A 56,386-nucleotide genomic window follows, 5' to 3' on the forward strand; every position below is an offset into this window, starting at 1 on the left:
CTGGACTTCCTGCGCGCAGAGGTCGGCGACGACCTGCTGATCGGGGTGGGCCACTCCGACTGGGTGCGCTCCATGGAGAAGGGGCGGCCGTCCCGGTTCGAGCTGCTGGAGGCGGACAACCGGATGGCCCTGCAGGCCCTCCAGGACGCCGCCGAGGACTCGTACGGGCTGCGCGACTGGGAGCGCTACACCCGGCAGATGGTGCACTTCCACCTGAAGAACGCGGAGAGCTGGGGCAACGAGAAGACGGGCGCCGATCTGGCCGCCCAGGTCGACCCCTCCTTCGTGCTCGGTGAGCGGCGGGCCGGAGCGGGCGTCCCGGCACCCGCCTGACCCGCGGAGCCCGCACCCGCCGGACACGCCCTGGCCCCTGCCGAACCACCCGCAGGGCCGCCCTCCCGCCGCACCGCGCCGTCACCCCGGCCACATTCGACCGGGGTGACGGGAAGGGGCCGTGAGGTCCTAGCCGGCGTCGCGGGCCGCGGGCTCGCCGGCCTCCGGGCCTGCCGCCTTGCCCTTCTCGGCCTTCGGGGCGGCCGCGGCCTGGGCGCCGAGGTAGGTCTTCCACCCCTCCTTGGGCGCCTCACCGACGCCGAGCGTGGCGAGCTTGGCCAACGCCTGCGGGTCCTGCGCGTCCAGCCAGTCCGCGAGCTGCCGGAAGGAGACGCAGCGGACCTCTTCCTTGGTGCACACCTTCGCGATGGTCTCCTCGATGGCGCGCATGTAGGTGCCGCCGTTCCAGGACTCGAAGTGGTTGCCGATGATCAGCGGCGCCCGGTTGCCGTCGTACGAGCGGTCGAAGGCCTGGAGCAGGCCGTCGCGCATCTGGTTGCCCCAGAACTCATGCTGGGAGGGGTCGCCCTGGGTGGTCGTACCGGACTGGTTGACCATGAAGTTGTAGTCCATGGAGAGGGTCTCGAAGGCGCGGCCGGGCATCGGGACGAGCTGGAGCGGGATGTCCCAGACGCCGTCCTTCTTCTTGGGCCAGACCTGGTTGCCGACGCCGCTGGAGTCGTAGCGGAAGCCCATGTCGCGGGCCGCGGCGACCATGTTCTTCTGCCCTTCGAGGCAGGGGGTGCGGGCGCCGATCAGCTCCTGGTCGTAGTCGAAGGGGAGCGGGGCCTCGCCCTTCAGCTCCGGAGCGTTGGTCTTCCAGTTCTTGACGAAAGCTTTCGCCTGGCTGATCTCGCTCTTCCACTCCTCGACGGACCAGGTGCCCACACCGCCGTCCGGGCCGCAGAAGTGGCCGTTGAAGTGGGTGCCGATCTCGTTGCCGTCCTTCCAGGCGGCGCGTACCTCGGCGAGGGTGTCGCGGATGCCCTCGGTGTCGTTGAAGCCGATGTCGGAACGGCCCGCCGAGTGCTGCGGCGGAGCGTAGAGGGATCGTTTCTCCTCAGGCAGGAGATACACACCGCTGAGGAAGTACGTCATGGTGGCGTTGTACTTCTTGGCGACGCCGCGGAAGTGCGAGAAGAGCTTCTGGCTGTCCTCCCCGGCACCGTCCCAGGAGAACACCACGAACTGCGGCGGCTTCTGACCCGGCGCCAGGCGCTGGGCGGCCGGCAGCTTGGGCTGGGCGCCGGTGAAGGCGGTGGAGCCGTCCCCGATGAGCTTGACGGCGTTCTTCGGGGCGGACTTCGGAGCGTTCTCCTTCGCACCGTGGGCCCCCTTCTCCGCGCCCGCACCCGCCCCGCCGGGCTCGGAACCTCCGGAGCCCGCACCGGAACAGCCCGCGAGTACGGCGACCAGCGCCGCGGTCATGACGCCCGAGGCGATCCTCTTCGTGGCGGCCATCATCCGCCCACCCTCTTCCTTGCAGGTCATTTGCGTTGAGTGCCGACGCGGCGCGGCCAAACTCGCACGGGACCCTGCGCGGAGGAGAGCGACATACCGAATGAAAAGCTGCCTATTCACTGGAACGGGCGAGGAAATGACCTGAATGCCGCGCAGGCGAAGTGCGGGAGAAGCACACGCGAGGCACACGCGGAACACACGCGAAGCGCAGGCGGAACACGCGCGAAGCGCAGGCGGAACACACGCGGAGCGCAGGCGCGACCCACCCACCGAGGAGCCCGGCAACGGCACAGGTCCCGGCGGCCCTGAACCGGACAGCCCCCGGACCCGTGAGACCTGATGACCCCATTCCGCTCAGCGACTTTGCGCCAAACGTCGTGAACACGCGTCGTAAAGCCGCCCTGACCAGCGGAGCGGGATCATGCTTCCATACACGAAGACACAGGTCTAAACCAATTCCCGGCAGACACTTGTCACCTGGCCTCGCGCCTGATGAGCTATGCCCCGGGACACAACGGACACCCTGGGACTGGGAGAAGTCGTGAGCAACGAGAGCCTGGCCAACCTGCTTCGGGAAGAGCGGAAGTTCGCTCCACCTGCCGCTCTGGCCGCCAATGCCAACGTCACCGCAGAGGCGTACGAGCAGGCCGAGGCGGACCGGCTGGGCTTCTGGGCCGAGCAGGCCCGCCGCCTGACGTGGGCCACCGAGCCGACCGAGACCCTCGACTGGAGCAACCCGCCCTTCGCGAAGTGGTTCGCGGACGGCAAGCTGAACGTCGCGTACAACTGCGTGGACCGGCATGTCGAGGCGGGCAACGGCGACCGGGTCGCCATCCACTTCGAGGGCGAGCCCGGCGACAGCCGCGCCATCACCTACGCGGAGCTGAAGGAAGAGGTCTCCCGGGCCGCCAACGCGCTGACCGAGCTGGGCGTCGGCAAGGGTGACCGGGTCGCCGTCTACCTGCCGATGATCCCCGAGGCCGCCGTCGCGATGCTGGCCTGTGCCCGCATCGGCGCCACGCACTCGGTGGTCTTCGGCGGCTTCTCCGCCGACGCCATCGCCACCCGTATCCAGGACGCGGACGCCAAGGTCGTCATCACCGCCGACGGCGGCTACCGCCGCGGCAAGCCCTCCGCGCTCAAGCCCGCGGTCGACGACGCCGTCTCCCGTATCGAGAGCGTCGAGCACGTCCTCGTGGTCCGCCGCACCGGTCAGGACACCGCGTGGACCGAGGGCCGCGACGTCTGGTGGCACGAGATCACCGCCCGGCAGTCCGCCGAGCACACCCCCGAGGCCTTCGAGGCGGAGCAGCCGCTCTTCATCCTCTACACCTCGGGCACCACGGGTAAGCCGAAGGGCATCCTGCACACCTCGGGCGGCTACCTCACCCAGGCGGCCTACACCCACCACGCGGTCTTCGACCTCAAGCCGGAAACCGACGTCTACTGGTGCACCGCCGACGTCGGCTGGGTGACCGGCCACTCGTACATCGTCTACGGGCCGCTGGCCAACGGCGCGACCCAGGTCATGTACGAGGGCACCCCGGACACCCCGCACCAGGGCCGGTTCTGGGAGATCGTGCAGAAGTACGGCGTCACGATCCTCTACACGGCGCCGACCGCGATCCGCACGTTCATGAAGTGGGGTGACGACATCCCCGCCAAGTTCGACCTGAGCAGCCTCCGCGTCCTCGGTTCGGTCGGTGAGCCGATCAACCCCGAGGCGTGGATGTGGTACCGGAAGAACATCGGCGCCGACAAGTGCCCGATCGTGGACACCTGGTGGCAGACCGAGACCGGCGCGATGATGATCTCGCCGCTGCCGGGCGTCACCGAGACCAAGCCGGGATCCGCCCAGCGCGCCCTGCCGGGCATCGCCGCCACCGTCGTCGACGACGAGGCGAACGAGGTGCCCAACGGCGGGGGCGGCTACCTCGTCCTCACCGAGCCGTGGCCCTCCATGCTCCGCACCATCTGGGGCGACGACCAGCGGTTCCTCGACACCTACTGGTCGCGCTTCGAGGGGAAGTACTTCGCGGGCGACGGTGCCAAGAAGGACGAGGACGGCGACGTCTGGCTGCTCGGCCGCGTCGACGACGTCATGCTCGTGTCAGGCCACAACATCTCGACCACCGAGGTCGAGTCGGCGCTCGTCTCCCACCCGTCGGTCGCCGAGGCGGCCGTGGTCGGGGCGAACGACGAGACGACCGGCCAGGCCATCGTCGCGTTCGTGATCCTGCGGGGCACGGCGACCACCTCCGACGAACTGGTCGCGGAGCTGCGCAACCACGTCGGCACGACGCTCGGCCCGATCGCGAAACCGAAGCGGGTCCTGCCGGTCGCCGAGCTTCCCAAGACGCGCTCCGGCAAGATCATGCGCCGCCTCCTCCGCGACGTCGCCGAGAACCGCGAGCTGGGCGACGTCACCACGCTCACCGACTCCTCGGTGATGGACCTGATCACCACCCAGCTGCCGTCCTCGTCCTCCGAGGACTGAGCAAGCTTCCTGAAAAACTGAGAAAGACCTTCTTGTACGGCTCCGATGGGCATCCGGCACCGCGCCGGGTGCCCATCGGAGCTCCCGTACAGTGAAGGGCGTGCCGCCTGCGACGTCGTAGCGACACGACACCGCCGTAGGGGCGAGAAAATCTCACAGGGGCGCCGGGAAGTCTGGTCGGCACGGTCATCAGCCATGGCATCATGCCGTTCCCCAACCGGAGGTTCCCCCTCGTGGCACCGCCCACCCCTGCCCCGCCCACGCCGCCCCGGCGCACCCTGCTCGGCAGGCTCCCTCTCCCCGAGCGCACCTATCTGGCCGACGCGCTCCGCACCGAGACCGTCGGCGGTGTCCTGCTCCTGGTGGCCGCCGTCGCGGCACTCATCTGGGCCAACACCTTCGGCAGCGCGTACGAAGCGGTCAGTGACTTCCACTTCGGGCCCGGCTTCCTCGGACTGGACCTCTCCGTTGCGCACTGGGCCGCGGACGGCATGCTCGCGATCTTCTTCTTCGTGGCAGGCGTCGAGCTGAAGCGGGAACTGGTGGCCGGCGAGCTGCGGGACCCGAAGGCAGCCGCCCTGCCCGTGGTGGCGGCCCTCTGCGGCATGGCGGCACCCGCCCTGGTCTACACCCTTACGGTGGTCATCGGCGGCGGTTCACTCGCCGGCTGGGCCGTGCCCACCGCCACGGACATCGCCTTCGCCCTCGCCGTCCTCGCGGTGATCGGCACCTCGCTGCCGTCGGCGCTGCGCGCCTTCCTCCTCACCCTGGCCGTCGTCGACGACCTCTTCGCCATCCTGATCATCGCCGTCTTCTTCACGTCGGACCTGAACTTCCTGGCTCTGGGCGGGGCAGTCGCCGGCCTGGTCGTCTTCTACCTGCTGCTGCGCTGCGAGGTCCGCGGCTGGTACGTGTACGTGCCCCTGGCGCTGACGATCTGGGCCCTGATGTACAACAGCGGCGTCCACGCCACCATCGCCGGTGTCGCGATGGGCCTGATGCTGCGCTGCACCCGCCGGGAGGGCGAATCCCACTCGCCCGGGGAGCACATCGAGCACCTGGTCCGGCCGATCTCGGCCGGGGTCGCCGTACCGCTGTTCGCCCTGTTCGCGGCAGGGGTCTCCATGAACGGCGAGGCGCTGGCAGGCGTCTTCACCCGGCCCGAGACCCTCGGCGTCGTGCTGGGCCTCGTCGTGGGTAAGACCATCGGCATCTTCGGCGGCACCTACCTCGCGGCTCGCTTCACCAAGGCCGAGCTGAACAAGGACCTGGCCTGGGCCGACGTACTCGCTCTCGCGTCCCTGGCGGGCATCGGCTTCACCGTCTCCCTCCTGATCGGTGAGCTGGCGTTCACGGACGACACCGAGATGACCAACGAGATCAAGGCCGCCGTGCTCATCGGTTCGCTGACCGCGGCCCTTCTCGCCTGCGTACTGCTCCGGATACGCGTCCGCAAGTACCGTGCCCTCCTCGACGCCGAAGAGCTGGACGAGGACGGCTCCGGGGTGCCTGACGTCTATGAACAGGACGATCCGGGGTACCACCTGCGGATGGCCGCGATCTACGAGGAGAAGGCGGCCGAACACCGCCGTCGCGCCCAACAGGCGGGGGCAACGCGCAACGAGCCGGACAGTCCGGCATGATCTGACATCAGGTGTGTCGAAGACGGAGAGGGAGTCAGGGATGAGCGACCCCGGCAACTACGTGGGCAGCGCGGACCGCAGCATCGGGCAGTTGGTCGCCGCGGCGACGGCCGAGATGTCCGCGCTGGTGCACGACGAGATCGCCCTGGCGAAGGCGGAGGTGCGCCAGGACGTCAAGCGCGGGGCGATCGGCAGCGCGGCGTTCATCGCGGCGGGGGTGCTGCTCCTCTTCACGATGCCGATGCTGAGCTTCGCGGCCGCGTACGGCATCCACAACCTGGGGCTCGGCCTGGCGTGGTCGTTCCTGATCGTGGCCGGCGCCTTCATCCTGCTGGCCGCCCTGATCGGGTTCATCGGCCTGCGGAAGTTCAAGAAGATCAAGCCGCCGGAGAAGTCCATCGCCTCCGCCAAGCAGACCGCCGCCGTCCTGCAGAAGGCGAAGCCGCACCCCCGCCCGGCCATCGAGGCCGACGCGATCCTCCGGCGCTCCGGCTCCAGCCTCGCGGCCGGTACGGGGGTGGAGGCCCTGCCGGCGGGTAAGGACAAGGCCTCCGCTGTGGCACGCTCGTCCACATGACGGTTCCCGATTCCAGCGCATCCGGTCCGGCGGGCTCGGCGAGCCCGGCCGGCGCCGGAGGCCCCGTACGGCTCGACGGCCCCTGGACCCACCGCGACGTGGCGGCCAACGGGGCACGGTTCCACATCGCCGAGATGGGCGAGGGGCCGCTGGTCCTCCTGCTGCACGGGTTCCCGCAGTTCTGGTGGACCTGGCGCCACCAGCTGCCCGCACTCGCCGACGCGGGCTTCCGGGCCGTCGCGATGGACCTGCGCGGGGTGGGCGGCAGCGACCGGACACCGCGCGGTTACGACCCCGCCAACCTGGCTCTCGACGTCACCGGGGTGATCCGCTCCCTCGGCGAGCCGGACGCGGCCCTGGTCGGCCACGACCTGGGCGGCTACCTCGCCTGGACGGCCGCCGTGATGCGGCCCAAGCTGGTGCGCCGGCTCGCCGTCTCGTCCATGCCCCACCCGCGCCGCTGGCGCTCCTCGATGCTGTCCGATTTCGCGCAGTCGCGCGCGGGCTCGTACATCTGGGGCTTCCAGCGCCCCTGGCTGCCGGAGCGTCAGCTCGTCGCGGACGACGCCGCCCTGGTGGGCCGGCTGGTCCAGGACTGGGCCGGGCCCCGCACGCCGGAGTTCCCCGACGAGGAGACCCTGGCCGTCTACCGGCGGGCGATGAGCATCCCCTCGACGGCGCACTGCTCGATCGAGCCGTACCGCTGGATGGTCCGCTCGATGGCGCGTCCGGACGGGGTCCAGTTCAACCGGCGGATGAAGCGGCCCGTGCGTGTGCCCACCCTGCACCTGCACGGATCACTCGATCCGGCGGTCCGGACCCGGAGTTCGGCGGGGTCCGGCGAGTACGTCGAGGCGCCCTACCGGTGGCGACTTTTCGACGGTGTCGGTCACTTCCCCCACGAGGAGGATCCGATCGCCTTCTCCACCGAACTCATCAACTGGCTCAAGGATCCTGAGCCCGACCGGTAGCCGCGCACCCGCCAGGGGCACAGCCGTGCGACGAACAGCCACTTGCCTGCCGCATAAGCCAATTGGCTGACTCGCGCACGATTACCGACCTTGGGTCACGGGCAGACGTCGGGGTATGGGCTGGACGCACGACTTCACTGACGAAGCACGCAACCGCCGCTCCACCGCGACAGCCGGTGCGAGCACTCATGAGGGGGGCGGCCCCCTGGGCCGGGTGCACCAAGTGCAGGACCTTCATCATCACCGGCTCGGGAATCACCGCCTCGGGATCTCGCGCATCCTCCGCCGTCGGGCCCGCTGGGTCTCGGCGCGGCTGCGCCACCCCCGTAGCTGATCTCTCCGGTATCTCCTGACAACCCCGCCCCCCGCCGATCCGCGTGTGCTGACCGGCGGGGGTCTTTCAGGGCGGGGGCTTTCAGGGCCTGGGCCGCCTCAGAGGGCGCAGCCCTGGCTGTCGACCTGCTGGTTGGCCGTGCGGCCGATCTCGATGTCCTCGCGGATCTCGTCGGCCGTCAGCGCGTATCCGGTGTCCGGGTCGTCGAGCGATTTGGCGAACACCACTCCGTACACCTTGCCGTCCGGAGTGAGCAGCGGGCCGCCGGAGTTGCCCTGGCGCACGGTCGCGTAGAGGGAGTAGACGTCGCGCAGGACTGTGCCCCGCTGGTAGATGTCGGGGCCGTTGGCGTCGATACGGGCGCGGACGCGGGCGGAGCGTACGTCGTAGGCGCCGTTCTCCGGGAAGCCGGCGACGATCGCGCTGTCGCCGCTCTGCGCGTCGTCGTTCGGGCCGGTGAACTCCAGGGGCGTGGCCCTGAGGTCGGGGACGTCCAGGACCGCGATGTCGCGCTGCCAGTCGTAGAGGACCACCTTGGCGTCGTAGAGCCGGCCCTCGCCGCCGATCTGGACGGTCGGCTCGCTGACGCCGCCCACGACGTGGGCGTTGGTCATCACCCGGCGGCCGGAGAAGACGAAGCCCGTGCCTTCGAGGACCTTGCCGCAGCTCGGGGCCGTACCGACGACCTTGACGATCGACTTCTTGGCACGGGCGGCGACCGGGCTGCCCACCAGGGCCGGGTCCGGGGGCTTGACCTCGGTGATCGGCTCGTTGGCGAAGGGGCTGAAGACCTGCGGGAAGCCGTTCTGCGCGAGGACGGAGGAGAAGTCCTGGAACCAGGGCGGCGGCTGTTGGGGCATCACCCGGGAGATCCCGAGGAAAACCGAGGAGTTGCGGACCTCCTTGCCGAGCGTCGGCAGCGAGGTGCGGGCCAGCGGCAGGGCGATCAGCCAGGCGACCAGCAGCATGGCCACCACGTTGACCAGGGCGCCGCCGGTGGCGTCCAGCGCGCGGGCGGGCGACCAGGTGATGTATCTGCGGAGCTTGTTGCCCAGGTGGGTGGTGAAGGCCTGGCCGATCGAGGCGCAGACGATGACGATGACGACCGCGCCGATGGCGGTCGCGGTGGAGACCTCCGCCCCCTCGGTCACCCGGTCCCAGATGATCGGCAGCAGATAGACGGCGACGAGACCGCCCCCGAGGAAGCCGATCACCGACAGGATGCCGACGACGAAACCCTGTCGGTAGCCGATGACCGCGAACCATACGGCGGCGAGCAGCAGCAGGATGTCCAGCACGTTCACCGTCAATAGCCTCGCAGTTTCGTCACCTGGCCCGTCGGGGGTGACGGGGTCCGGGCCGGGCCCGGTACAGCGCAGCAGGACAGCCAGCGTGTCATGCGCGCCAGTCGAGCGGCACCTGTCTGGCCCGGTCCCACGGGCGTTCCCAGCCCGCGTAGTGCACGATCCGGTCGATCACTCCGGCCGTGAATCCCCAGACCAGGGCCGATTCGACCAGGAAGGCCGGGCCGCTGTGCCCGCTCGGATGGACGGCCGTGGCCCGGTTGGCGGGGTCCGTGAGATCCGCCACGGGAACGGTGAAGACCCGGGCCGTCTCGGCCGGATCGACCACCCCGACCGGGCTGGGCGCACGCCACCAGCCGAGGACGGGCGTCACGACGAAGCTGCTGACGGGGATGTAGAGCCGGGGCAGCACGCCGAAGAGCTGGACACCCCGGGGGTCGAGTCCGGTCTCCTCCTCGGCCTCGCGCAGCGCGGCGCGCAGCGGCCCGGTGGTGGCCTGGTCGCCGTCGTCGGGGTCGAGGGAGCCACCGGGGAAGGACGGCTGGCCGGGGTGCGAGCGCAGGGTGCCGGCGCGCTCCATCAGCAGCAGCTCGGGGCCGCGCGCCCCTTCGCCGAAGAGGATCAGCACGGCGGACTGCCTGCCCGCCCCGCTCTCGGGCGGTAGGAAGCGGCTGAGCTGCTGCGGGCGGACGCTGCGGGCGGCCTGGGCCACGGGGACGAGCCAGGCGGGCAGGCCCGCGGTGGTCACGTCGACCGCCGCGCGGTCGAGCGCCGCGCGGGTGTTCGCATCCGCGTCGGCGTCTACGACTGCGCCCGCGTCCGCGACTGCATCCGTGTGCGTGTGTGCCACCGGCACCCCCCTCGTTGCCCTGGTTTCACAACGCCTGTCGTCGGCCATTTCGTTCCGAGCCATTCCGTGGTTCGTCGTGGGTTCGCCGTGGTTCGTCGGGAGGGTGCTCGATGCCGCACTCCCTCATACGGCTCCGAGCGCGGGAGCGGGCTTGCCCGGGAAGTCGGGAGGCGGGCTGAGCCGCTGGCCCGGATAGCCGCCCATCTCGTACTTCAGCAGCTTCCTGGCCTTCTCGGGGTCGGTCTCGCCTTCACCGTACGAAGGACAGAGCGGCGCGATGGGGCAGGCGCCGCAGGCCGGTTTCCGGGCGTGGCAGATGCGGCGGCCGTGGAAGATCACCCGGTGCGAGAGCATCGTCCACTCGCTCTTCGGGAAGATGTCGGCGATCACCGCCTCGACCTTCACCGGGTCCTCCTCGTCCGTCCACTTCCAGCGCCGGACCAGACGGCCGAAGTGCGTGTCCACGGTGATGCCGGGGACCCCGAAGGCGTTGCCCAGCACCACGTTGGCGGTCTTGCGGCCGACGCCGGGGAGCTTGACCAGGTCCTCCAGGCGGCCGGGGACCTCGCCGCCGAAGTCGTCCCGCAGCGCGGCGGAGAGGCCGAGGAGCGACTTGGTCTTGGCCCGGAAGAAGCCGGTCGGCCGGATCAGCTCCTCCATCTCCTCCGGATTTGCCGCCGCCATGTCCTCGGGCGTCGGATAGGCGGCGAAGAGCGCGGGGGTGGTCTGGTTGACCCTCAGGTCGGTGGTCTGGGCGGAGAGGACCGTGGCGACGAGCAGCTCGAAGGGGTTGCGGAAGTCCAGCTCGGGGTGGGCGTACGGATAGACCTCGGCGAGCTCCCGGTTGATGCGGCGGGCGCGGCGGACCAGCGCGAGGTGCGACTCGCCCTTGGGGATCTTGGGCGCCTTGGGTGCCTTGGATGCTTTGGGTGCCTTGGACGCTTTGGGAGCGGTTCCGGTCTTCGACGATGTCACTGCGGGCCTCCTGGCCATCTCACGGACCGCTGTCCCGGTCTCTCCAGGGAGCCATTTGCGGCACTCTCCGGGCGAACCGGGGAGTGTTCGCCCACAGCGGAATCACGCCTTCCCGACACCCCATCAGCCCCCTCGGCCCGTGTACTCCCCGGCATTCTGGACACCCGGCCAGCCTAGAGCCAGCCACTGACAACCGCCCCGGTCACCGCGTATCCACCCCCGATCGGCCCCCTGCCGTAGGGACCGGCACGCCCGTGCGTCAAACTGGTTTGTGATTGATCGCACTGTTTTACCGTCCGGCATGATGGGGACCACGGTTCCCTGAACAGGCCGACAAGGAGAGAACTCGTGGACGACGTTCTGCGGCGCGCCCCGCTTTTCGCGGCGCTCGATGATGAGCAGGCCGCGGAGCTCCGCGCCTCGATGAGTGAGGTGACCCTCGCGCGCGGCGACGCGCTTTTCCACGAGGGCGACCAGGGTGACCGCCTGTACGTGGTCACCGAGGGCAAGGTGAAGCTCCACCGCACCTCGCCCGACGGGCGCGAGAACATGCTGGCCGTGCTCGGTCCCGGCGAGCTGATCGGTGAGCTCTCGCTCTTCGACCCCGGCCCGCGTACGGCGACCGCCTCCGCGCTGACCGAGGTCAAGCTCCTCGGCCTCGGCCACGGCGACCTGCAGCCCTGGCTCAACGCCCGGCCCGAGGTCGCCACCGCGCTGCTGCGCGCCGTCGCCCGGCGCCTGCGCAAGACCAACGACCAGATGTCCGACCTGGTCTTCTCCGATGTGCCGGGCCGGGTCGCCCGCGCCCTCCTGGACCTGTCGCGCCGCTTCGGCGTCCAGTCGGAGGAAGGCATCCACGTCGTGCACGACCTCACCCAGGAGGAGCTGGCCCAGCTGGTCGGTGCCTCCCGCGAGACGGTCAACAAGGCCCTCGCGGACTTCGCGGGCCGCGGCTGGCTGCGCCTGGAGGCCCGCGCGGTCATCCTGCTGGACGTGGAGCGCCTCGCGAAGCGTTCGCGCTGACCCGTCGCGTGATGTGACCTGCTGAACGTACTGAGGCCCCGCGCCGACCGGATGCACTCCGGCGGGCGCGGGGCCTCAGTACGTTCACACGGCCGCCCTAGATGAGCCCGTGCCCCGCGAGGTACTCCAGCTGGGCCCGTACCGACAGTTCGGCGGCCGGCCACAGCGAGCGGTCCACGTCGGCGTAGACCCGGGCCACCACCTCCGACGGCGTACGGTGTCCCGCCTCGACCGCCGTCTCGACCTGGGCCAGCCGGTGCGCGCGGTGGGCCAGGTAGAACTCCACGGCCCCCTGCGCGTCCTCCAGGACCGGCCCGTGGCCCGGCAGCACCGTGTGCACGCCGTCGTCGACCGTCAGCGAGCGCAGCCGCCGCAGCGAGTCCAGGTAGTCCCCGAGCCGCCCGTCCGGGTGCGCGACCACCGTCGTACCGCGGCCCAGGATCGTGTCGCCCGTCAGCACCGCCCGGTCGGCGGGCAGATGGAACGAGAGCGAGTCGGCGGTGTGGCCCGGCGTCGGGACCACCCGCAGCTCCAGGCCGCCGGTGGTGATCACATCGCCCGCCCCGAGACCCTCGTCCCCCAGCCGCAAGGCCGGATCCAGGGCCCGTACGTTCGTCCGCGTCAGCTCGGCGAACCGCCCCGCGCCCTCCGCGTGATCAGGGTGGCCGTGCGTGAGCAAAGTAAGGGCCACGCGACGCCCGGACCGCTCCACCGCGTCGATCACGGCCCTCAGGTGTACGTCGTCGAGGGGCCCGGGGTCGATGACGACGGCGAGATCGGAGCCGGGCTCGGCGACGATCCAGGTGTTCGTGCCGTCGAGCGTCATCGCGGACGGGTTCGGCGCGAGGACGTTGACCGTACGGGCGGTCGCGGGCCCGGAGGCCACGATTCCGCGCGGCTGTCCCGGGAGGGCGGCTGCGTCGCTCATGCCGCACCCCCGTCCCCACCGGGCGCGGGTTCCCCGCCCGCCGTCGGTACGTGCTTGGTGAACTCGTCGTGCCCCGGCCAGCTCAGCACCAGCTCATCCCCCTCCAGGCGGGCCTGCGCGAGTACGGGAGTCATGTCCTGGACGTCCGCCGCCCCGAGCGCCTCGGCGGCCGTCCTGAACGGCGTCAGGGCCCGCAGCGTCGACACGGTGGGCGGCATCATCAGCAGCTCGCCCAGGTCGTAGCGGCGGGCCGCGTCGGCCGGGGCGATCCACACCGTACGGTCCGCCTCCGTGGAGACGGCCCGGGTCCGCTGCCCCTCGGGGAGCGCGGCGACGAAGAACCAGGTGTCGTACCGCCTCGGTTCGAACTCCGGGGTGATCCAGCGCGCCCAGGCGCCCAGCAGGTCCGAGCGGAGCAGCAGCCCGCGCCGGTCCAGGAACTCCGCGAAGGACAGATCGCGGGCGACCAGCGCCTCACGGTCGGCCTCCCAGTCGGTCCCGGTCGTATCGCCGACCACCGTCCCGGCACTCTCCCCGGCGAGCAGGACGCCCGACTCCTCGAAGGTCTCGCGGACCGCCGCACACACGATGGCCTGCGCCTCGGTGACCGTCGCCACGCCGAGCCGGGCGGCCCAGTGCTCCAGCGAGGGCCCGGCCCACCCGATCAGCCGGTCGTCGTCGCGCGGATCGACACCGCCACCCGGATAGGCGTACGCGCCTCCGGCGAACGCCATGGAGGTTCGGCGGCGCAGCATGTGCACCACGGGGCCGGGCGTCGCGCCCTGGGACCCCGGATCGCGGAGCAGCATCACGGTGGCCGCCCGCCGGGGTGCCACGGCCGTCAGCTCACCTGCGGCGAGCGCCCGGATCCGCTCGGGCCATTCCGGGGGGTACCACTGACCTTGGGACATGGCCGGAGGCTATCCGGAACCGCGTCGATGTTCGAGAGGCTCCGTGATCATCACGGGGACCCGACATGCCCCGTACACACCCGATCGTGCCCGCCGCACCCACGATCCGCCCGTCACACACGCGATCCCGCCCGGTCACGGGGACCGGGCGGGATCGGAGAACGTACGAGAAGGACGTACGGGGAGGGGCCCTCAGGCGTCGACGAGCTCGACCTGGACCTCGACCTCGACAGGGGCGTCCAGCGGCAGCACGGCGACGCCCACGGCGCTGCGTGCGTGCACACCCTTGTCGCCCAGGACCGCGCCCAGCAGCTCGCTCGCACCGTTGATCACGGCGGGCTGCCCGGTGAAGTCGGAGGCCGAGGCGACGAAGCCCACGACCTTCACGACGCGCTTGATCCGGTCCAGGTCACCGGCGACCGACTTCACGGCGGCCAGGGCGTTGAGCGCGCAGGTCTTCGCGAGCTCCTTCGCCTCGTCCGGCGTGACCTCGGCGCCGACCTTGCCGGTGACGGCGAGCTTGCCGTCCACCATCGGGAGCTGACCGGAGGTGTACACGTACACCCCGGACTGCACGGCCGGCTGGTACGAGGCCAGCGGCGGCACGACGGCGGGCAGGGTCAGGCCGAGCTCGGCGAGCTGAGCCTCGACGGCGCCCGCCACTAGGCCTTCTCCCGCTTCAGGTAGGCCACGAGCTGCTCGGGGTTGTTCGGGCCGGGAACGACCTGGACCAGCTCCCAGCCGTCCTCGCCCCAGGTGTCCAGAATCTGCTTGGTCGCGTGCACGAGAAGGGGCACGGTCGCGTATTCCCACTTGGTCATGGGCCTGACTGTAACGCCTGGCACGTCCGGTCCCGTGCGTAGGCCGGGGCCTGACTGGTTAGGCTCGAATACGTGAGCAGGTTCCAGGTCGTCAGCGGCAAGGGCGGTACCGGTAAGACCACGGTCGCCGCCGCCCTCGCGCTCGCCCTCGCGACCGAGGGCAGGCGCACCCTCCTCGTCGAGGTCGAGGGCAGACAGGGCATCGCGCAGCTCTTCGGTGCCGACGCGTTGCCCTATGAGGAGCGCAAAATCGCCGTCGCGCCGGGCGGCGGCGAGGTGCACGCGCTGGCGATCGACGCCGAGCAGGCGCTCCTCGACTACCTCCAGATGTTCTACAAGCTCGGCGGCGCGGGCCGGGCGCTCAAGAAGCTCGGCGCGATCGACTTCGCCACCACCATCGCGCCCGGGGTCCGGGACGTCCTGCTGACCGGCAAGGCCTGCGAAGCCGTACGCCGCAAGGACAAGCAGGGCCGGTTCGTCTACGACCACGTGATCATGGACGCCCCGCCCACCGGCCGCATCACGCGCTTCCTGAACGTCAACGACGAGGTCGCGGGGCTGGCCAGGATCGGCCCGATACACAACCAGGCCCAGGCCGTGATGCGGGTCCTGAAGTCCCCGCAGACCGCCGTCCACCTGGTGACCCTGCTGGAAGAGATGCCGGTCCAGGAGACCGCGGACGGCATCGCGGAACTGAGCGCCGCCGACCTCCCCGTGGGCCGCGTCATCGTGAACATGGTGCGCCCGCACCTGGTCGACGAGGAGACCCTGCGCACCGGCGCGACCGGCCGCCGCAAGGAGATCGCCAAGGCGCTGACCCGCGCCGGGGTGACCGGCTCCGCCGCCCTCGTACGGCCCCTGATCGAGCAGGCCTCCGAACACGCCCAGCGCGTCGGCCTGGAGCGCGAGCAGCGTGCCGTACTGGCCGGGCTCGGACTGCCGACCGCCGAGCTGCCGCTGGTCGGCGACGGGGTGGACCTCGCCGCACTGCACGACCTGGCCACGGAGCTCCGTAAACAGGGCGTAGGGGAAGGGGCGGACGCATGACGCAGGCCACGGACCACATCCCGGAGCCGGCCCTCGGGGCGGCCCCCGGGCTGGACACCGACGCGCTGCTCGACGACCCGGGGATCCGGATCATCGTCTGCTGCGGCTCCGGCGGCGTCGGCAAGACCACGACGGCCGCCGCCCTCGGCGTACGGGCGGCCGAGCGCGGCCGGAAGGTCGTCGTCCTCACCATCGACCCGGCCCGCCGGCTCGCGCAGTCCATGGGCATCGACCAGCTGGACAACGTCCCCCGCCGGGTCGAGGGCATCGCGGGCGACGGCGAACTGCACGCCATGATGCTCGACATGAAGCGGACCTTCGACGAGACCGTGGAGGCTCACGCGGACGCGGAAAGGGCCCGCGCGATCCTGGAGAACCCCTTTTACCAGTCCCTGTCGGCCGGGTTCGCCGGTACGCAGGAGTACATGGCGATGGAGAAGCTCGGGCAGCTGCGGGCGCGCGACGAGTGGGACCTGATCATCGTCGACACCCCTCCCTCGCGCTCCGCGCTGGACTTCCTGGACGCGCCGAAGCGGCTCGGCTCGTTCCTGGACGGGAAGTTCATCCGGCTGCTGATGGCGCCCGCGAAGGTGGGCGGCCGGGCCGGGATGAAGTTCCTCAATGTCGGTATGTCGATGATGACCGGGACCCTGGGCAAGCTGCTCGGCGGCCAGTTCCTCCGGGACGTGCAGACGTTCGTCGCCGCGATGGACACCATGTTCGGCGGCTTCCGCAGCCGGGCGGACGCCACGTACAAGCTGCTCCAGGCCCCCGGTACGGCCTTCCTCGTGGTCGCGACCCCGGAGCGGGACGCACTGCGCGAGGCCGCGTACTTCGTGGAGCGGCTGGCGGCCGAGGACATGCCGCTGGCCGGTCTCGTCCTGAACCGGGCGCACGGCAGCGAGGCCGCCCGGCTCTCCGCCGAGCAGGCGCTGACCGCCGCAGAAAATCTTGACGACGCCCGCATTGTGGATCAGACGGCCGGGAAGGCTGGCCTTGGTGACCGGGAGGCCCCCGACCCTGTGGTCACCGCCCCCGAAGCCGGCACGACACCGCCCTCCCCCGAGCACGAGCACAAGCACGACCCCGAGAACACCGAAGAAGACGCCCAGGCCAACGCCCACCACAGCCACAGCCACAGCCACAGCCACAGCCACAGCAATGCGAACCAGCACGAGCCGCATGCGAAGGGCACGACGGACTCCACCGCCGAAGTCCCTGTGGACATCGACGAACTGACGGCGGGCCTGCTGCGTCTGCACGCCGAGCGCATGCAGGTCGTCGCGCGCGAACAGCACACCCGCGACCGCTTCATCGAGCTGCACCCCGAGGTCCTGGTGACCGCGGTGGCCGCACTGCCCGGCGATGTGCACGACCTGGACGGGCTGCGGGCCATCGGCGACCGCCTGGCCTCCGGTTCCGCCCCCGCTCCGGCCGGAGCGGCGTAGACCTCCCGCAGCGCCCTGCCCGAGCGGCCCGAGCACGGCGACCCCCGGCCGCGTACGTCCCGAGCGCCCTAGCCCACAGCCGCGTACGTCTCGTGCAGTTCGTCGTCCTCCAGCCCGATCACCGCGGGCAAGATGCCGGTGGACCGCTCGTACTCACTGCGTGCGGTCTCCAGCAAGCGGCGCCAGGACGTGACGGTGGGCCGGCGGCGCAGCAGTGCGCGGCGCTCCCGCTCCGTCATTCCGCCCCACACGCCGAACTCGACGCGATTGTCCAGCGCGTCGGCCAGGCACTCGGTCCGCACCGGGCATCCGGTGCACACCGCCTTGGCCCTGTTCTGCGCTGCCCCTTGTACGAACAGTTCATCCGGATCGGTAGTGCGGCAGGCTGCCTGCGCACTCCAGTCGGTTACCCAGCCCATGCCGGCGCCGTCCTCTCCCGAATCGAGGCTCCCCCACGGCGGTAGCGGCATATTCACCGCTGCCAGTTGAGGACGTTACGGAAGGTGGGGACAGCACAACACCCCCTTCGGGCCCAATCTTGAATGGTCCGAACGGACTATGCGTATGCGGCAGATCACCCAGGGGAGTGAGGGGAAGACATGCGCGACTAACTCCGCGAAAACGGGACAGCACACCCGAATGGCAACGGACGTTCAGTGACACACGGGGCGAATTCGGGAGCGCCGTGATGTGCGATTCACCTGTGCGTCGGCCGGGAGAAGAATGACCAGAAGAGGTGCATGGGGTTGCAGGGGGGTTGATACGGGACCGGACTGCTGTGACAGTTGAGAGCAGCTTAGGCCAAGGCCTGTCCGCCTGTCCGGCGAATGAGAACGTAGGCGCCTCATGGGGTGTGCCTGGGGTGTGCCCGCTCGCCGTGCCTGCCGTCCTCCGCACCGGGTCCACGAGACACCGGGTCCACGAGACACCGGGTCCGCGAGCGCATGGGCGTGCGCGCCGAAGAGTGCTCCCGTATCCGGATGTCACGGTCTGGTACGCGAACGCTCCGAGAGGCCCCCGTTCCTACAGAACGCTCATAACTACGGATTAGGCTGCCCCCATGCCAAAGAAGCGCTCGGGCGGGGGTCTCACCACGACCCAGCAGGCCGCCAAGTTCCTCGGTGTCGCCGCACTCTCCGGAGCTGTCCTGGCAGGCATCGCGCTGCCCGCAGCCGGAGCGTTGGGGCTCGCCGCCAAGGGGACGGTCGAAGGGTTCGACGAGATCCCCTCCAACCTGAAGACTCCGCCGCTCAGCCAGCGGACCACGATCCTGGACCGCGACGGCGGGGCGATCGCGACGGTCTACTCGCGCGACCGCACCGTGGTCCCGCTCAAGGACATCTCCCCGTACATGCAGGACGCGATCATCGCGATCGAGGACTCCCGCTTCTACGAGCACGGGGCGGTCGACCTCAAGGGCATCCTGCGCGCGATGAACCGCAACGTACAGACGGGCGGGACCGCGCAGGGCGCGTCGACCCTCACCCAGCAGTACGTGAAGAACGTGTTCGTCGAGGAGGCCGGCGACGACCAGGAGAAGGTCGCGCAGGCCACCCAGCAGACGCTCGGCCGCAAGGTCCGTGAGCTGAAGTACGCGATCCAGGTCGAGGAAGAGCTCGGCAAGAAGAAGATCCTGGAGAACTACCTCAACATCACGTTCTTCGGCCAGCAGGCGTACGGCGTCGAGGCCGCGTCCCAGCGGTACTTCTCCAAGCGCGCCAAGGACCTGAAGGTGGAGGAGGCCGCGCTGCTCGCCGGCATCGTCCAGTCGCCGACCCGCTACGACCCGGTCAACGACACGGAAGAGGCCACCAAGCGCCGTAACACCGTGCTGACCCGGATGGCCGCCACCCGCGCCATCACCCAGGCCGAGGCCGACAAGGCCATGGAGACGCCGATCAAGCTGAAGGTCAGCAAGCCGAAGAACGGCTGCATCACGGCCGTCAGCGGCTCCGGGTTCTTCTGCGACTACGTACGCAAGACGATCCTGACCGACCCGGCGTTCGGCAAGACCGAGGAGGAGCGCTCCAAGCTCTGGAACCTCGGCGGGCTCACCGTCCGGACCACGCTCGACCCGCGCGCCCAGCAGGCCGCCAACGAGGCCGCGACCGCAAGGGTCAACAAGGACGACAAGTTCGCGGCCTCCGTGGTGCAGGTGCAGCCGGGCAGCGGCAAGATCCTCTCCATGGGCCAGTCCCGCCCGTACGGCCTGGACCAGAAGCAGAACGAGACCGTGCTCAACCTCGCCGTCAGCAACAAGATGGGCGGCAGTACGTACGGATTCCAGGTCGGCTCGACGTTCAAGCCGTTCACCGCGGCGGCGGCGCTGGAGAAGGGCATCACCCCGGCGACGTCGTTCTCGACGGACTGGAAGATGACCCTCAAGGAGCAGGACTTCCGCAACTGCACCGGCTCCCCGGCGGGCTACGCGGACTGGCCCCTGCAGAACGAGCTGGAGTCCGAGAAGGGCTCCTGGGACATGACCAGCGCGCTCGGCAAGTCCATCAACACCTACTTCGCGCTGCTGGAGCAGAAGGCCGGCCTCTGCGAGACCGTGGAGATGGCGAAGAAGCTCGGCTACGAGCGCGGGGACGGCAAGAAGATCGTGGAAGCCCCCTCGATCACCCTCGGCAGTGAGGTGAGCACCCCGCTCTCCATGGCCGCCGCGTACGCCGGGTTCGCCAACCGGGGCACGTACTGCACGCCGATCGCCATCGAGTCGATCACCGACCCGAACGGCAAGAAGCTCAAGGTCCCGCAGACGAAGTGCTCGCGGGCGATGAGCGAGAACACCGCGGACACCATCAACCAGATGCTCAAGGGTGTCGTTGAGGACGGCACCGGTACGCAGGCCGGTCTGAGCGACCGGGACAACGCGGGCAAGACCGGTACGACGAACGACCGCAAGGACGCCTGGTTCGTCGGGTACACGCCGAACCTCTCCACCGCGGTGTGGGTCGGTGACGACGTCGGCGACAAGAGCTCGATGTTCAACGTCACCATCGGCGGCCAGTACTACGACAAGGTCTGCGGCGGCTGCCTGCCGGGACCGATCTGGCGGATCGCCATGACCGGCGCGCTCAACGCCTCCGAGACTCCGGCGTTCAACCACGTCTCCGTCCCCCGGGCGAAGGTCAAGGAGGACAAGGAGAAGGAGGACGGCGACCGCGGCGGTGACCGTGGCGGCGACGAGGACGGCAAGCCCGGCCGCGACCGGCCCGGCATCCAGCTCCCGGGCGGCCTGATCGGCGGCGGCGGCGACCAGCAGGGCGGCGGCAGGTCCGGCCCCTGATCTGCTCGCACGAGGGGGGCGCCCCGGTCGACGGACCGGGGCGCCCCCCTTTTTCACGCCTGTACGGGGCTCAGGGCTCAGCCCGCGAGGAGCTTCTTCACCGCGGCGGCGACGCGGCCGCCCTCGGCGAGGCCCGCCACCTTGGGGTTGACGATCTTCATGACCGCACCCATGGCGCGCGGCCCCTCGGCCCCGGCGGCCTTCGCCTCCTCGACGGCGGACGCCACGATCGCGTTCAGCTCGTCGTCGGAGAGCTGCTTGGGGAGGTAGCCGTCCAGCAGCTCGCCCTCCGCCTTCTCGCGCTCCGCCTGCTCGGTCCGGCCGCCCTGGGCGAACGCCTCGGCCGCCTCACGGCGCTTCTTCGCCTCCTTGGCGATCACCTTCTGCACCTCGTCGTCGGAGAGCTCGCGCGCCGACTTGCCGCTGACCTCTTCCTTGGTGATCGCGGTGAGGGTGAGCCGAAGGGTGGACGAGGTCAGCTCGTCACGCGCCTTCATGGCCGTGTGGAGGTCTTCCTTGAGCTTGGACTTGAGCGTGGTCATGCCGTGATTGTGACAGGTGCGGGGTGCCCGCCGCCCTCCGGTTTTCCGCTCAAGGCACCGTGTCTGCGACGATGGACGGATGCGCGCACGCTACGGAGTACCCCTGAAAGTCACGGCAGTCGGTGCGGCGGTCGGCGCCGCCGGCCTCGCCTACGCCGCCGGATTCGAGGCCCGCTCGTTCCGCCTGCGGCGGGTCACCGTTCCCGTACTCCCGCACGGCGCGCGCCCGTTGCGCGTCCTCCAGGTGTCCGACATCCACATGGTGAGCGGCCAGCGCAAAAAGCGCGCCTGGCTCCAGTCGCTGGCGGGCCTGCGACCGGACTTCGTGGTGAACACGGGCGACAACCTCTCCGACCCGGAGGCGGTGCCCGAGGTGCTGGACGCGCTCGGGCCGCTGATGGAGTTCCCGGGGGTGTACGTCTTCGGCTCCAACGACTACTACGGGCCCAAGCTGCGCAACCCGGGCCGCTACCTTCTGGAGAAGATCCAGGGCAAGCACGGCCTCAACGGCAACGAGCCCGCGGTCGGTGTCGTGCACAACCCGTGGGAGCCGATGCGCGACGCCTTCGACGAGGCGGGCTGGCTGAACCTGACGAACACCCGGGGCCGGCTCAAGCTGGACGGCACGGAGATCGCGTTCACGGGCCTGGACGACCCGCACATCAAGCGCGACCGCTACGCCGAGGTCCAGGGCGGCCCGGAAACCGGCGCCGACCTCTCCATCGGCGTGGTCCACGCCCCGTACCTGCGCTCCCTGGACGCCTTCACGGCCGACGGCTACCCCCTGATCCTGGCGGGCCACACACACGGCGGCCAGCTGTGCATCCCCTTCTACGGGGCGCTGGTCACCAACTGCGACCTGGACACCGACCGGGTCAAGGGCCTGTCCACCCATACGGCAGGCGACCACCGCGCCTACCTCCACGTCTCCGCAGGCTGCGGCACCAACCGCTACACCCCGGTCCGCTTCGCCTGCCCGCCCGAGGTCACGCTGCTGACACTGGTGGGGCGGGGCTGAGGGGCACGGCCGGGGCCGGGGGCGAGCTGGGGGGCCGGGCTGGGGGCCAGAGAAAGCGGATTTCGCCTCCGGCCGCAGGTGGGCTAAAGTAATCGATGTCGCCGGGAGACCGGTGGACATCGGGGTGTAGCGCAGCTTGGCAGCGCGCTTCGTTCGGGACGAAGAGGTCGTGGGTTCAAATCCCGCCACCCCGACAGCTAAGCACCAGGTCAGAGGGCCCTTACCGAATCGGTAAGGGCCCTCTGGCATTGCTGTGTGTCTATCTGCGTGACTATCGCTTCCTGCGTGCCTACGGCTTCTGGGGGTCCGCGCCGAAGATGCCGTCCATGACGACGGCGCCCGTCTGGATCACCGGCCTGATCTGCTTCCGGTAGACCTCCTCGGTCACGGCCGTTCCCGAGTGACCGACGAGCCGGGAGATCTCCTCCAGAGGGACGCCACGGTCGGAGAGCAGGGACACGAAGCTGTGCCGAAGCTCCCGGGGCGTCCACTCGGCAGCGTCGACCCCGTCGACGTCCTTGAGCGCCTGGCGGAAGGCGCGGCGGACGTTGGCGGCGTCGAGCGGCTTACCGACCGCCGAGGAGAAGACGAGCCCGTGCTCCTCCCAGTCGTCGCCGGCGGCGAGTCGATCCCAGCCCTGATCCTCGTACTGCCGCCAGAGCGCATCGATACAGCGTGACGGCAGGGCGAGCGTGCGCCGGGACTTGCGGGTCTTGGTGTCGCCGCTCCGCCGGACCGACCGCCACACGGCGATGTGCGGAGGCTGCGCCGGGACCAGGTCGGGCCGTCCCTTGAGGAAGACGTGGTCCCAGGTGAGGGCCCGCAGTTCCTCGGTGCGAGCGCCGGTCAGGAGGGCGACAACGATGTAGGCGTACATCGAGGTTCCCTCAGCTCCCCGGAGAACGGCCTCGGCCTGGGCGAAGGTGAGGGCTTTCGAGGGACGTCCGGACTGTCCCTGAGGCACCGAGCACAGCTCCACGACGTTCCGCTTGACCTTGTCCCGGGCCATGGCCCGCTTGACCGCCCGGTTCAGGCAGGAGTGAAGGCCCTGGAGGGTGCGGGTGCTGAGCGTCCTGGACTTCTTGGCCAGCCAGCGGTCGACGTCTTCCGCGCTGAGATCGCGGAGCTTGCGGGCGCCGAGCGACGGAACGACGTGCTTCTCGCTGAGGAGCGTGGTCGTCGCGACGGTGCTCGGGTCAAGGCCGGCCTGACCATAGGTGAGCCAGTCCGTGACGGCGTCCTTCACGGTGTAGTTGGTCGGCGCGATGGCCAGACCGTCTTCGTGGTCGCGCAGCACCTCCTTGAGCTTGTTCTTCGCCTCCGTCTTGGTCCTGCCACTCCCCCGCTTCACAATCCGCTTGCCGCTCGGGTCGAAGCCGAGGTTCGCCGTGGCGATCCACCGTTGCCTCTTCTCGTCCCAGTGCAGGCCGCCGTCACCGCGGCTGCGTCGTTTCGTCATCAGGCCGCCCGCCCCATCTCGTCCGCGATGAACTGGCGCAGGGCGACGGCAGGAATCCGGCGGCAGCGCCCGATGGTGACCGAAGGCAGGCGCCGCGTGCGGATCAGGTCGTAGACGGTGGACCGGCCGAGCCGGAGACGCTTCGTCACCTCGGCCACGGTGAGCAGTTCGTCATCACGCATGGTGGGGCTCTCCTGTCTTGTCGGGTGACTGCGGGCGTAAGGCGCTGAACAGGGCCTCGGCATCGGTCAGCCCCATTCCGGCGAAGCGCCAGTGAGAGAGGACGAGGACCGTTTCCGGCTCCGGAAGCGGGTGGCCGGCCGCGATGGCGCGTTCGCGGGTGAGGGCTTCGTTGTGGTCGGCGCGTTCCTGGCGGAGGGCGCCCAACGTGACGGAGTAGGCGCGGGATTTGGTGGAGAAGTGGCCGCGGAAGCCGAGCATGTGGGCCCACTTGCGCAAGCGGAGGTCTTCCAGTTCGGACAGGGCCCCGAGGCGCCAGCAGGTGAAGATCATGCGCCGCGCGTGGTCGCTGACGTCGGCGCCGATGAGATCGGTGACGGGATTGCGAAGGGGCCGGTCCAGGGTGCCGGTCGCGGCCTCGGCGCCCTTGGTGGCGTACTTGGCGATGTAGGCCGCGACGGCACGGCTGGTGAGGTTCCTCGTGCCGGTGAAGTCGGCCGACCGGATCGGACGAATGTCGAGCTGCTCACCGAACCGGAAGGTATGGGCGCGCCCCTCCAGGACCGGCCCCGGAGCCTCGGCCAGGCGGGCGGCGGACCGGATGGCGTCGGTGAGCAGCGCGGTCGTGGCCCATCCGGGCGGTGCGTCCTCGGCGCCCTCCGGGCCGTCGAGGCGGATCACGGCATGGAAGTGCACGGCTCCGCGCCGCTGGTACTCCGCGACCTTGGCGTACGAGACCTTGAGGCACTGGCCCAGGGCGGTACGCGTGATCCCCGCGCGGGCTGCGAGCTGTTGGCGCAGGTAGGTGGTGAAGCGAGCCCAGAGGGCACCTGCGTGGGCGTTCCAGAGCACGGCGGTGCGGTAGTCGTAGCGGTCAGGGTTGAGCGGCGTACCGAGGACGGGGTCCCCTTCCCTGTGCAGGCGCCCGCAGCGGCAGCGGCCGGTTCCGGGGCGGTTGTGGACAGGCCCGAAGGAGGGAGCAGTGAAAGTGGCGAAGACGAGAGGGTGATGGGCGACAGCCGGGGCGATGCCCTTTCCTCCGGTGAGACCGGCCGTGATGAGGTGGAAGGTGTCCTTGCGGTACGTCTCGGCGCAGGCCGCGCACCGGGTGGTACGGCGGTTGTTGCAACGGACGAGGAGCTGACCGGCGGGAAGTGTGGCGCTGGTGATCTCCCGTACGACTTCACCGGTCATGGCGTGGACGTCGAGGCGATGGCCTTCCAGTCGGACGGGCCGCTCGCAGCCGCCGAGGCGCTGGATCTGCCGGGCGTGGGCGCCGAGGTCGCCGTACCGGGCGAGGGTGGCCAGTTGGCGGAGCGCCCCGGCATCGGGAGCCTGGGGGTTCACGTGAGGTTCCTCCTTGGTGGGGGCTGAGGCCCGCCCAAGCCGTCCAGGGGGCTAGACAGCAAGGGCGGGCCAAGGCGTCGAGAGAGCGGGGATCAGCGGCGGTCGCTCTGGAGGATCGAGCGGACGACGACGGCGCAGACGGCGACGGATGCGGCGGTGACCGCGACCGCCAGCAGCAGGGAGACCAGGACCGTACCGACGACCAGGACCAAGGCCCCGCCGCCGGCGGCCAGAGTGAGGACGCTTGCGGGAGTGAGCCGCACGGCCGGTCGAGGCGGGGCCGTCTGGAGCGGGGTCGGGATGTACGGAGCCGGGACGTGGGCGGGCGGGGTGTCCGGGGTCGGGTACTTCGGCGAGAACATACGGGGTCCCTTCTTCGGGTCAGCCGAGGAGACCGGCGACGGCGGGGGCGAGGAAGCTGTTGGCGACGAGGTAGCCGCCGAGCAGGAGCAGCACGACCAGCCACCACGGCGGGCGGGCGAGCTGGATGCCGAGGACGGCGACGACGAGCACGACGAACCAGAGCGGTACGTGCATGGGGGCGACCTCCTGTCAGGCCTTGCAGCGGTGGGTACGGGCGGCCAGTTCGGCGGCGGGGCGACTGTCGTACTCGGCGGAGAAGTCGCAGCGGGGCGCGGTACAGGCGGCGAGGTGCCGGTTGCGGCCACGGGCGAGGAACGTGGCGACCTGGACGGGGCCGATGCGACGGACGTTGCGGAAGCGCGGGGTCATGGGGCGGGGTCCCTTCTCAGAGGTGGGCGGCGACGGACGGCGTCATGGATGCGGGGAGGCCGAGCCGGGTCCGTACGGTGTCGGCATCGGCCGCCCTGCCGGTGGAGGCGCGGTACTCCGCCGCCAGCGACTGGACGCGCTCCACGAGGGCGGGCGGCAGAGGCGATACGGGGACGGGAGCGGGCGTCGACTTCTCGGAGGCCTCAGCGGCGGGGAGTTGAAGAGGCGAACTGACCGGCCCCGACTCGTCGTCCACCGCCACGGCAGCGGGCGGTTCCCGGGTAGGAGGCTCCGGCATCGGGTTCGTACGAACCGCCGCTGGACGGGGAGCGTGAGCGAGGAGCGTGCCGCCGAAGAAGGCGACGGCGGGCCAGCCGGCCACCACCACGCGGAGCGGGGCGGGGACGTGCTCCAGATCGAGGAGTCCTGCCGTGGCGACGTTGGCTCCGAGGGAAGCAGCCAGGGCGATGAGGAACCAGAGGCGCGGCCCCCCGGCAGGTTGTCCGGCGCGCTGCTGTTCGCGCATCCGGCGCCAGGCCGCGACAAGCAGCAGGTCGACGCTGACCGGGTAGGCCCACGCCTTCCATCCGCCCTGCCCTGCGGCTTCGGCAAGGTCGTGCAGGTGGGAGAAGGAGAGGGCTCCCGCGATGACGGCTTGCACGAGCACGGGATCGAAGCGGGCGAGGTGGGCGCGCATCGGTGCTGTTCCCTTCCGGTGCGAGGCGTGGGTGGGGTAGGGACACGGCGTGAGGCGGTCACGCCGACCGTGGGGAGCGGGTGAGCTAGTCGGTCACCGATCGGGCGACGGGCCCCGTGGAGGGGGCGGCTTCCACAGCGACGGTCGAGGCCGCCGGGCGGAACGCGTCGAGGCGCGGCAGTTCCGGCACCAGGCCGGAGGTGGCACGGCATACGGCTGCCGCGTCGTCCAACGTGAGGTGCGGGGAGCGGGCGCGCGACCAACCGCCGGAGGCATCACCGACGATCGCGACGCCAGGAAGGTCAGCGGGGATGGCGGTTGCGGCCAGGGCCGCTTCGGCTGAGATGTCGGCCAGTGCCATGTTCGCGGAGGACTCGTCGTTGACCCGGTGGCAGACCCGGCCGGTGAGCTGCGCCCGGAGCATGGTGGCGCCCTTGCCCAGCTCCGAGCCGAAGCGCTGACCGCACACTTCCAGATAGATGCCGGCGGCACGGCCGAGCTGCGCTATGCGGATGAGCTTGGTGACCATGGCGTCCCGGCGCTTCTCGTCATCCCGGTTCGCCGCGAGGAAGAGTTCGGCCACCTCATCCACGACGACCACGACCGGCACCGGACGATCGCTGTCCGGCAGCCCCCACACATCCGAGGTAAGTACGGCGTCCGCGCCGAGGACAGAGGTCATCCCGATCAGCCGGAACCGCGCCTCCATCTCATCCAACAGGGCATCCAGCAGAGCGTTCGCCCGGTCCGGTGTATCGGCCAACGCCGACAACCGGGGTGCGAACGGAGCCAGCTCCACACCCCACTTGCAGTCGATCCCGACGAGAACGACCGGCTGCCGGGCGAGGCCACAGAGCAGGTTGCGGAGGTAGACGGATTTCCCGGACTGCGTGGCGCCGAGGATGAGTTCATGAGGCACGGTGCGGAAGTCCCGTACGTGCCAGCGGCCGTCGTCCCGTAGCGCCAGGGGCAGGGACAGCAGGCCGCCGCCATCCGGCTTACGCAGAGGATGCCTCACGTCTGCGAGCACGTCCCAGCCGATCAGGCGCAGTTCGAGCCAGCCCGGACGGGTCGGGCGGATGTGGACGGCGTGCGCGGCCCAGGCGTGCCGCAGGCGGTCGGCAGAGGCGAAGAAGTCCTCCGGCGCCTGTCCGGTCGCCATGCGGAGCTTCATCACGAGACCGGCCCCGGTCGGCCGTGGCAATGACCGGTGCGGGGGCACGGGTGCGGCTTCCCGCCCGACGAGACGGGCCGTGGCCCGGCGGACGGCGGAGGCCGGAACCGTCAGCCCGCAGGCGTCCATGGTGGCGCGGTAGGTCGCCAGGACGCGCAGAGCGACGATCGGAAACCCGACGAGCCACCAGAAGGCGACCGGCGTACGACGACGCAGCACCAGCAGCGCGGCGACGGCCGCCAAACAGAGCGTTAATGCCCATACGACGTCGGACATGGCACTCAACCCCGCGCCGGTGCAGCGGCGTTGACCATGACAGCGTCGGCCCGGTAGGCGATGCCGTGACGCATCCGACCGCCGAACTCGCTCTCCCACGGCCGCGCGACGAGACCGGACAGGATGACGGGCACGCCCATCACCAGGCCCTCACCGATGCCCGGCTCCGGGACGGTCACCTTGATCATGTCCGAACCACCCTGCGCGATGAACACCAGCTCCAGCACCATGAGTCGCTGGTTCGTCGTCGGGTCGACGGCGACTTCGCCGGTCTGGCGGTCCTTCACCTTCACCTCGGGCAGCTTGGTGACGAGGAGGGTAGCGGCGGAGACGTCTACGGGGATGACACGCATCTTCTGAACCTCACTGGTTGATGGAGCCGCAAGCGACTCGACGGCTGCATACCCCCCTAGACAGCGAGGGGCGACCCACCCGAACTGTCTAGGGGGGTTGACGTTCACAGTAAACGGACGCGCCATCAACTGTCTAGGGGGGTATTCAGAGTGGCGTGGCGCCGGTGCTCCGAGCTAGGCCAGCACCCAGTGCAGAACAGTGGCGTCATCATGCGCTTTACCGCGAGGCCAGCGCCGCCCGTCAGGGTCATCTGCCTCAGCCGCCCGGACGCTTCGAATCAGCTCCTCGGGCCCGGGTGAGTTGATGACGTCCAACGCCTCACGCCAGGAGGCAAGTTCGAAGCGATCCACGAGCCGTGTCGCGCCGTCGCTGAGCAGCGTCACCGAAGCCAGGGCACTCCGCGGAAGAGTCCTGGCGAAGGCGTGCTCGGCAGCCGAGGAGTCGGGCCCAGCGATCCAGAAGCCATCGGACCGATTGCGACGGCCGGTGAGAGCGTCACGGTACTCAGCCAGTGCGCGAGCGTGTTCAGGCGTACCCGTCGGCAAGGAGTCGAGCGGCCCGCGCAGCTGCCGGCCGACCTCATCCAGACGCCGGTCACTGACTGCCGTCACGGCTCCGTCCTTGTCCGCCAGGAGGAGGGACGAGTCCCCGAGAACCAGGTACTCGACAGCTTCCGCACCGACGCGGACGGCGACGACCGTGCTGGTCGGACTGGCCCGGTGCACCAGGTCGCAAGTGTCCTCATGCAGGCGCCTGACGCGGTCGATCGCATCGGCAAGGCAGTCCGTCAGCGGCCGGTTAGGGCGCGAAGTGACTCCGCTCAACAGCAGGCCGCCGAGAGTCGCGGAGAACCAGGCGACGCCGTGCGAGCAGCCCGTCTCTGCTCCTGCGACCCCGGCGCCGTCGAGCAGGACTGCGGCGCCAGGTGCAGCGGCGGCGAAGTCTTCGTTCTCGTGGTCGGCATCGGCCGCCAGGGTGGCGAGGGCCGCTCTCACACCGACGTCTCCTCGTCGTGGCGGTACAGCGGGCAGAGCAGTTCGGCCGACAGAGGCTCACTGGTGTCCGGGTCGTACTCGACACCCACGAGCGTCGAGAACCGCTGATCGCCCACCTGCCCCCACAAGGTGTTCAGGTCATTGGTGAGCAGCTGCACGACGCCCAGAGAGCCTTGCGTGTGGATACCCGCGATGGCGAGGAGCGTCCCTTGTCCGTCCGGCCGTGGCAGCCTCCCGAGATATCCGACGTCGTACGGCCGGGCCGGCGCACTGTCCTGCCCCGAGCGGTGAACGAGGCCGGTCTTCCGGTCGACCACGGTCCACGGCCCGTCTTCCGCCCGCTCCCATGCGAGGACGGGGTCCTGCGCGTACGTGTCCCACATTTCCTGGGACATGCGAGGGCCGCAGACGACGACCAGGCCGTCACGGTCGAGGTCGATCGTTCCCGTGACCGGGACGTGCTCCGAGGTCACATCAAGCCCGTACGACCGGGCCAGCTCTTCCAGCCGCTTGCCTGAGCTGACATCGTCCACCGCGACGACCGTACGACCGCGCTCGTCGTCCCGTCGCAGCGGTGTCGCGACGGTGACACCGCCCCGGCCGAGGAAAGCGCCTTCGGGTGCGGGGCCCGTATGCCGGATCTGGTGGATACGCCCGCGGCTGAGGCCCGCCTTCGCGGCGATCTGCGCGTAGGACAACCCCTGAGCATGGAGGTCCTGCACCACTCGACGGCGGAGACGGGCCAGCTCGGTCACCTCCTGCTGTGCGTCGGCCAACCGCGTCGTGACCTCACGCAGGAGCAGGTACGGATCGTCAATGGCCACGATGCGCCGCAACTCGTCCGACATGACCTCACCTCCTAGCCCGTGCCAGGAGTCTAGCCCTCTAGACAAAACGGGCGGGAGGCGCCGTCCCGTACGAACGCTGACCACGTAGAACCCGCTACGCCTCCGAGGCACACCCCGAGGGCTCACCGCCGACCGCTCAGGGCGCCGAGGGAGAAGTACGCGATCACGCGCTCCCCCGCGCCAGGTCCGCCCACACGGAGCGTCGGTCGGCCGAGTTCACGACTCCCCAGTCCTTGGCGCACCCCGCGACCAGCGAGAGACCGCGACCGCCTTCCTCCTGCTCGGTCGCCTCACACAGACGCGGTTCGCACTCAGCACCCTGGTCGATCACCTCGATCCGCACGAGATCGTCCCCGAAACCGACGACCACCAGGAACCACCCGCCGTCCGCTCCGCTCAGGGAGTGCCGGACCGCGTTCGTCGCCAGTTCGCTCACGACCAGAACGGCGTCATCGACAGGGGCATGGCCTTCCACCAGGGAAGCCACGAAGTGACGGGCCTCGGCCACCTCCCCGGCCAGACCAGGGAAAGCACGGCACCACTCGGTACGCATGAACACTCCTCGCCATCGTCTAGGGGACTAGACATCCCGAAGGCAGAGTATTCCCATGCGCAAGCTCAAGCCAGGCATCTTGAGGAATTATTCCTCTACGAGTGAGCGGCCGGACCCAAACCCTGGAACTCCTTCATCACACGCAACAGGAGTTCCCTCGCTTCAACACCGAAGACCGCCGCGCCCTTGAAGCGCTCGAACTCCTCCTCGTACGTGGCCAGTTCGCCCGAATCGACGGTCACCCGCTCTCGATCGAAAGTCTCGATCACCACGGCTTCCTGATCGCACAGAGTGAACCCATGCCGAGGCATAACCGGCATTGGCCGACGCCAGGGCACGATGCCGAGGCGGACCGTGGTCAGGCTCTCAACGGCCAACAGCCGATCAAACTGGGCAAGCATCAGGTCCGGCGTTCCCGGCCAGGTCCGCAGTACGGCTTCAGTGATCACGAAGACCGACTCCCGCTGGGGCTCGTAGAGCACGCTCTGCCGCTCCACCCGAGCAGCGACCGCACTTCCCACGGCTTCCGGAGTGGCGTTCGGCGCGCTGCTGAACACGTGCCGGGCGTACTCGGCGCTCTGCAACATGGCCGGCAGAACCACGCACTGGAACGAACGCACCAGCTGAGCCGACCGCACGGCGTCATCAACGGTCAGGCCGAGAGGCGGGGTGGTCACTGCCGTCCGGTCCGAGGCGCTCTCAACAGCAGTCAAGAGATCCCGCACCTCACGCGAGGTGGCCTCATCGAGAAGGAGAGCGCGAGCCAGGCGCTCCAGCACATCGGAGCTGGGGACCATGCGCCCGTTCTCCACCTTGGACACGGTGGGCTGCCCGACCCCGGCCCCCTGGGCCAGCGCTGCACCGGACAGGCCGGCCTCAGCACGCAATGCCCGAAGGCGCGCACCGAGCACCTTCATCCGCTCCTGCCGCTCACTCCCCATACCCAGGGTTCTACACCACAGGGCGGAGACCATGCCCAAGCCAGCGAGAGCAGCGACCACCGAGGCCCGCCATGATTCAAAGTTTCTCTACTGGTTCAAGGCGGCTCGCTCCGCTCACCGCACGCGGCCCGGCCCCCGGCCGGGCCTGCGCTCCTGTCTCCGCCCCGCTCCAGCCCGGCCGACGCCCGTGCCGCGCTCAGAGCGATCAGCCGCCTGACGCCAGAGAAGGGGTACGTCGTGGCTGGGGCGGCCGGTTCCACGGCTTTAGGCAGCCACTTTGGCGCGAGCCTCGAAGATCATGGCCCCAACGTCGTGCTTTACCGGGCAGGTCCACAGACTGCCCGACGCGCCGGAAGCTTACGGGGCCATGATCACTCGCGCCAAAGCAGCTCCAGCCCAAAGCCGCTCCACCGACCTTCGAGGGCCACACTTACCTCGTCAAGGAAGCACGCGAAGCTGCTCATCAATCGGCACAGTTGACGGAGGGAGAGTCGTGATAAGGAGTTCGTCCGCGGCGCGCTTCCCCACCTTGCCAGCTGCCGAGTATCGCGTGCCCACCAACCTTTTGCTGATCTGCCAACGCCGCACCCCCAGATTTACCCGGTCAGATTCCGATGGGTTCATGCGATCACGCGCATACAACCATGGGCTTTCAGTAAGCGAAGGGTGGTTATCGTAGCTCAGCAGCCACCTGAATTGAGCCTTAGCCCTGAGGTAATGAGCAAGCCCGAGATGCAGGGAGTCGGTGTCCTTTTCTGGACCATCTTCAACTTGGCCGCCGTAGCCACCTCGCGGGTCGAAAGAAGTCCTATAAAGCAACGACGACTTATCGATATAGGGCGGATCAAGGTAGGCGATCACTCGCGACGGAAGAAGTTGCGGGTACCTCTCCGGAACGTCATCTAGCGTGCTTCGCCAGTCTTTTCGCCAGACATCAACAAGGCGCCCGACATCATATAGATGGCCAACGTACCTAATACGCTCCGTGAGGGCATCCGGATTCCATCGACACCCGATAGGATACTTACTTTCCTGGGCGCGACCGCCGAGGGGGCCAGCTTTTCCGTGCAGGATTCCTGAAAAAGTGGTCCTGTTGAGGAAAAGGCATTGCATCGCGGCTGCAAGGCGACGATCACGCGGCGCCAATTCAATCGGAGGGATCCAATTCCTCCAGTAGTCCCATCGCTCGACAGCTGAAGGACCCCCGTGCCGCACGAAGCGGCTCCACTCGTCGTGCATACGGTCAACCAGGCGCTCTGTGTCCTCAGCTGCAACCTGCCAGAAAGCAGTGACGAGCGGATCAGCGTCAGCAAGCAAGATTCGGTCGACAGTGCCGTCACCAATCATGCGCAAAGACGCTGAGGCTCCCCCTGCGAAGGGCTCCACGAGTAGGTTAACTTCAGGCACTTCACGCGACTGCTTCGCAGACGTGATTACCCGCGCGATCACAGGTGCAAGTGCCGACTTAGCCCCTGGGTAGCGGAGAGGGGATTGGTAGCGCCCGCGAGCAAGATCGTGAGCCACTGCGGTCAAGTCCGAAGTGATCGCCCTTTCGCGACCGTTGATCGCGTCGCCTGTACCCAATAGCGCAGCGGTTTGGGCTAGGCCGTCGGTCGCAGTGGTCGCGATCGGCTCTGTCAGGGTGGTCATGGCCGTATTCTGCCTGATGCAGCCGCGACTTGGTACATGTCGCCTACTTTTTGAAGTAGGTGGGCGGCTGCACGGCCTGCATGTCAAGCTTGAGCCCTGGAATGTTCTGCTGAGCCATCATAGTCAGGACAGAACGGCCGACTCCAAGCGGGAGTGCCGCAGCAGAGTGCGCCAACGCTACTGGAATCACCGCATGTTGGTACATACGGGTCTGCAACGAGTCCAGCACCTCACAAATCAGCCGGAGCACCGGGAACGCGCTCCATCCCTCGACTTCGCTGCTGCCATCATAAGGACTCAGGCCAGCCGTCGCCGGCACCGTGATGACCAAAGGATCACCGGCCTGGGTTCGGTAGATAAACCTCCGTCCGTAGAACTCATCGACGCCGTAGTGGTTATTTGCTGACCGACCTGAAATCCGGTTGATGTAGTCGTTTGTCAGGCGCATTACGTGACCGACAGGGATCCACTCGCAGATCTGCTCTGCATGTTCTACGAATGCCCCGCTCTTCTCAATTCCGACCATTAGCGGAGCAGTGATACCCCGAGCTGTACACCAACTGGCGAGGTCGCCAAGGTGTTCAACAAAGCGGCGCTTGAGCGGTGCCAGCGGGCCATGCAATGCCAGAGGCCCATCAGTGACAAAGAGCGTATGCCTTAGCACCTCAGGAGCCGAGTCGGCAAAGAAGTTCAGATAGCACAACGTCATCAGCCGCTCGGCCACGCTCATCACGCGACCCAGTGGTGTAAAATTCGAGCCTTCGACGTTGTACTCTTCGTGCGTACGTAGGGTATCGGCCAGGTATAGAATTCCACCACAAGCCGGGCAATTACCCCCACTCGCAGTTACAGTGAGCTTCACCCCATCCTTTGCAGATGCGCCACAATTGGGGCATACGCGAAGTGGGATTCGCTCCGCACGGGCTGCTCGTGTTCCATGCAGGGCAAGCAGCCCGTCTGCCAGAGTCATATTAGTGCTGGAGTCAAACCGCGAGTTCAAAAGGAAGGCGTTGAGCTCGCTTCTCCAGGTGTCGACTCCAGTCATTCCAGGCCGCACGAGCTGAGAACCTGGTAGCGCGACGTCGAAAGCGTACTCCGTTTGCGATCTGCGAACAGCCCGCGGGTCGATGTAGCGTTCAATAGCCAGGGCTCGAAAAGCATCGAGCTGTACCATGGAGCCGGCCACCCTCAAATAGCCGACTTTCACCGTCGGATGGTCACGTGTGGCCTCAACCTCAGTGTCTGATCCGTCTACGGTGATCGAAAAATCGATATCTCCTGGGTCGCCCACATGAGGCAGGTCCCCCAGTGAGATGCACAGACTTTCGATCTCATCCTTACTGTTGGGCCTAGAACTCGTTATCTGCCAACGCTGCAGAGCGGCCTTCACTGCTTCATTTCGTACAGTGTCTACGTGGCCGAGGCGAGAAGCCTTCTCTCCAGAGTAGGGCATGGCTCACCCGCTACTTTCTGACGAAGCGATGGAGTCAAGGCCGGCGGCCTTGCGGGCTTCATTAACCATTGAATGGTCAAACTTGGCGATCTGCGCGGGAACGATGTACTTGCCTGAGTAGGTCTTCATGCGGACGAAGCCAACATCTTCTGCGCGAATGATACTCGGGGCCCACACCTTGAAGTCGTAGTAGTGGGACAGCTCGCGGGTCTCATGATCTGAGTTCAAATGCGCAACTAGCCAATTGGATGTGTTGGACAGGATGCGCTTATCGACAGACGTCACTTCTTGGGTAGCGTAAATCAGCCCCATCTTATACTTGGCCGCCTCCTTGGAGAGTCGCACCCAAGGATCATCAGCCACCTCCCGTCCCCCGCGCTCGAACAGGTTGTGCGCTTCCTCTACAACAATCTGCATTTCCAGCGGATCCGCGTCCTCCCGGAATCGCTCCCCCGCCTTATTGAGTAGGTGTGTAACAATCCTTTCTGACATGACCTTGGCGACAAGTTCGTTGCCACTCGACAGGTCGACGATCGACAGGCGGCCCGCAACCATGTCCTGCCAGAGAAGTTCCGCTACGTCGCCGGTCGACTCTGGCCCATGAAATGGCCGGATCGTCCTAATGGCCGACGTCACACCCGTGTATTCATAGACCCCGAAGATGTCGGGGAAGCGCGAGTTCTCGTCATGCCACTTCGGGAATTCGGCAGATCGCTTGCCCACCCAGTTAGCAAGAGAGAGGGCGCCGGTAGGTGAATTAATTGTGTACTTACCTCGACCGGCTGACGTAATCGCAGTCGGGTGCTCTTTCAGGAAGGGAGCGGCCTTGTCGTCAGGCAAGGCAATTTTGAGAGGCGTAAAGCGAGTGGCCATGAAGCCACATTTGGCAAGCAAACCGTAAAAAGCTACCAGTGACCAGCCCCAACGATTGTGGGCACTGAAGTCTTGGCGGTCCGGTTCAGTCAGGTCCGCCGAGCGGAAGCTCTTAGCGTAGTTGGTGTTTACCTGGGCAGTTGCATCGCTTACGAGGCTCCACGCAGCCTCTAGGACGTCGCGATCGTAGAAGTTGAGCCGGAGCGTCTTCTCGCGGGAATCGGTTGGGTCAGGCTCGACTTTGTAGATCCTTACGGTGCGGTCATCATCGCCCAGTAGACGCAGCCCCGTTCCGTCCTGCCGATTGACGTTTGCGTACTCACCTTGAGGGTCGAAGATAAGTTGCCCGATCGACCGCTCATGTTCCGAGGCGTATCGGTGAACTGCCGTCACAAGCGTCTTGATGGTGTTGGACTTACCGGTCCTGGTCATGCCGAACACAGCTGTCTTGCGTCCGACGAAGTCCGAAACATCGATGCGGACATCTGCCTGATCGGTGCGGGCGATCAGCGCCTTGCGACGCGTTGCAGCGAACCGCACCTTCCCGATGGCAAGCGAGTCGCGTTCATCTGTGGCAGCCGGGTACGAAGCTAGCCAAGACAAGACATCTGTCGAAGGCAAGAACACCTGATACCGGGCAGAGACGACGACATTATCGATATCGGCGCCGTACTCAATCCGCGCATCCCGTGCGTCGGTTTCGGTGTAGAAGGTGCCCAAGACTTCACAGTCGAAGGCCGACTGCTGGAGCTCATTCCTAGTCAGAACGTCAGTCACGTCATCAAAATCGACTCCCGATGCGCCAGCATCACGCACGACAGCGAGTCGAGTCTGGATCAGCTCAGACTCATTCGGGAGTGGCGCAGTCCCTCGTACGCGGAGCAAGATGATCTCTTGGTCTTCGAGGATGAACCCTGCCTCTGTGCTGTCACCAGCTACGGCAAGAAGAAAGCCACCTCGAGGGACGCCTCCAGCTTCATGTTTCTTGAAATCGTCCGTGAGGACGATAGCCGAGTCGTAGTCGAGCCGAAAGATCCCGCCCACCGGCTTGCAGCCCTGGTTGATCAGTGCCGTGAGAGGCTTCCTGAGCTCCGTCGAGTTCTGAACCTTCGCCGCGATCCCTGTCACGCGGTCCCTCCCTGATCCCCCCGCGCGCGAGCGCGATGCTGTGTCTGACATCCCCGGCAAGCGCTACAGATCGTACTGCTGCCCAGTGGAAGAAGTTTCGGCCTCGGTGACTATGTATGTGGCAACTTCAGTGCAACTGGCCGAAATTGATCGTTTGGCTTGGAGTGTGCTGTCCTCCTCTCCCGGCACAGTTTGCCGCTGAGGCCTCCGAGCCAATGGCGATCTGCTGGTCAAAACGCCTCGCGCCCTCCACGATGGCCGTCATGGATCGGTTGCAGGTCAGTGCTTGGCAGTACGTGGCGGAGGTGCTCCGCCCTGAGGATCTTCCGATGGTCGCTGCGCACGCGCTAGTTGACGGGCATGACTCTCCTGCCCTACGTGAGTTGGCCGGCCTGTCGCGTCGGAGCGATGCGACCGAGGTCCGCGAGCTGTACGTCCAGGCGTTGAGTGAGCTCGACGTGCCTCTTCCTGACGAGGAGACGGCTGGCCGGCGTCTCCTCGTGAGCCTCGCGTTCGGTCTCGTGCATGGCGCGCTGAGTCCCAAGGAAGTGGGCGACGGCCTCTCGATGACTGTCACGGCACGCACCCAGGAGGAGGCGCAGTTCCTCTCTGTCGCAGCGGAGTACAGCGAATGGATCGAGCCGGACGATCTCCCGGCTTGGGAACGCGAGCTACAAACGGCAGCCCAGTTGTTGGCGGCTTCTACCGATCTTGGCCCCGGCATCCGCGTACCAGCTTCGCGGCACGGCTGACCCCCTGGCCGTGGCGCGCTCTCGTGCCAGATCCGTGCCAGATCGAGCGGTCAGCCACGGACACCCGGAGCCCGTTGCAGGGTAAACGCCCGTCGAGCGGCTCGTCGCCTGGCACGCGGGATGACCAGCGAGGACGTGGCCAGGCGTGGCGCCAGGCTTACAAGGCAGCGCTCCAGCTCCCCAACATGAGGCTCAAGCACCGTCAGTACGTGCCGGCCGTCGTAGCTCTCTTTGGTCGACAGCGCTGGCAGCGTGGTGGAGGCCGCTGGGGGTGCACTAGGCATACACACGCCTGGCCCGTTGGCATACCCATCGTGGTGGCTGACTGTCGTCGGCTAAAGTCCGTGCCGCAACCGTGCCAGATACAGGGCAAACGAAGGGCCCGCGGAGGCGTCTCCAACGTCGAGACGTTCCGCGTGAAGCCGGGGGAGAAGTGGGCATGCTAGAAAACCTTGGGAAGTACGGGGAGATCACGAAGCAGGCGGCTGAGGCGGGGGGCGTCGACAAGCTGATCAGCGTCATTGAGAAAGCTGCGTACACGAAAGGCGCGGCCGTGGGCGTAGTGGTCGGCGGAGCAGCTGTCAGCGGGGTTGCTGCAGCCGTCGTGGCCTACCGCTCTCGTAAGGCGCGAGCCGAAGCGGCGAAGAAGGAACTGCGGACGACAGCGCGGGACGCTGAATGAAGCGACTCCTAGCACAGAAGAACCTCCCGGCGCTCTTCCGGCGGCCGGGGGGTTCTTCATTTATCAAAACGCGGCACCTCGCCCGGGGGCTAGGTCGGGGCGCACTCGGTGCCACCTCCTGACGTGCCGCCACCAGCCGCTGCCGACATCAACAACAGCTTCCACCTCACCACCAGTTTTGGCGCCAAAGAGCCAGCACAAGCGGATCCATCGCAGTCATCCCCGCAACCTAGCTGACCCCTACGACAGCAAGGTCACCGTCTCCCGAGGCATGAGGATGCATCGAGCGTCCCGGCTACTGAGTGTCTAACTGTGTGACAACGCCGAGAAACGATGGCGGACGAGCACGGACGTCTGCGGAACATCAGCGCAGGTGGCAGCCAAGCCGACCTGGGGCAGCTTCCCCCTCCCAATTGCTTCGGGACGAAGAGGTCGTGGGTTCAAATCCCGCCACCCCGACAGCCGAAATACCAGCTCAGGGGCCTGATCCACTTAGTGGATCAGGCCCCTGAGCGGTTTCCGGGGCGGCTTGGGAGCCGGCCTCGGAACCCGGCTCCCCGGGGGTCGCCGATGAGCCTGCCGGGCAGAGACCCGGCGAGGCACTTACGGGACGGATGCCCGGCAGAGCCGACCCGCGGTCATGCGGCGGACTCCACCCCTGGGGCGGAATCCTCCGGCGGGTCGAGGAGCCGGAAAGCGCAGTCTTCCGGACGCCGGCCCAAGCGCTGGACCATCAGAGCACCGAGGAGCGCAGCCCCCGGGCCGCACACCGGCCCCGCATCCATACCGACATAGAACAGGCCGTTCTCGTCCGGTTCCCGGTCCTCGTACTCGGCGTCGGCGGCCGGCACAAGGCAGAAGCCGAGAAGGTCGACGCGGAGGCCGACAGGCATCCCGGCAAAGAAGCACCAGCGGGCGGGCCAACCCCTCATCGTCACAGCCGGCGGCGACTACAGCGCCGAGCCCGTCAGGCAACGGGTACATCTCCTTGGGGATATCCAGCACACACCCTTCAGGTAGATGCCGGCGAGCTCCAGAAGCTCAGCAAGAACCTCCTCGTCGCTGCGCCACCCATCCTTCGGCGCCCAGTTTCCTTCCCGTAGAGATGAGGGATATCGGCCGTCACGTCCGGCGGGTCTTCCAGCACCAAGTCCGACAACTCGTCATCCGGCTCTTTCGCCACTACGCCTTGCCCGTCCCGCTCTGGCCAGAGGAGCAGGTGGGGGACAGGGCGGTGGATGTATCGAGCGAGAAGAGACCGGATTGCGACCGGCAGTTGTTGCTCGCTGAGGCCTGGGCGCACCAGCACACAGATCTGGCCCGAGAGGACGGCCAGTGCCGCCTGCATACCGTGCTGCCCTAGATCGATCTCCACCGCTTTCGCGTTCATCGTGTCCAGCAGCCCGGCAACTCCAACGCCCAGGCGTCATGTGCTCGAATCCTCCCGCAGGGCTCGTCCTCACCGTGGGTGCCCTCGGGTACGAATTGCGGTGCTCGCTTCCGCATGGGGCTTCCTTCCGTCGTCTGAACCGGGTGACCCAGTCTTGGCCCGGTCATGGAGAGGAAGGCGCAAAGTCGTGAAACGCCAAGTCGTGCGCGCCGCGCCTGCCACGCTCGCCAGCGCCAGCTCACGTCCCACGCATCGGACCGCAAAGCACTGTCCGGGCTGGTGATGTCCGGGAAGAATTCCGACCGGTTGGGCCTCTCTCACCCGCTCTGCCGCACACCTTTGGAAGGACAGGTGGGTGCGGGCGGAACGGTAACCGGCCGGCCGGAAACGATCAGTCGGACGGCGGGGTCTCCCCCTCGCCTCCCGAGGGGGCGTCAGCGAAGGCGACGATGCGGCGGAGTTCGGCGATGTGCCCCGCCAGGCCCCGTCGGCCGTCACGGGTGAGCGCGATCCAGGTACGGGGGTACGACGCCCCCCGCGCCTTGGTCACCTCCACATACCCCGCCCCCTCCAGCACCTTGAGGTGCTTGCTGAGGACGGAGTCGCTCACCCCGAGGCTCTCGCGCACCCGGGAGAGCTCCATGCTGTCGACGGCCGCCAGCATGGCGCAGATCTGCAGCCGGTTCGGCGCGTGGATCACCGCGTCGTAGCGGGGTTCGGTCACCGGCCCGCCCGCAGTTCCCGGCGTACGGTCGCGTCGACGCGGTACCCCATCACCACGGTGAGCACACCGGCGGCCAGGCCCGCGCCGGTGATGGCCCAGCGGACGTCGAAGCCCCACTCCAGCGTCATGCCGGAGGCCACGAGCACCAGGCAGGCCAGCAGGTACGCCCCGAAGTACCGGGCCGCGTCGGGGGTGCTCGTATAGCGGTCGAAGGTGACGCCGCTGGTCCGGCTGAGAGCCCAGCCGAGCCCCAGGACCACGACGACGAACGGGCCCATGGCCCAGTCGGCCCACCGCAGGCTGATGGCCGCGCAGACGAACGCGAAGGCGAGCCCGAGGCCGCTGTGGTACCACCAGGGGCTCGACACGCTGTCGGCGACGCGCGCCCTGGAGGCGGCCGCTTCACCCAGCGCGCGACGAGCCGCCTCGGCGTCGGGCAGCCCGGGAGAGGTCGATGAGAGCGAGCTGCTTTCCATGTCGGAAAGTAATACAAACCACTGTCCACTACGGCAAGTACTTTCCGCCGCATAACCACAGAAGGAGTGCTCCAGCAGGAAAGGGGCGGCCTCCACGTTGGGCCGTACGGATGAAACCGCCGTCGCCCGCAGCGGCCGCCCTCCGCTCCGTACGGGCCCGAACCGCCACCGGCCACAGTGCGCGCGGGCGCACAACCTTTCCTTCAACTCGCCTGTTTCTCCACGGAGTTAAGGGTTCATCTACGCGCAGAGCATCACCCGCCGAACGACCATCCGGTCATATCAGACGACTTTTCGCGCGGGCATTACCGGTGGGTACCACGAGCTGCTAGACACTGCATCGCACCTTCAACCCCCCACCCACCCCCACACTTCGAAGGTCGGCAGCCATGTCCGTACGTAGGTTCTGGGCATCCCTATCCACTCTCGCACTCACCGCCGTGGCCGCTCTTGGTGTCGCCGGGACCGCCGTCGCGGCGGACTCCGCCGCCGCGGGCGGTTATGTCGCGCTCGGCGACTCCTACTCCTCCGGTGTCGGCGCCGGGGACTACCTCCCCGACAGCGGCGACTGCCGTCGCAGCGCCAACGCCTATCCGCAGCTGTGGGCGGCGGCGAACTCCCCCACCTCGTTCGCCTTCGTCGCCTGCTCGGGGGCGACCACCTCTTCCGTCGCCAGTGGTCAGCTGGGCGCGCTCGACGCGTCCACCGCGCTGGTCAGCGTTACGGCCGGAGGCAACGACGTCGGGTTCGCCGATGTCATGCAGGACTGCGTGCTGGGGAGCGAGGCCACCTGCATCAGCAGCGTGAACGCCGCTGTCGCCGAGATGAACAACTCCCTTCCCGGCAGCCTCGACTCGCTGTACGCCGGCATCCGCTCCGGGGCACCCTCCGCCCAGGTCGTGGTCCTCGGGTATCCGCGCTTCTACCAGCTCTCCGGCAGCTGCGTCGCGGGGCTCACCGAGGCCGAGCGGGCCGCGATCAACGATGCGTCGGACGTGCTGAACGGGGTCCTCGCCAAGCGGGCGGCCGATGCCGGCTTCACCTTCTCCAGCGTCGTCGACGAGTTCACCGGGCATGAGCTGTGCTCCGGCGACGCCTGGCTCCACAGCGTGACCGTGCCCGTCCAGAACTCGTACCACCCCACCGCCGCCGGGCAGTCGGGCGGCTATCTGCCTGCCTTCCGGTCAGTGGTGTAGCGGGGGGCTATTCCTGTTCCTGTGTCTGTGTCTGTACGGAGGCGACTCGCCGGGTGATCCGGGTGGGCCGCCTCTTCAGTACCTCTCCACCAAGTGCTCGCGGCCCGCCGGGGGTTCGTACGACTCCGGCCAGAAGTCCGTCACCCCGGTGATCAAGCCCCGGTCGTCGAAGGTGAAGAAGTGGATCGCGTGTGTCTCCTCCGGGCCGACCGTGACCTCGGTCCGCGCCGCCGCCTGGAGGCCCTCGGCGTCGGCGACGATCCGCTCGATGCGGATGTGCCAGTCGCCCGGGTACTCCTGGTTGAAACGCACGTAGCGCTCCTTGCCGTGGATGCGCTCCCTGGTCTGCGGGAGCTCGTACACCACGTCGTCCGCCAGCGTCGCCGCGAACGCGTCCCAGTCGCGGGCGTCGGCCGTCGCCCAGTACGTCTCCACCGCCGTGCGCAGGGCGCCCGTGGTGATGCTTCTACTCGTCTCGTCGGTCATGGGAGTGAGTGTGGCGTGCGGCACTGACAATGGCCCGGAGCGCTGCTGTTACGCCTCGGTCGGCTTGAAGCGTGTCGCCTTCAGCGAGTACATCAGCGGGATCCGGGGACGGTCCGCCGGGAAGCGGTAGTGGCCGTCCGCGTGGCGCTCCAGCGTGCCGAAGCGCGGGAAGAGCGAGACGTCGTGCTCGTGGAGGAACTCGATCCGCAGGCCGGCCGCCGCGAGCGCCGTCACCACCTCGCCCACCGGGTGCTGCCACTCGACGCTGCGGTTGTGCACGGTCGGCGCGTCGAAGTCGGCATACGTCCCGGGGGTCTCGTCCACCCAGGCCTCACGGCTGAAGTAGTCGTGGGTGACGACCGAGCCGGTCCCGTCGTCCAGCGTGTCGGTGAGGGGGTGGAACTCCGCGAGGTAGAGGAAGCCGCCAGGGGCGACCAGCGAGGCCGCCGTCTCGGCCCAGCGCTCCATGTCGGGCAGCCAGTTCAGCGCGCCGATGCCCGTGTAGACGATGTCGTACGAGGAGTCGGGGACGGCCGTCGCGGCGTCGTACACATCGGCCGCCACGAACGCCGCGCGGTCCGGGCCCAGGCCCAGCGATTCCGCCAGGCCCCGGGCGGTCTCCACGGCGGGCTCGGAGAAGTCCAGGCCCACCACCTGCGCGGCGCCGTGCCGCGCCCAGGACAGGGTGTCCAGGCCGATGTGGCACTGGAGGTGCAGCAGGGTCTTTCCCGTGACGTCGCCGACCTCCGCCAGCTCGAACGGGCGCAGCGCGTCCTTGCCCGCCCGGAACGCCTCCAGGTCGTAGAAGTCGCTCGCCGCGTGTATCGGCACGCGCTCGTCCCAGCGTGCGCGGTTGGCGTCCTGCCAGTCGTCCGGCGTCGGGGAGTACATATCCGAAAAGTTACCCACCGGGTGGGAGGGGCGCGAGCGGTTATCCACAGGCGGAGGGGGCCGGTCATATCGCGGAGGGGCCGGTCATATCTTCGTAAGGGGGTTGTGGACGGGCTGCTCCGGTCGGGCGGGGGATCGGGTTGGATGGAGGGCATGAGCGAATCGGAGAATGTCTCGACCATGCCGGAGTGGGAGCAGCGGTTCCGCGCGCCCAGGGTGTCCCTGCCCGACTGGGCCGAGGACGCGCCTGACCGCTCGCTCTTCGTCTCCAACGCCACCGGGACCTACGAGCTGTACGCGTGGGACCGTGCGAGCGGGCGGCAGCGCCAGGTGACCGACCGGCCCAACGGGACCACCGACGGCGTGCTGACGCCGGACGGTGAGGCCATCTGGTGGTTCAGCGACACCGACGGCGACGAGTTCGGTGTGTGGATGCGCCAGCCCTTCGGCGGCGGGGAGGACGAGCCCGCCGCCCCGGGCCTCGCGCCCTCGTATCCGGCGGGCCTCGCCATCGGGCGCGACGGGTCCGCGGTGATCGGCCGTTCCACGGATGAGGACGGGACGACCATCCATCTGGTGCCGCCCTCGGGCAGTGACGGGAGCGGGGGCGAAGCCGTTGAGATCTATCGGCATCGCGAGTCCGCCGGTGTGGGGGATCTGTCCTACGACGGGACGCTCATCGCGCTGGAGCACACCGAGCACGGCGACGCCATGCACTCCGCCCTGCGCGTGGTGCGCCCCGACGGCTCCACGGTGGCCGAGCTCGACGACACCGAGGGCGGCACCAAGGAGCTCGGGCTCGCCGTGCTGGGCTTCGCGCCGGTGGCCGGTGACCCCCGGCTCCTCGTGGGGCACCAGCGCCGGGGCCGGTGGGAGCCGATGATCTGGGACCCGGTCGCGGGCACGGAGACCGCGCTCCCCGTCGACCTGCCCGGGGATGTGGGTGCCGAGTGGTATCCGGACGGGTCCGCCCTGCTCATCGAGCACAGCTTCGAGGCCCGCAGCGAGCTGTGGCGGTACGAGCCGGGGGCCGCGGAGCCCGTGCGCGTCGAAACCCCCGCCGGGACGGTGTCGGGCGCGACGGCCCGGCCGGACGGGACGGTGGAGTACCTCTGGTCCTCGGCCGCGCAGCCGCCCGTGGTGCGGTCGACGAGCGGTGCGGTGGTCCTGGACCCGCCGGGCGCCAAGGCCCCGGCCTCGGTGGCCGTCGAGGACGCGTGGGTGGAGGGGCCGGGGGGCCGGATCCATGCCCTCGTGCAGAAGCCCGCCACCGGGGATGGGCCCTTCCCCACTGTTTTCGAGATCCACGGTGGGCCGACCTGGCACGACAGTGACGCCTTCGCCTCCGGGCCCGCCGCCTGGGTGGACCACGGCTTCGCCGTCGTGCGGGTCAACTACCGGGGCTCGACCGGGTACGGCCGCGCCTGGACGGACGCCCTCAAGCACCGGGTCGGGCTGATCGAGCTGGAGGACATCGCGGCCGTGCGGGACTGGTCGGTGAAGTCCGGGCTGGCGGACCCGCAGCGCCTGGTGCTGGCCGGCGGCTCCTGGGGCGGCTACCTCACCCTGCTCGGCCTCGGCACCCAGCCCGACGCCTGGGCGCTGGGTCTCGCGGCGGTGCCGGTCGCGGACTACGTCACGGCGTACCACGACGAGATGGAGGCCCTGAAGGCGATGGACCGCACGCTGCTGGGCGGTACGCCGGAGGAGGTGCCCGAGCGCTTCGAGGCCTCGTCCCCGCTGACGTACGTCGACGCGGTGCGCGCTCCCGTCTACATCTCGGCGGGCGTCAACGATCCGCGCTGCCCCATCCGTCAGGTGGAGAATTACGTGGACCGGCTGGCGGCGCGCGGCGCGGTGCACGAGGTCTACCGGTACGACGCCGGGCATGGCTCGCTGGTGGTGGAGGAGCGCATCAAGCAGGTGCGGCTGGAGCTGGAGTTCGCCCTGAAGCACCTGGGGGGTGGTGACGTCCTGGGGGCGTGAGGGTCTGGCGGGCCCCCACAGGGACGTAAGAGGCGGATAAAGGGGCGACCCCGCTCCAGAGGGCCGGAGCGGGGAACCGTACCTTGGTGGGGTGTACCGGTTCCTGCTGACCCCGCGATGGTGGGGGATCAACCTCTTCGTCGTGCTGGCCATCCCGTTCTGCGTGTTCATGGGCACCTGGCAGCTCGGCCGCTTCGAGGACCGTGTGCAGTCGCACGAGCAGGCGGAGAAAGCGCCCGATCCGAGCACCCGGGCCGCGAAGCCGCTGGACGAGCTGCTGCCCGTCGACAAGGTGACGTCCGGCCGCCCGGCCGTCGCGACCGGGACGTACGCCGACCAGTTCCTGGTCCCCGGCCGTGAGCTGGACGAGCGACGCGGCTTCTACGTCCTGAGCCTGCTGCGGACCGAGGGGGGCAAGGCCCTGCCGGTGGTACGCGGGTGGCTGCCCGGCACCGCGGGCAGCGTCCCCGTGCCGGCCGCGCCGCAGGGCGAGGTCACCGTCACCGGGGACCTCCAGGCCTCCGAGAACATCCACAGTGACGGCGTCGACACCAGAGGCGGGCTCCCCGCGGGCCAGCTCGGCATGATCAGTGCCGCGTCCCTGGTGAACCTGGTCGACTACGACGTGTACGACGCCTGGGTGACGCTTCCCGAGGCGGAGGCGGGCGGTGCGGGTGGCGCGTTGAAGCCGGTGCCCGCCGCCGCCCCGCAGGGCAGCGGGCTCGACCTCAAGGCGTTCCAGAACCTGGGGTACACGGGCGAGTGGTTCGTCTTCGCGGGCTTCGTGCTCTTCATGTGGTTCCGGCTGGTCCGCCGCGAGGCCGAGGCCGTCCGCGATGTCGCCCTCGGGCTCGTGCCGGAGGGCGAGGAGCCCCAGGAGGGCGAGAAAGCCGACGCCGGCGTTGCGGGAGCCGAGAAAGCCGAGCGAGCCGAGGCCGTACCGGCGTCTGAGACGACGAAGGCCGCGCAGGGATCGTAAGGCCCGTTGCGCTAGTAGGGCTCGTGGGGCCCTCAAGGGTCCGGTGAGCTCGTGGGGCTCTCAGGGGCCCGGTGAGTCTGTCGCGTTCTCGGTCGCGGCGGTGGTCCGGCTACGACGTGGGCAGTACGCCCGTCCGGTAGATCGTGCCCGCGCAGGCGTTGTCGATCTTCGTCTCGGCCGTGGGCGCGCCCGTCTCCGGGGTGTGCGTCACGGCGATGCTGCCGTCCGCCGAGGAGCCGTCCTCCCGCAGCGACTGGGTGTCGGTGCCGGACTGGCCGGAGCTCTCGCCCGTCGATCCCCCGGTGCTCGTGCCCGTGTCCGGCGACGGGGTGGGGGTCGGTGAGGGGGCCACGGTCGGGCAGGTGTCGTCGGGGACCCAGGCGAACTGCACCTCGTAGGCCATGGAGGGCTTCAGCAGCACCGTGCCCGGCTCCTGCGAGGGGTCGGGCAGGCCGGGGGCCGCGTCGCCCGCCGTGTGCTGGATGACGTTGATCTTGAGTGGGTCGGCGGCGCCGAGGGCGGTGAAGCCGACGGTGCCGTTGCTGCTGACCGTGCAGTCCGCGCCGGAGACGTTCGCGATCTTGAAGCTGCCGTAGACCGTGCCGTCGGCGCCCGGGGTGCCCGCTCCCGCGGAGGCGACGCCGAGCTGGCCCGGGTCGCAGACCGGCAGGGCGGCGAGATCCGCCGGCGGGGGCGTGGAGGGGCCGCCCGTCGTGGCGCCATCCACCGGGTCCTCCGTGCGGTCCGCCGAGGGGTTCTCCTCGGAAGGCTGCGGTTCGCCGACGCTGCCCCGGCTCTCCTGGTAGGTGGGCTCCACGGTCCGGTCGCCCGGCGCCTGGGGCCCCGGCTCCGCCCCCTTGCCGCCCTGGGCCTGCTCGCCGTGTCCGGCGATGGCGGGGGACGCGGTGGCCGGGCCGTCGGAGTTCGCCACGTGCACGAAGGCGGGGACCGCGGTGCCGATCAGCAGCGCCGCCGCGGCCGCGCCGACGACGGCCTGCCGCCGGCGGGCGCGCCGGGCGGGCACCGCGCGCTGGAGGTGCTCCAGGGTCCGGTCGGAGGGTTCGAGGTCCCCCACGGCACCGTGCAGCATCCGGCGCAGGGCGGCCTCGTCCAGCTCGCCGTCACCGGTTCCGAGCCCGCTCCGGACGCCCGCGAAGAGGTCGGTGAGCGTACCGGCGGAGGAGTCCGCGGAGTCGGCGGGGACGCTCTCGTCCGGTTCTCGGGGCGCGCTCTTCCCGCCCGGAGCGCCCGGACCGCGCGGACCGTCCGGTCGGTCCGGCTGCTCCGGATCGGTGTGCGGAGTGTTCTCCGGCCCGTGGTTCACAATTCCGTTTCCCGTCGGGTCATTCTCGTGCCTGTGCTCGTGCCGGTGGCCGGGCCCGCTCATGTCTGGGCCTCCATCACGACGCGCAGCGCCGCGATACCGCGGGAACCGTACGCCTTGACGGAGCCCAGCGAAACTCCGAGCGTCTCCGCGACCTGGGCCTCCGTCATGTCCGCGAAGTAGCGCAGGACCAGCACCTCGCGCTGGCGCCGCTGGAGGCCTTTCATGGCCTTGATCAGGGCGTCCCGCTCCAGCTGGTCGTAGGCGCCCTCCTCCGCGCTCGCCATGTCCGGCATGGGCTTGGAGAGCAGCTTGAGCCCGAGGATGCGGCGGCGGAGCGCGGAGCGCGACAGGTTGACGACGGTCTGGCGCAGATACGCGAGCGTCTTCTCCGGCTCCCGGACGCGGTTGCGCGCGGAGTGCACCCGGATGAACGCCTCCTGCACCACGTCCTCGCAGGACGCGGTGTCGTCCAGGAGCAGGGCCGCGAGGCCGAGCAGCGAACGGTAGTGGGCGCGGTAGGTCTCGGTGAGATGGTCGACCGTGGTTCCTGCTGCCACCGTCTCGTCAGCACCCCCGCGCTGCGAGGGCAGCTGGGCCGGGCGTGCGGCGGGCATGGGCGCGATCACCGGCATGCCGCCGGGCGCGCGGGGCCGCCGGGGCGGACGCATGGTCGCGCCTCGCAACGGGCCCACCACTGTGATGTCGAGAACCTCTGCCACGCCTGTTGGACACGCTGCCCCCCGTCAGGGTTGTACGCGTACGGCGCCGCGTTCGGCGCTGTGCGACATGCCCTCATACGTACCTGCTCTTCCCCAAATGCCCCGTAAACGCGTCCCCGTCACGCAAGAAGTGACGGCATAGACGCTGCCCGGCCGACGTGCGGTTGCAGAAGGCCGGGAGATCATCGTCGGATATGACAACGCCCCAGCTCAAGAGGTTCAGACCAGGTAATTGCTCATAGGGCGTTCACAGATCCTACAAAACAGGTTCGACCGCCAGGTTCGATCAAAGGGGCTCGCTCAGGCGAGGGTAATTTCGGCGGCCACCGATTCCGCGATCTGCGCCACGTTCAAAGCCGCACCTTTACGGAGATTATCGCCGCAAATGAACATTTCCAGGGCGCGGGGATCATCCATCGAGCGCCGTACCCGGCCGACCCAGGTGGGGTCGGTGCCCACGACGTCGGACGGGGTGGGGAAGTCTCCGGACGCCGGGTTGTCGAAGAGCACGACGCCGGGGGCGGTCGCCAGGATCTCGTGGGCCCGGTCGACGGCGACCTCGTTCTCGAAGCGCGCGTGGACGGACATGGAGTGCGTCGCGACGACGGGGACGTACACGCAGGTCGCGGTGGTCTTGAGGTCCGGCAGGCCCAGCACCTTGCGGCACTCCTCGCGGATGGCGAGCTCTTCGGAGGACCAGCCGTTGCCGGCGTCCGTACCGGCCCAGGGCACGACGTTCAGGGCCACGGGTGCCGCGAACGGACTTCCGGCGGCGGAGGCGCCGTCGCCGAGGGCCCGACGTACGTCTCCGGGGTGGGTGCCCAGCTCCGTACCGGCCACCAGCGACAGCTGTTCGCGCAGGGCGGTGACGCCGTCGCGGCCCGCGCCGCTGACCGCCTGGTAGGAGGAGACGATCAGTTCGCGCAGCCCGAATTCCGCGTGCAGCGCGCCGACCGCGACGATCAGCGACAGCGTGGTGCAGTTCGGGGACGCGACGATGCCGCGCGGTCTGAGCCGGGTGGCGTGCGCGTTGATCTCGGGGACGACCAGCGGTACGTCGTCGTCGAGGCGGAAGGCCGCCGAGTCGTCGATGACGACGGCGCCCTTGGCCGCGGCGATCGGGGCCCAGTGGGCGGACACGTCGTCCGGCACCAGGAAGAGGGCCACGTCCACGCCGTCGAACACGTCCTCGGCGAGCGCGAGCACCTCGCTCTCCTCACCGCGCACGACCAGCTTCCTGCCGGCCGAGCGCGGTGAGGCGACGAGTCTGACCTCGCCCCAGACGTCCGCGTGCTGCGAGAGGATCCGGAGCATGACGCCGCCGATCGCCCCGGTCGCACCGACGACCGCGAGCGAAGGGCGGCGTGCTGTCATCGGCCGGTGCCTCCGTAGACGACGGCCTCGTCGGAGTCGCTGTCGAGGCCGAAGGCGGTGTGCACGGCGCGCACGGCCTCGTTGACGTCGTCGGCCCGCGTGACCACCGAGATGCGGATCTCGGAGGTCGAGATGAGCTCGATGTTCACGCCCGCGTCGGAGAGCGCCTCGAAGAAGCCGGCGGTGACGCCCGGGTTGGTCTTCATACCGGCGCCGACCAGGGAGATCTTGGCGATCTGGTCGTCGTAGCGCAGCGACTCGAAGCCGATGGAGCCCTTGGCCCGCTCCAGGGCGTCGATGGCCTTGCGGCCCTCGGCCTTGGGGAGGGTGAAGGAGATGTCCGTCAGGCCGGTCGACGCGGCGGAGACGTTCTGCACCACCATGTCGATGTTGACCTCGGCGTTGGCGATGGCGCGGAAGATCGCGGCCGCCTCGCCCGGCTTGTCCGGGACGCCGACGACGGTGACCTTGGCCTCCGAGACGTCGTGGGCGACTCCGGAGATGATCGCGTGCTCCACCTTCTGGTCCCCTTGCGGCTCGTTGCTGACCCAGGTGCCGCGCAGTCCGGAGAAGGACGAGCGGACGTGGATCGGGATGTTGTAACGGCGTGCGTACTCGACGCAGCGGTGCAGCAGCACCTTGGAGCCGGACGCGGCCAGCTCCAGCATGTCCTCGAAGGAGATCCAGTCGATCTTCTTCGCCTTCTTCACGACCCGGGGGTCCGCGGTGAAGACGCCGTCGACGTCCGTGTAGATCTCACAGACCTCGGCGTCCAGCGCGGCGGCCAGCGCGACGGCGGTCGTGTCCGACCCGCCGCGGCCGAGGGTGGTGATGTTCTTGCCCTCCTGGCTCACGCCCTGGAACCCGGCGACGATGGCGATGTTGCCCTCGTCGATCGAGGTCCGGATGCGGCCCGGCGTGACGTCGATGATGCGCGCTTTGTTGTGGACCGAGTCGGTGATGACACCGGCCTGGCTGCCCGTGAACGACTGGGCCTCGTGGCCCAGGTTCTTGATCGCCATCGCCAGCAGGGCCATGGAGATCCGCTCGCCGGCGGTCAGCAGCATGTCGAACTCACGGCCGGCAGGGATCGGTGAGACCTGCTCGGCGAGATCTATCAACTCGTCCGTCGTGTCGCCCATCGCGGACACCACGACAACCACCTGGTTGCCGTTCCTCTTGGCGTCGACGACTCGCTTGGCGACCCGCTTGATGCCCTCGGCATCGGCTACGGAGGAGCCTCCGTACTTCTGCACGACAAGGCCCACGTGCGCTCCTCGCTCAGTCATTACTGCGGTCGGCTCAGTTTAACGAGCAGCCCGGAATCGACCCGTCCATACCAGATGGTGAGATGTCCCGCCCACAACCCGGTACGGCGTGTCGACCCGAACCGCTCGTAAGGAGTTGCTGCCCATCCCGGAGGAGCGCACTCCCTTTTGTGTCCCAGCCCACACGTTCCAGCCCACACCTTCAGGGGGGAATGCGCGAGCCGGGCGGCGCCGGGCGGAGTACGTGCCTACCGGCGCCGCTCGGTGGCCTCGATGTAGTCGCCGAGGGAGCGGCGGGTGTCGAGCAGGGCGTCGATGCGCGCGTCGATTCCCCGGAGCCGGGCCCGCAGGACGTCCAGCACCTCGGCGCACGGTTCGAGCTCGGGTGACGGGCCGGTCGCGCAGGGGAGGGTGTACGCGATCTCCGTGGTGGACAGGCCGGCCGCGAGGAGGTTGCGGATCTGGGTGACGGTGAGGACGACGTCGTCGGTGTACTCGCGGTATCCGCCGGGGCTCCGGGTGGGCCGTAACAGTCCCTGGGATTCGTAGTACCGCAGAAGGTGTGCGTTGACCCCGGTCCGCCGGCTCAGTTCCCCGATCAACATGCCTGTTCCTCCTTGACCTTCATACCGGTGTGAAGGTTGATGATGCCCCCATGACCACGACACCCTTCAACCCGCACGCCCTCCTCGCGAAGAGCAGTCTCGGCACGCTCGCGACGGTCAAGTCGGACGGCCGGCCCCAGCTCTCCCCCGTCCAGCCCTTCTTCGACCAGGAGGCCGGCGTCATCTATGTATCGACCAGTCACGGAACGGCCAAGACGGCGAACCTGCGCCGGGACGCGCGCGCCACGCTGATGGTGCTGAGCTCCGACGGGTGGGAGTGGGCCACCGCCGAGGGCGTCGCCACGCTCACCGGGCCGGGCGAGGACCCGCACGGCCCGGAGGTCGAGGCGCTGGTGGACTACTACCGCAAGGCGGCCGGTGAGCACCCGGACTGGGACGAGTACCGCGAGGCGATGGTGTCGGGCCGCCGGGTACTCATCACGATGACCGTGGACCACGTGTACGGCGCCCGGGTGTCCTGACGGCACGCCGCGCACAGCTTCCTGCCCCGCACGGTCCGTCGACCGGACCGCGCGGGGCAGGAGGGTTCGGTGTCATCCGGCCGATGCGGCTCCGCCATGGAGGAGCGTCTCGCCGTCCTGCTCCCGGAGTACGGCGATCAGCCCGCGCAGTCCCGCCTCCGTACGGGCGATCTCCTCGTCGGTCAGATACACCGACGGCTCGAAGCGCAGGGTGTTGGTCGCGCTCGCGGTCGGGAAGATCCGCAGCGAGTGGACCCGCAGGAGGTAGCCGGAGAACAGGTAGCCGAGGAGTCCGGCGCCCGCCTGCTCCCGGATGATCTCCGAGGTGGAGCCGGACTGGTCGTGGAACTCCAGGCCGAGCATCAGGCCCCTGCCCCGGACGTCCGCGACGATGTCGCCGAACTCCTTGCGCAGCCCCTCCAGCACCGCCAGCAGCTGGTTGCCCCGCGTCTCGGCGAGCCGGTACGCCTTCCCGTCGTCGGCCTCCAGCAGCTCGACGGTCTTGGCCGCGACGAGCGTGGAGAAGCTGTCCTTGGCGTAGGTGGAGCTGTGGACGAGCTCGAAGTCCGTACGGTAGCGGGAGCCGCGCACCAGGGTCAGCCCCGCCTTGGCGATGCCGCCGCCGAGGCTCTTGGCGAGGGTGATGTAGTCGCCGCGCAGGCCGATGTGGGAGGCGGCGAAGAAGGCCCCGGAACGGCCCATGCCGCTCTGCACCTCGTCGACGACGATCGGGATGTCGGCCGTGGCGCAGGCGTCCTGGATCCGGCGGGCGGTCTCCCGGTCGAAGACCCGGATGCCGGCCTCGCCCTGGATGGGCTCCAGCAGGAGCGCGCCGATGACCGGCAGTTCGCGCTCGACGACGCGGACCGTCCCGTCCTCCGCCTGGAGGTCGAACAGGGAGCGGCGCTCCTCGTCGATGGCCTCCGTCAGCGCCTCGGGACGGCTGACGTCCACGAAGCGGCACCGGGCGGCGAGCGCGGTGAACGGGGTGCGGTAGCCGGGGTTGTGGGTGAACTGGACGCTGCCGATCAGCTTCCCGTGGAAGGAGCCTTCCGGCGCCAGGAACACCGGGGCCGTGCCGGCCCGTTCGGCGTTGACCCGGTCGACGGCGGCGAGCACGCGCTCGATCCCCTCCCCGCCCTCCCGCGCGGGGTCGCCCTCCACACCGAGTGCGGCGAGCGCCTCGGCGGAGACCTCCAGCCGCGCGCCCGTCCCGGCGGCGGCCCTGGCCTCCTCGGCGTGGGCCGCGACCCCTTCGAGGAGTTCGGCGAGCTTCAGCACCCGGTCGAGTTCCGCGTGCTTGACGGCCACTTCGTTGGCCTCGGCACCGCTGTTGGCGAAGATCGCCGAATAGGGCTCGGGGTCGCCGAACTCCCGGTGGATGATGCCGTTGATCTTCCAGGCCAGGTCATTGGCGTACGGGTGGCGCGAGAACTGGGCGTGGACCGGCGTCCCTCCGTCCAGCAGCGACTTCGCGTACGCCACGATCTCGGGGTTGTTGTGCCCGAGGACGACCGACCCGTAGCCGCCGACCAGGTCGAGCACCGGTATTTCCGCCCCATCGGCCCGGCGGTAGAAAAGGGTGTTTCCACCGGATCGGACGTACTCGACGTCCAGGCCCAGCGTGGACAGCCAATTCGCCAGGTGCGGTTCAGCAAGTTCGAGCTTCTCTACCACGGGGTTCATCTCCACCCTCTGACCGACAGTGCCGCATGACTCCGTACTGTGACTCCGTACTGGCGGCGAACAATAGCCCCTTTATTCGAAGCGCCTGTAATGGATCGGTAACTGTCCGTCCTCCGCGCCCTGATCGCCGCCCCGACCAGGCAATTCCTCCCCGGTTCCCGGTGTGATCCATAGGTTTCCTTTCCCTGGCACGGGCGCTCTGCGGTAATCATCCGGGGAAAGCGGACGGAGATTCACGCGTTGCCGGGCCGTGACCGACTTCCTGGAATTCATGTATCGAATACGGATACGGTTCGGGGCGAACATGTGATCGTCAGCCAGAGGCGATTTCCGTCGCGGGAAAGGCAGTCGAGCGAAATGACGAGTGAGCCACGTTCCGAGGTCAACGGCCCGCACCGGGGACGGTCCGAGCCCATCGCCGTGGTCGGCCTGTCCTGCCGACTGCCCGAAGCCTCCGGCCCGGCGGCCTTCTGGGAGCTGCTGAGCGAAGGCCGGGACGCCCTCACCGACATGCCGGCCGACCGCTGGGAGTCGATCTCGGGCGACCCGGTCGACGGAATCCGCCGGGGCGGATTCATCGACGGCATCGCCGACTTCGACGCCTCCTTCTTCGGTATCTCGCCCCGCGAGGCCGTCGTCATGGACCCGCAGCAGCGCCTGCTGCTGGAGCTCACCTGGGAAGCGCTGGAGGACGCGGGCATCGTCGCCTCGACCCTGGAGTCCAGCGCGACCTCCGTGTACGTCGGCACCGCCCGCGAGGACTACACCAGCCTGGTCTACCGGCAGGGCTCCTCGGCCATCACCCAGCACACCGTGACCGGCACCCACCGCGGCATCATCGCCAACCGGGTCTCCTACGCGCTCGGGCTGAACGGCCCCAGCCTCACCGTGGACACCTCCCAGTCCTCCTCCCTGGTCGCCGTCCACCTCGCGTGCGAGAGCCTGCGGACCGGCGAGTCCGACATGGCCCTCGCGGCGGGCGTGAACCTCAACATCCTCGGCGAAGGGATCGGCGGCGCCGAGCAGTTCGGCGGCCTCTCCCCCGACGGCCGCTCCTTCACCTTCGACGCCCGCGCCAACGGCTACGTACGCGGGGAGGGCGCGGGCGTCCTGGTCCTCAAGCCGCTCTCGCGGGCCCTCGCCGACGGGGACCGGGTCCACAGCCTGATCCTCGGCAGCGCCGTGAACAACGACGGCGCGACCCCCGGCCTCACCGTCCCCAGCGCCGCCGCGCAGGAGCGGGTGATCCGCCTGGCCCGGGAGCGGGCCGGGGTGGAGCCGGACGCGATCCAGTACGTCGAACTCCACGGCACCGGAACCCCGTTGGGCGACCCGATCGAGGCCGCCGCGCTCGGGGCGGCGCTCGGCACCCTCAAGGCGGACGGCGATCCGCTGCGGGTCGGGTCCGTCAAGACGAACATCGGGCACCTGGAAGGCGCCGCCGGCATCGTCGGCCTCATCAAGACGGTCCTGTCCATCCGCCACCGGATGCTCCCGCCGAGCCTCAACTTCGAGACGCCCAACCCGGACATCCCCCTCGGCGAGCTGAATCTCGCGGTCAACGAGCGGCTGAGCCCATGGCCGCGCCCCGACCGCCCGCTCACCGCGGGGGTGAGCTCTTTCGGCATGGGCGGGAGCAACTGCCACGTCATCCTCACCGAGGCGCCCACGCGACCGACCGACCCCGCCGACCCCGCCGCCTCCCCGGCGCGCCCCTCCGTCGCCCTGCCGGTGGTGGTCTCCGGGCGGACCCCGAAGGCGCTGGACGCCCAGGCCGCCCGGCTGGCCGCCCAGGTGGCGGCCGACGAGGACGTGACGCCCGCCGCCGTCGGCCGGTCGTCGGTCTCCACCCGGTCACTGTTCGCTCACCGAGGGGTGGTTCTCGCCGCCGACCGGGAGGAACTCCTCGCCGGGCTCCAGTCGTTGGGCGGGCGACTGCCCGCCGCCAACGTGGTCTCCGGCAGCGAGGTGGGCGGCCGGCTGGGGATGGTCTTCACCGGCCAGGGCGCCCAGCGGGTGGGGATGGGAAGCGAGCTGTACGCGGCGTTCCCGGCCTTCGCCGCCGCCTTCGACGCGGTGTGCGAGCACCTCGACCCGCTGCTGGAACGCCCGCTCCGGGAGGTCATCGCCTCGGGCGAGGGCCTGGACCTGACCGGCTCCACCCAGCCCGCGCTGTTCGCCGTCGAGGTGGCGCTGTTCCGGCTGTACGAGTCCTTGGGTGTGCGCCCCGACTTCCTCGCCGGGCACTCCATCGGCGAGGTCTCGGCCGCCCATGTGGCCGGGGTGCTCACGCTGGCCGACGCGTGCGTCCTGGTGGCGGCCCGGGGCCGGCTGATGCAGGCGCTTCCCGAGGGCGGCGCCATGGTCGCGGTCCAGGCGTCCGAGGCGGAGGTGCTGGACGCGCTGTCCGGACACGAGGCGGCGGTGTCGCCGGCCGCGGGGTCCCAGGCGGCGGTGTCGCTGGCCGCGGTGAACGGGCCCGCCGCCGTCGTCCTCTCCGGGGACGAGGCGGCGGTGCTGGAGGTCGCGGGCGGGCTGCGCGAGCGGGGGCACAAGACGAAACGGCTCACGGTGAGCCACGCGTTCCACTCGGCCCACATGGACGGGATGCTCGACGCGTTCCGCGAGGCGCTGGCGCCGCTGTCCTTCCACCCGCCGCGCATCCCCGTCGTCTCCACCGTGACCGGTGAGGTGGCGGCGGACGGCCTGCTGGAGTCCCCGGAGTACT

Annotated in this window: 55 protein-coding genes and 1 tRNA gene (2 of these 56 only partly in view); 19 read left to right on the forward strand and 37 right to left on the reverse strand. The window is 69.0% G+C overall.

Annotation, left to right across the window (positions count from 1 at the left end):
* A protein-coding gene (locus tag IF17_RS0112115; protein WP_030565026.1) for an ATP-binding protein crosses the window boundary here: on the forward strand, window positions 1–333 show its 3' end. 663 nt of this gene lie to the left of the window's left edge; the window shows 333 of its 996 coding nt (coding positions 664–996); the start codon falls outside the window, past its left edge; the stop codon is at window positions 331–333.
* Between the two features lie 129 nt (window positions 334–462).
* Here IF17_RS0112115 and IF17_RS0112120 read toward each other — a convergent pair whose 3' ends face one another.
* Window positions 463–1,797 carry a polysaccharide deacetylase family protein gene (locus IF17_RS0112120; RefSeq protein WP_030565028.1) on the reverse strand — a complete coding sequence of 445 codons (1,335 nt, stop codon included), beginning with the start codon at window positions 1,795–1,797 and terminating at the stop codon, window positions 463–465.
* A gap of 496 nt (window positions 1,798–2,293) precedes the next feature.
* Between IF17_RS0112120 and acs the strand changes: the two genes are divergently transcribed.
* From acs to IF17_RS1000000139715, 5 genes are all read left to right on the forward strand, one after another.
* Window positions 2,294–4,291, forward strand: coding sequence for an acetate--CoA ligase (gene acs / locus IF17_RS0112125; RefSeq protein ID WP_030565030.1), 1,998 nt, complete (start codon window positions 2,294–2,296; stop codon window positions 4,289–4,291).
* A gap of 203 nt (window positions 4,292–4,494) precedes the next feature.
* Entirely contained in the window at window positions 4,495–5,934 is a 1,440-nt protein-coding gene (gene nhaA / locus IF17_RS0112130; protein WP_051883966.1) for a Na+/H+ antiporter NhaA, read from the forward strand.
* Between the two features lie 40 nt (window positions 5,935–5,974).
* Entirely contained in the window at window positions 5,975–6,511 is a 537-nt protein-coding gene (locus tag IF17_RS0112135; protein ID WP_018514211.1) for a phage holin family protein, read from the forward strand.
* Window positions 6,508–7,482 carry an alpha/beta fold hydrolase gene (locus IF17_RS0112140; RefSeq protein ID WP_018514210.1) on the forward strand — a complete coding sequence of 325 codons (975 nt, stop codon included), beginning with the start codon at window positions 6,508–6,510 and terminating at the stop codon, window positions 7,480–7,482. Before IF17_RS0112135 ends, IF17_RS0112140 begins: the two co-directional genes overlap by 4 nt.
* 115 nt (window positions 7,483–7,597) lie before the next feature.
* Window positions 7,598–7,816 (forward strand): hypothetical protein, encoded by a 219-nt coding sequence (locus IF17_RS1000000139715; RefSeq protein WP_078533214.1) that lies wholly within the window; start codon window positions 7,598–7,600, stop codon window positions 7,814–7,816.
* A 98-nt stretch (window positions 7,817–7,914) separates the two neighbouring features.
* On the opposite strand, the gene IF17_RS0112145 is transcribed toward IF17_RS1000000139715, so the two are convergent.
* The 3 genes from IF17_RS0112145 to nth all read right to left on the reverse strand — a co-directional run bounded on the left by IF17_RS0112145 (window position 7,915) and on the right by nth (window position 10,945).
* A complete protein-coding gene (locus tag IF17_RS0112145; RefSeq protein ID WP_030565034.1) occupies window positions 7,915–9,120 on the reverse strand; it encodes a MarP family serine protease in 1,206 nt (401 codons plus the stop codon).
* Between the two features lie 91 nt (window positions 9,121–9,211).
* Window positions 9,212–9,970, reverse strand: a complete 759-nt coding sequence (locus tag IF17_RS0112150; protein ID WP_425315163.1) for an NUDIX hydrolase — start codon at window positions 9,968–9,970, stop codon at window positions 9,212–9,214.
* Window positions 9,971–10,093: 123 nt separating this feature from the next.
* Window positions 10,094–10,945: an endonuclease III gene (gene nth, locus IF17_RS0112155; RefSeq protein WP_373036940.1), complete on the reverse strand. Its 852-nt coding sequence runs from the start codon at window positions 10,943–10,945 to the stop codon at window positions 10,094–10,096.
* Between the two features lie 348 nt (window positions 10,946–11,293).
* Here nth and IF17_RS0112160 point away from each other — a divergent pair, with 348 nt between their 5' ends.
* A complete protein-coding gene (locus IF17_RS0112160; RefSeq protein WP_003967450.1) occupies window positions 11,294–11,968 on the forward strand; it encodes a Crp/Fnr family transcriptional regulator in 675 nt (224 codons plus the stop codon).
* Between the two features lie 97 nt (window positions 11,969–12,065).
* On the opposite strand, the gene IF17_RS0112165 is transcribed toward IF17_RS0112160, so the two are convergent.
* The 4 genes from IF17_RS0112165 to sp36 form a co-directional block, all read right to left on the reverse strand.
* Window positions 12,066–12,896, reverse strand: coding sequence for an MBL fold metallo-hydrolase (locus tag IF17_RS0112165; RefSeq protein WP_030565040.1), 831 nt, complete (start codon window positions 12,894–12,896; stop codon window positions 12,066–12,068).
* Window positions 12,893–13,807 carry an NUDIX hydrolase gene (locus tag IF17_RS0112170; protein WP_030565042.1) on the reverse strand — a complete coding sequence of 305 codons (915 nt, stop codon included), beginning with the start codon at window positions 13,805–13,807 and terminating at the stop codon, window positions 12,893–12,895. Before IF17_RS0112170 ends, IF17_RS0112165 begins: the two co-directional genes overlap by 4 nt.
* A 192-nt stretch (window positions 13,808–13,999) precedes the next feature.
* Window positions 14,000–14,470 (reverse strand): RidA family protein, encoded by a 471-nt coding sequence (locus IF17_RS0112175; RefSeq protein ID WP_018514204.1) that lies wholly within the window; start codon window positions 14,468–14,470, stop codon window positions 14,000–14,002.
* Entirely contained in the window at window positions 14,470–14,628 is a 159-nt protein-coding gene (sp36, locus tag IF17_RS1000000138485; protein ID WP_003967454.1) for a Sp36 family protein, read from the reverse strand. The genes IF17_RS0112175 and sp36 overlap by 1 nt, the downstream gene beginning before the upstream one ends.
* Before the next feature lie 72 nt (window positions 14,629–14,700).
* Here sp36 and bagA point away from each other — a divergent pair, with 72 nt between their 5' ends.
* Both bagA and bagB read left to right on the forward strand, forming a co-directional pair.
* Window positions 14,701–15,675: an ATPase BagA gene (gene bagA, locus IF17_RS0112185; RefSeq protein WP_030565043.1), complete on the forward strand. Its 975-nt coding sequence runs from the start codon at window positions 14,701–14,703 to the stop codon at window positions 15,673–15,675.
* Window positions 15,672–17,123 (forward strand): ATPase BagB, encoded by a 1,452-nt coding sequence (gene bagB, locus IF17_RS0112190; protein WP_030565045.1) that lies wholly within the window; start codon window positions 15,672–15,674, stop codon window positions 17,121–17,123. The genes bagA and bagB overlap by 4 nt, the downstream gene beginning before the upstream one ends.
* A gap of 68 nt (window positions 17,124–17,191) precedes the next feature.
* Here bagB and IF17_RS0112195 read toward each other — a convergent pair whose 3' ends face one another.
* Window positions 17,192–17,542, reverse strand: coding sequence for a WhiB family transcriptional regulator (locus tag IF17_RS0112195; RefSeq protein ID WP_015609457.1), 351 nt, complete (start codon window positions 17,540–17,542; stop codon window positions 17,192–17,194).
* Window positions 17,543–18,183: 641 nt separating this feature from the next.
* Here IF17_RS0112195 and IF17_RS0112200 point away from each other — a divergent pair.
* A complete protein-coding gene (locus IF17_RS0112200; RefSeq protein ID WP_030565048.1) occupies window positions 18,184–20,415 on the forward strand; it encodes a transglycosylase domain-containing protein in 2,232 nt (743 codons plus the stop codon).
* A 77-nt stretch (window positions 20,416–20,492) separates the two neighbouring features.
* On the opposite strand, the gene IF17_RS0112205 is transcribed toward IF17_RS0112200, so the two are convergent.
* On the reverse strand, window positions 20,493–20,957 hold the full coding sequence (locus IF17_RS0112205) for a GatB/YqeY domain-containing protein (RefSeq protein ID WP_018514200.1): 465 nt from the start codon (window positions 20,955–20,957) through the stop codon (window positions 20,493–20,495).
* 79 nt (window positions 20,958–21,036) lie between these two features.
* On the opposite strand from IF17_RS0112205, the gene IF17_RS0112210 reads away from it, so the two are divergent.
* Both IF17_RS0112210 and IF17_RS0112215 read left to right on the forward strand, forming a co-directional pair.
* Window positions 21,037–21,975: a metallophosphoesterase gene (locus tag IF17_RS0112210; protein ID WP_030565050.1), complete on the forward strand. Its 939-nt coding sequence runs from the start codon at window positions 21,037–21,039 to the stop codon at window positions 21,973–21,975.
* 120 nt (window positions 21,976–22,095) lie between these two features.
* Window positions 22,096–22,169 (forward strand) — tRNA-Pro (locus tag IF17_RS0112215).
* A gap of 95 nt (window positions 22,170–22,264) precedes the next feature.
* Here the strand turns inward: IF17_RS0112215 and IF17_RS0112220 are convergent.
* The 16 genes from IF17_RS0112220 to IF17_RS0112295 form a co-directional block, all read right to left on the reverse strand.
* Window positions 22,265–23,434 (reverse strand): site-specific integrase, encoded by a 1,170-nt coding sequence (locus tag IF17_RS0112220; protein ID WP_030565052.1) that lies wholly within the window; start codon window positions 23,432–23,434, stop codon window positions 22,265–22,267.
* Entirely contained in the window at window positions 23,434–23,616 is a 183-nt protein-coding gene (locus IF17_RS0112225) for a helix-turn-helix domain-containing protein (protein WP_010064779.1), read from the reverse strand. Before IF17_RS0112225 ends, IF17_RS0112220 begins: the two co-directional genes overlap by 1 nt.
* Window positions 23,609–24,961, reverse strand: coding sequence for a replication initiator (locus IF17_RS0112230; RefSeq protein WP_030565055.1), 1,353 nt, complete (start codon window positions 24,959–24,961; stop codon window positions 23,609–23,611). The genes IF17_RS0112225 and IF17_RS0112230 overlap by 8 nt, the downstream gene beginning before the upstream one ends.
* Window positions 24,962–25,053: 92 nt before the next feature.
* Window positions 25,054–25,323, reverse strand: a complete 270-nt coding sequence (locus IF17_RS0112235) for a hypothetical protein (RefSeq protein ID WP_030565057.1) — start codon at window positions 25,321–25,323, stop codon at window positions 25,054–25,056.
* 19 nt (window positions 25,324–25,342) lie between these two features.
* Window positions 25,343–25,498, reverse strand: coding sequence for a hypothetical protein (locus IF17_RS1000000139250; protein WP_010064784.1), 156 nt, complete (start codon window positions 25,496–25,498; stop codon window positions 25,343–25,345).
* Between the two features lie 15 nt (window positions 25,499–25,513).
* A complete protein-coding gene (locus tag IF17_RS0112245; RefSeq protein WP_019762649.1) occupies window positions 25,514–25,693 on the reverse strand; it encodes a mobile element transfer protein in 180 nt (59 codons plus the stop codon).
* 16 nt (window positions 25,694–25,709) lie between these two features.
* Window positions 25,710–26,390 (reverse strand): DUF2637 domain-containing protein, encoded by a 681-nt coding sequence (locus tag IF17_RS0112250; RefSeq protein WP_030565060.1) that lies wholly within the window; start codon window positions 26,388–26,390, stop codon window positions 25,710–25,712.
* A gap of 85 nt (window positions 26,391–26,475) precedes the next feature.
* Complete coding sequence (locus IF17_RS0112255) at window positions 26,476–27,840, reverse strand: FtsK/SpoIIIE domain-containing protein (RefSeq protein WP_030565062.1); 1,365 nt, start codon at window positions 27,838–27,840, stop codon at window positions 26,476–26,478.
* 5 nt (window positions 27,841–27,845) lie between these two features.
* A complete protein-coding gene (locus tag IF17_RS0112260) occupies window positions 27,846–28,193 on the reverse strand; it encodes an SCO3933 family regulatory protein (RefSeq protein ID WP_030565063.1) in 348 nt (115 codons plus the stop codon).
* 174 nt (window positions 28,194–28,367) lie between these two features.
* Window positions 28,368–29,189, reverse strand: a complete 822-nt coding sequence (locus tag IF17_RS0112265; protein ID WP_030565065.1) for a protein phosphatase 2C domain-containing protein — start codon at window positions 29,187–29,189, stop codon at window positions 28,368–28,370.
* Entirely contained in the window at window positions 29,186–30,037 is an 852-nt protein-coding gene (locus IF17_RS0112270) for a sigma factor-like helix-turn-helix DNA-binding protein (protein WP_030565067.1), read from the reverse strand. Before IF17_RS0112270 ends, IF17_RS0112265 begins: the two co-directional genes overlap by 4 nt.
* Window positions 30,038–30,200: 163 nt before the next feature.
* Entirely contained in the window at window positions 30,201–30,590 is a 390-nt protein-coding gene (locus IF17_RS0112275; RefSeq protein WP_030565069.1) for an ATP-binding protein, read from the reverse strand.
* A gap of 95 nt (window positions 30,591–30,685) precedes the next feature.
* On the reverse strand, window positions 30,686–31,507 hold the full coding sequence (locus IF17_RS0112280) for a helix-turn-helix domain-containing protein (RefSeq protein WP_240799985.1): 822 nt from the start codon (window positions 31,505–31,507) through the stop codon (window positions 30,686–30,688).
* Window positions 31,508–31,969: 462 nt separating this feature from the next.
* Entirely contained in the window at window positions 31,970–33,181 is a 1,212-nt protein-coding gene (locus IF17_RS1000000137665; protein WP_078615862.1) for a DNA adenine methylase, read from the reverse strand.
* A gap of 43 nt (window positions 33,182–33,224) precedes the next feature.
* On the reverse strand, window positions 33,225–34,571 hold the full coding sequence (locus IF17_RS1000000138940; RefSeq protein WP_157851143.1) for a zinc ribbon domain-containing protein: 1,347 nt from the start codon (window positions 34,569–34,571) through the stop codon (window positions 33,225–33,227).
* A gap of 66 nt (window positions 34,572–34,637) precedes the next feature.
* Complete coding sequence (locus tag IF17_RS0112295) at window positions 34,638–36,635, reverse strand: ATP-binding protein (protein ID WP_030565081.1); 1,998 nt, start codon at window positions 36,633–36,635, stop codon at window positions 34,638–34,640.
* Between the two features lie 263 nt (window positions 36,636–36,898).
* Between IF17_RS0112295 and IF17_RS1000000137105 the strand changes: the two genes are divergently transcribed.
* A complete protein-coding gene (locus tag IF17_RS1000000137105) occupies window positions 36,899–37,387 on the forward strand; it encodes a hypothetical protein (RefSeq protein ID WP_157851144.1) in 489 nt (162 codons plus the stop codon).
* Window positions 37,388–37,826: 439 nt separating this feature from the next.
* Window positions 37,827–38,069, forward strand: a complete 243-nt coding sequence (locus IF17_RS0112305) for a hypothetical protein (RefSeq protein WP_030565085.1) — start codon at window positions 37,827–37,829, stop codon at window positions 38,067–38,069.
* A gap of 638 nt (window positions 38,070–38,707) precedes the next feature.
* Here IF17_RS0112305 and IF17_RS1000000139720 read toward each other — a convergent pair.
* The 3 genes from IF17_RS1000000139720 to IF17_RS0112320 all read right to left on the reverse strand — a co-directional run bounded on the left by IF17_RS1000000139720 (window position 38,708) and on the right by IF17_RS0112320 (window position 40,659).
* A complete protein-coding gene (locus tag IF17_RS1000000139720; protein WP_237667106.1) occupies window positions 38,708–38,962 on the reverse strand; it encodes a hypothetical protein in 255 nt (84 codons plus the stop codon).
* Window positions 38,963–39,850: 888 nt separating this feature from the next.
* Complete coding sequence (locus tag IF17_RS0112315) at window positions 39,851–40,183, reverse strand: transcriptional regulator (RefSeq protein WP_030565087.1); 333 nt, start codon at window positions 40,181–40,183, stop codon at window positions 39,851–39,853.
* Window positions 40,180–40,659, reverse strand: coding sequence for a hypothetical protein (locus tag IF17_RS0112320; protein ID WP_051883968.1), 480 nt, complete (start codon window positions 40,657–40,659; stop codon window positions 40,180–40,182). Before IF17_RS0112320 ends, IF17_RS0112315 begins: the two co-directional genes overlap by 4 nt.
* Before the next feature lie 389 nt (window positions 40,660–41,048).
* Between IF17_RS0112320 and IF17_RS0112325 the strand changes: the two genes are divergently transcribed.
* Window positions 41,049–41,855 carry an SGNH/GDSL hydrolase family protein gene (locus IF17_RS0112325; RefSeq protein WP_030565091.1) on the forward strand — a complete coding sequence of 269 codons (807 nt, stop codon included), beginning with the start codon at window positions 41,049–41,051 and terminating at the stop codon, window positions 41,853–41,855.
* Between the two features lie 75 nt (window positions 41,856–41,930).
* Here the strand turns inward: IF17_RS0112325 and IF17_RS0112330 are convergent, their stop codons facing one another.
* Window positions 41,931–42,341 carry a nuclear transport factor 2 family protein gene (locus IF17_RS0112330; protein ID WP_179115508.1) on the reverse strand — a complete coding sequence of 137 codons (411 nt, stop codon included), beginning with the start codon at window positions 42,339–42,341 and terminating at the stop codon, window positions 41,931–41,933.
* A gap of 48 nt (window positions 42,342–42,389) precedes the next feature.
* On the reverse strand, window positions 42,390–43,232 hold the full coding sequence (locus IF17_RS0112335) for a class I SAM-dependent methyltransferase (protein ID WP_030565095.1): 843 nt from the start codon (window positions 43,230–43,232) through the stop codon (window positions 42,390–42,392).
* A gap of 144 nt (window positions 43,233–43,376) precedes the next feature.
* Between IF17_RS0112335 and IF17_RS0112340 the strand changes: the two genes are divergently transcribed.
* Both IF17_RS0112340 and IF17_RS0112345 read left to right on the forward strand, forming a co-directional pair.
* Window positions 43,377–45,218 (forward strand): S9 family peptidase, encoded by a 1,842-nt coding sequence (locus IF17_RS0112340; protein WP_030565097.1) that lies wholly within the window; start codon window positions 43,377–43,379, stop codon window positions 45,216–45,218.
* A gap of 91 nt (window positions 45,219–45,309) precedes the next feature.
* Window positions 45,310–46,197, forward strand: coding sequence for an SURF1 family protein (locus IF17_RS0112345; RefSeq protein WP_030565099.1), 888 nt, complete (start codon window positions 45,310–45,312; stop codon window positions 46,195–46,197).
* A 109-nt stretch (window positions 46,198–46,306) separates the two neighbouring features.
* Here IF17_RS0112345 and IF17_RS0112350 read toward each other — a convergent pair whose 3' ends face one another.
* The 5 genes from IF17_RS0112350 to IF17_RS0112370 all read right to left on the reverse strand — a co-directional run bounded on the left by IF17_RS0112350 (window position 46,307) and on the right by IF17_RS0112370 (window position 51,490).
* A complete protein-coding gene (locus IF17_RS0112350) occupies window positions 46,307–47,521 on the reverse strand; it encodes a hypothetical protein (protein ID WP_030565100.1) in 1,215 nt (404 codons plus the stop codon).
* A 59-nt stretch (window positions 47,522–47,580) separates the two neighbouring features.
* Window positions 47,581–48,243, reverse strand: coding sequence for a SigE family RNA polymerase sigma factor (locus IF17_RS0112355; RefSeq protein WP_179115509.1), 663 nt, complete (start codon window positions 48,241–48,243; stop codon window positions 47,581–47,583).
* Window positions 48,244–48,543: 300 nt separating this feature from the next.
* Entirely contained in the window at window positions 48,544–49,617 is a 1,074-nt protein-coding gene (locus IF17_RS0112360; protein WP_030565104.1) for an aspartate-semialdehyde dehydrogenase, read from the reverse strand.
* A complete protein-coding gene (locus IF17_RS0112365) occupies window positions 49,614–50,885 on the reverse strand; it encodes an aspartate kinase (protein WP_018514188.1) in 1,272 nt (423 codons plus the stop codon). Before IF17_RS0112365 ends, IF17_RS0112360 begins: the two co-directional genes overlap by 4 nt.
* Before the next feature lie 248 nt (window positions 50,886–51,133).
* Entirely contained in the window at window positions 51,134–51,490 is a 357-nt protein-coding gene (locus IF17_RS0112370) for a MerR family transcriptional regulator (RefSeq protein WP_030565106.1), read from the reverse strand.
* Between the two features lie 50 nt (window positions 51,491–51,540).
* On the opposite strand from IF17_RS0112370, the gene IF17_RS0112375 reads away from it, so the two are divergent.
* On the forward strand, window positions 51,541–51,972 hold the full coding sequence (locus IF17_RS0112375; protein WP_030565108.1) for a PPOX class F420-dependent oxidoreductase: 432 nt from the start codon (window positions 51,541–51,543) through the stop codon (window positions 51,970–51,972).
* Between the two features lie 72 nt (window positions 51,973–52,044).
* Here IF17_RS0112375 and IF17_RS0112380 read toward each other — a convergent pair whose 3' ends face one another.
* A complete protein-coding gene (locus IF17_RS0112380; RefSeq protein ID WP_032771882.1) occupies window positions 52,045–53,658 on the reverse strand; it encodes an aspartate aminotransferase family protein in 1,614 nt (537 codons plus the stop codon).
* A 357-nt stretch (window positions 53,659–54,015) separates the two neighbouring features.
* On the opposite strand from IF17_RS0112380, the gene IF17_RS0112385 reads away from it, so the two are divergent.
* A protein-coding gene (locus IF17_RS0112385; RefSeq protein ID WP_051883969.1) for a type I polyketide synthase crosses the window boundary here: on the forward strand, window positions 54,016–56,386 show its 5' portion. Its footprint extends 11,486 nt past the window's final position; the window shows 2,371 of its 13,857 coding nt (coding positions 1–2,371); the start codon lies at window positions 54,016–54,018; its stop codon lies off the right edge, out of view.

The organism is Streptomyces cyaneofuscatus, from assembly GCF_000718135.1.
Taxonomy (GTDB): Bacteria; Actinomycetota; Actinomycetes; order Streptomycetales; family Streptomycetaceae; genus Streptomyces; species Streptomyces cyaneofuscatus.

Coding starts and splice junctions, on each gene's coding strand:
- IF17_RS0112120 (WP_030565028.1), bottom strand. CDS start 1,797: ATGATGGCCGCCACGAAGAGGATCGCCTCGGGCGTCATGACCGCGGCG.
- acs (WP_030565030.1), top strand. CDS start 2,294: ATGCCCCGGGACACAACGGACACCCTGGGACTGGGAGAAGTCGTGAGC.
- nhaA (WP_051883966.1), top strand. CDS start 4,495: ATGCCGTTCCCCAACCGGAGGTTCCCCCTCGTGGCACCGCCCACCCCT.
- IF17_RS0112135 (WP_018514211.1), top strand. CDS start 5,975: ATGAGCGACCCCGGCAACTACGTGGGCAGCGCGGACCGCAGCATCGGG.
- IF17_RS0112140 (WP_018514210.1), top strand. CDS start 6,508: ATGACGGTTCCCGATTCCAGCGCATCCGGTCCGGCGGGCTCGGCGAGC.
- IF17_RS1000000139715 (WP_078533214.1), top strand. CDS start 7,598: ATGGGCTGGACGCACGACTTCACTGACGAAGCACGCAACCGCCGCTCC.
- IF17_RS0112165 (WP_030565040.1), bottom strand. CDS start 12,896: ATGAGCGACGCAGCCGCCCTCCCGGGACAGCCGCGCGGAATCGTGGCC.
- IF17_RS0112170 (WP_030565042.1), bottom strand. CDS start 13,807: ATGTCCCAAGGTCAGTGGTACCCCCCGGAATGGCCCGAGCGGATCCGG.
- sp36 (WP_003967454.1), bottom strand. CDS start 14,628: ATGACCAAGTGGGAATACGCGACCGTGCCCCTTCTCGTGCACGCGACC.
- bagB (WP_030565045.1), top strand. CDS start 15,672: ATGACGCAGGCCACGGACCACATCCCGGAGCCGGCCCTCGGGGCGGCC.
- IF17_RS0112195 (WP_015609457.1), bottom strand. CDS start 17,542: ATGGGCTGGGTAACCGACTGGAGTGCGCAGGCAGCCTGCCGCACTACC.
- IF17_RS0112200 (WP_030565048.1), top strand. CDS start 18,184: ATGCCAAAGAAGCGCTCGGGCGGGGGTCTCACCACGACCCAGCAGGCC.
- IF17_RS0112205 (WP_018514200.1), bottom strand. CDS start 20,957: ATGACCACGCTCAAGTCCAAGCTCAAGGAAGACCTCCACACGGCCATG.
- IF17_RS0112210 (WP_030565050.1), top strand. CDS start 21,037: ATGCGCGCACGCTACGGAGTACCCCTGAAAGTCACGGCAGTCGGTGCG.
- IF17_RS0112220 (WP_030565052.1), bottom strand. CDS start 23,434: ATGACGAAACGACGCAGCCGCGGTGACGGCGGCCTGCACTGGGACGAG.
- IF17_RS0112225 (WP_010064779.1), bottom strand. CDS start 23,616: ATGCGTGATGACGAACTGCTCACCGTGGCCGAGGTGACGAAGCGTCTC.
- IF17_RS0112235 (WP_030565057.1), bottom strand. CDS start 25,323: ATGTTCTCGCCGAAGTACCCGACCCCGGACACCCCGCCCGCCCACGTC.
- IF17_RS1000000139250 (WP_010064784.1), bottom strand. CDS start 25,498: ATGCACGTACCGCTCTGGTTCGTCGTGCTCGTCGTCGCCGTCCTCGGC.
- IF17_RS0112245 (WP_019762649.1), bottom strand. CDS start 25,693: ATGACCCCGCGCTTCCGCAACGTCCGTCGCATCGGCCCCGTCCAGGTC.
- IF17_RS0112250 (WP_030565060.1), bottom strand. CDS start 26,390: ATGCGCGCCCACCTCGCCCGCTTCGATCCCGTGCTCGTGCAAGCCGTC.
- IF17_RS0112255 (WP_030565062.1), bottom strand. CDS start 27,840: ATGTCCGACGTCGTATGGGCATTAACGCTCTGTTTGGCGGCCGTCGCC.
- IF17_RS0112260 (WP_030565063.1), bottom strand. CDS start 28,193: ATGCGTGTCATCCCCGTAGACGTCTCCGCCGCTACCCTCCTCGTCACC.
- IF17_RS0112270 (WP_030565067.1), bottom strand. CDS start 30,037: ATGTCGGACGAGTTGCGGCGCATCGTGGCCATTGACGATCCGTACCTG.
- IF17_RS0112275 (WP_030565069.1), bottom strand. CDS start 30,590: ATGCGTACCGAGTGGTGCCGTGCTTTCCCTGGTCTGGCCGGGGAGGTG.
- IF17_RS0112280 (WP_240799985.1), bottom strand. CDS start 31,507: ATGAAGGTGCTCGGTGCGCGCCTTCGGGCATTGCGTGCTGAGGCCGGC.
- IF17_RS1000000137665 (WP_078615862.1), bottom strand. CDS start 33,181: ATGACCACCCTGACAGAGCCGATCGCGACCACTGCGACCGACGGCCTA.
- IF17_RS1000000137105 (WP_157851144.1), top strand. CDS start 36,899: ATGGATCGGTTGCAGGTCAGTGCTTGGCAGTACGTGGCGGAGGTGCTC.
- IF17_RS0112305 (WP_030565085.1), top strand. CDS start 37,827: ATGCTAGAAAACCTTGGGAAGTACGGGGAGATCACGAAGCAGGCGGCT.
- IF17_RS1000000139720 (WP_237667106.1), bottom strand. CDS start 38,962: ATGCCTGTCGGCCTCCGCGTCGACCTTCTCGGCTTCTGCCTTGTGCCG.
- IF17_RS0112320 (WP_051883968.1), bottom strand. CDS start 40,659: ATGGAAAGCAGCTCGCTCTCATCGACCTCTCCCGGGCTGCCCGACGCC.
- IF17_RS0112325 (WP_030565091.1), top strand. CDS start 41,049: ATGTCCGTACGTAGGTTCTGGGCATCCCTATCCACTCTCGCACTCACC.
- IF17_RS0112330 (WP_179115508.1), bottom strand. CDS start 42,341: ATGACCGACGAGACGAGTAGAAGCATCACCACGGGCGCCCTGCGCACG.
- IF17_RS0112335 (WP_030565095.1), bottom strand. CDS start 43,232: ATGTACTCCCCGACGCCGGACGACTGGCAGGACGCCAACCGCGCACGC.
- IF17_RS0112340 (WP_030565097.1), top strand. CDS start 43,377: ATGGAGGGCATGAGCGAATCGGAGAATGTCTCGACCATGCCGGAGTGG.
- IF17_RS0112360 (WP_030565104.1), bottom strand. CDS start 49,617: ATGACAGCACGCCGCCCTTCGCTCGCGGTCGTCGGTGCGACCGGGGCG.
- IF17_RS0112370 (WP_030565106.1), bottom strand. CDS start 51,490: ATGTTGATCGGGGAACTGAGCCGGCGGACCGGGGTCAACGCACACCTT.
- IF17_RS0112375 (WP_030565108.1), top strand. CDS start 51,541: ATGACCACGACACCCTTCAACCCGCACGCCCTCCTCGCGAAGAGCAGT.
- IF17_RS0112380 (WP_032771882.1), bottom strand. CDS start 53,658: ATGAACCCCGTGGTAGAGAAGCTCGAACTTGCTGAACCGCACCTGGCG.